Below are 41,356 nucleotides of genomic sequence, written 5' to 3'. Positions count from 1 at the left end.
ACTGGCCACCCGCTACAAGGCCGGACTCCACCTCGCGGCACTCATCCTCTGGCTCCGCGAACCCGCCCAAGATCGTTTGTCAGACAGTGCCTAGCCGGTCCGGTCGTCCGGGAGGGCCGCCTCGTCCTCCACGATGTGCACGGCGGCCTCCTCCGCGCCCGCCGCGCCCCCGTCGACGCCCACGTCGTCGGCGACGGTCTCCTTCGTGGTGTCCGGGTGCGCGCCCTCGTCGGGGGCCACCAGACGGCCCGCGCGTTCCGTGCCCGCCTCGGAGTCGACCGGTTCGCCCTCCCCGCCGGCCACATCGCCCACGCCGTCCCCGTCGGCTCCGCCGGTCTCCTCGGGCCGCTCCTGGGCGAGCCGCTGGTCCAGGGTCTCGCCGGCGTGCTGCTCGGCGGCGGTGGTGCCGTACTTGGTCACGCCGAGGGGTTTCTCGGGCGGGGAGTAGCCCTCGTCCAGCGTGTCGTCGTAGGTCCGTTCGCCGACGGCGTCCTGCATGTCGAGGGGCGCGGCGTCCTCCTGCTCCTCGTTGGTCCCGGTGGGCTGGTACGCGTCGTCCGCCATCGGTTCCGTGCCCATGTGTGCCTCCCTGCGGCGCTGCGTCGACCCCGGTCGTCCAGTCATCCGGTCGTTCGGCCGCTCAGTGGGTCGTGCGGGGTGTCCTGATCCGCGTTTCCCGATGCGCGGGCCCTAACCTCGGCCGCCCCGGCCGTTGTGCACAGCGCGCAGGACCGTCACCGCCGGGTGGACGGCGCCACGTATGCCCACAGGCGCTCCAGCCGGTGCTCCGTCCAGTCACGGGCGTACCCGGCCGGGATGCCGCCGGGCACGGTGAGGTGGGCGACCGGGATGCGGCGTGCGGTGCTCCGGACCTCGGCGACGGTGGCGTTGCGATTGTTTCCGCTGGTCGCGGCCGAGGCGCAGCCGGAGTAGTGGCCGAGGGGGATGGCCTGGTGGCCGGTGAGCAGGCAGGGCGGGCGGACGCCGAGGCGGCGCAGGTCGGCGGCGGCGCGGGTCCAGGCCTCGCGGTCGGCGGTGTTGCGGCCGACGGTCTGCGCGAGGACGACGTACTGCACGGCCAGATGCCCGGCCAGGCCCGCCGCGACCAGCGCCACGGCCGCCGTACGCCACCGTCCGCGCACCACGGTGACCAGGTGCCGCAGCGCGTCCGCGACCGCGAGAGCCAGCAGCGCGTAGGCGGACAGCAGGAAGCGGGGCGCCGCGAAGCCGATCATGAAGAGGTACGGGAAGGCGGCGGTGCCGGCGCAGGCCAGCGGGACAGCCGTGCGCCCGGCGCGCCCGGCGCGGATCGCGACGGCCAGCCCGAGGAGGGCGAGGACGGGCAGCGCGAACCACCACAGGGACACCGCCGGGTGCGGCAGCGGGCCGGTGCACGGGCGGCACAGCGCCCGGCCGCCGAGACCGCGCATCTGGTCGCCGACGGCGACGTGCCAGCCGAGGCCGCCCTCGGCGCGGGAGGCCTCGGCGAGGCGTTCGGTGAGGCCGCCGAAGGAGACGTAGGCCTCGATCACCCACTCGGCGGCCCCGGCCGCGAGACCCGCGAGGAGCACGAGCAGGGTCCGCCAGTGACGGGCGGCGGCGGCGAGGACGAGCAGCGGGAGCGTCACCCACACCGCGTCCATGGGCCGCATCAGCGCCATGAGCAACGCGCCGCCGGCGACACCCCACAGCGCGGCGCGGTCGGTGCGTCCGGAGCGGGCGCGCAGGAAGGACCCGACGCAGATCAGCGCGCCGAAGGCGACCCAGAGGTTCGGCATGGCCTGCGGTCCGTAGAAGAGGGTCACCCACAGGGTGGCGAACAACGCGCCCGCGGCGGCCGGTACGCGCGTCGGAAACAGCCCTCGCCAGACGCGCAGAGCGAGGCCGAGCGCGATGCCGGAGAGCACGGCGAGGCAGACGCGCAGCAGTGGAGTGGACGTCGACCAGGACGCGACGGGTGCGACGAGCAGCGTGACGCCGCGCGAGCGCGGGGCGCTGAAGAACGCGTCCGGCGCGTCGGGGGTGACCTGGCTGACGTACACGGTCTCGTCCCAGCCGAGGCCCAGACCGGGTCGCACGAGGATCAGCTGGGCCGCCGTGAACAGACCGGCCACCAGCGTGATCAGGCGGGTGCCGGGATCCCGGCGGGGCCCGCCGGGACCGGCCGCCGGTGCGCGGCCCCGCGCGTTCACCACGATGGCGTCGGTCCCGTCGGCCATCGCCCACCCCATTGCCGTCCGCGCGAGTTCTCGAGTCTTGGGAGAAGTACAGGCGATCGTCGTGCGCATCGCCGTGAACCCGACGTGGTGTGCCGGGCGCGTCGCGTGAGATTCGGCCAGGTGCCGGACGGTCCGCCCGGCCACCGCCCTGGGCGTTCCGGTGCCGGCGCCCGGGTGACACACTCGGCGGGTGCCGCTGACCTTCGACGATCTCCTGAGCCGGGCCCGTGCCCTGCCCCGCGCCGGGCGGCGCGCCGTCCTCGGTGTCACGGGCAGCCCCGGCGCGGGCAAGACGACGCTCGCCGGGCATCTGGTGCGGGCGCTGAACGGGGACGGCGGTCCCGGCGGTCCCTGGGTCGCGCACGTCCCCATGGACGGCTTCCACCTGGCGGACACCGAACTGGACCGGCTCGGCCGCCGCGACCGCAAAGGCGCCCCCGACACCTTCGACGCGGCCGGGTACGCGGCGCTGCTGCGGCGGCTGCGCGAGGAGCCGTACGACGAGGTGGTGTACGCGCCCGGCTTCGAGCGCGTGCTGGAGCAGCCGGTCGCGGGCGCCGTGCCGGTGCCGCCGACGGCCCGGCTGGTCGTGACGGAGGGCAACTACCTGCTGCTGGACGACGGCGCCTGGACGCGGGTGCGGGCGCAACTGGACGAGGTGTGGTTCTGCGAACTGGACGAGGCGGAGCGCGTACGGCGGCTGGTGGCCCGGCACGAGGAGTTCGGCAAGTCCCACGACGAGGCGGTGGCCTGGGCGCTGGGCACCGACCAGCGCAACGCCGAGCGGGTCGCCGCGACCCGGGACCGTGCCGACCTGGTCATACCCCCGGCCGCGCTGCCGTGTCCTGACGCCCGCGGCTGAGAGAGTGCCGGTACCGGTGCCTGTGCGGTGCCTGCCGGTGCCTGCCCATGGCCGTGCGGGTGCCGGTGCCCCTGCCGGCCGGGTGACGGTCTCGGTGCCGGGTGCCGGTGCCCCTGGCCGGGTGCCGGTACCGGTACCGGTACCGGGGTGAACGCCGGTCAGTCCCGGGCCGTATCCCTCGGCGCGTGCGACGGAAGGCGACGGACGGCGATGACGGCGAGCACAGGGGTGAGCGGGGAGCGGGCGCCGACGGCCGGACCGGCGGCGCCGCCCGCCGGGCCGTGCCGCGCACGCCGACGAGGGTGGGTGCCGCTCCTCGTAACCCTCCTGCTCACCCAGATGGCCGCCGTCATGGTGTGGACGGCCGTTCGGCAGACGCCCACGATCGACGAGCCCGTGTACGTCGGGACGGCGGTCGTCCAGCTGCGCGAGCACAGCCTCCGTTTCAACCCCGAGCACCCGCCGCTGGGCAAACTGGTCGTCGGAGTGGGCGCGCTGCTCGCCGGCCCCCGTCTCGAACCGGGGTTCAGGGGCGATCAGGGCGTGCTGGGGCGGAGGCTGCTCTACGAGTCCGGCAACGACCCGTGGCGGCTGATGCTCTGGGCGCGGCTTCCGGTGATCGCCTTGACGCTGCTGTTCGGGCTGGTGGTGTACGCCTTCGCCCGAGAACTCGCCGGTACGGGCGCCGGGTTGGTGGCCCTCGCCCTGTACGTCTTCTCCCCCGACCTCGTCGCGCACGGCTCGCTGGCGACACTCGACGTACCGGCCGCCGGTTTCGTCCTGACGTCGGTGTGGCTGCTGTGGCGGGCACGGCACGGGCGCAGTTGGTGTCTGCCGCTGGCCGGGGTCGCACTCGGGGCGGCCCTGGCCACGAAGATGAGCACCCTCCCGGCGGTTCCGGTGCTGCTGGTGCCGGCCGCCCGGGCCGGACTGCGCGCGGTGTCGGGCGGCAACAGCCGGCGAGCCCGGGCACGGGCGTTCGCGTACGCCGGTGTCGTGGCGGTGGCCGCCGTCGCCGTCGTATGGGCCGCGTATCTGCTGGTCGACCCGCGGTTGCGCTGGGCGCCGCGGCAGCCCGTGCCCGATGTCGCCGGGCTGCGGGGGCTGCTGGTGCAGCTCCTGCCGTTCCCGGAGCCCTACCGGGACGGGATGCGTGTCCAGTTCGGTCTGGAGGACGCGTCCTGGCAGGGCTTCCTGTTCGGCCGGCTCTACACCGGGTCCCGCTGGTACTACATGCCCGCCGCGCTGCTGGTGAAGACGCCGCTCGGCGCGCTCGCCCTGTGGGCGGCGGGTACGGTCGCGGTGGTGGCGGTACGGCGACTGCGCCCCGCGGCCCCGTACCTGCTCGCGGCGCCCGCGGTACTGCTGGCGGCGGCCATGCTGGGCACGCGCAACCTCGGCACCCGCTACGCCCTCTTCCTGCCGATGTTCCTGGCGGTGGCGGCGGGCTGTGTCCTCGTGACCGCCGCGCACCGCCACCGGCCGGCGGTGCCGTCGGCGACCGGGGCACGGGCGGTACCGGTGGTGACCGGGGCACGGGCGGTACCGGTGGTGACCGGGGCGCTGGTGGCGTTCGCCGCGGTGAGTTCGCTGCGGACGTTTCCCTTCTACCTGCCGTACTCCAATGAGGCGTTCGGCGGACCGGCGAAGACGCGGCTGCGGCTGCACGACTCCAACGTGGACTGGGGCCAGGACCTCGGACGGCTCGCCGAGCGGCTGCGCGAGCACCACAGGGGCGAACACGTCTGGCTCGTCTACAAGGGCAGCGGAGTGCCGTCCTTCTACGGCATCCACGCGTCCGACCCCAGGAAAATGCCCGCCCGCCAGGTGCGCGGGCTGCTGGTCGTGTCGGACTCGGCCGCCGCCAGGGCGACGGGACGGCTGGCCGCGTTGATCGCGAGCAGCCGCCCGGTCGGAGACGTCGGGCACTCGATCACGATCTACCGTCGCTGACGCCCGCCGCCGGTCACGCATTCGTCAATGGCCACGAATACACCGCCGGTGACGGCCGGTCAGGCGCGGTCGAAGTCCGGGATGCCGTCCGCGCTGACGTGCGACATGACGGCACTGGTCACGCGGTAGCGGCCGTTGGGCACCTGCGCGGAGCGGGTGACGTGCACCGTGAGGGGTCCCGGCCAGGTGTATCCCCGCTGTTCGCCGTGGTGGGCCAGGCTGTCGGCGAGTGCCTGGCCCACCCCGCCGCCGCGTCGTACGAGTTCGTCGTGCACCGAGTGGTGGAGTTCGACGGCGTACACGTTCGGCGCCATGGTCCGGCCCTCCCCGCAGACCACGGCGTTGCTGTCGCACTCCTCGCGCAGGGCGTCGACGAGCTCGACGGGCTCCTTGTCCGTGAGGCGGGCCCAGAAGGCACCCCACCGGTCCTCCAGGGTCTGTTCCAGCGCGGTCAGCGCGCTCATGTGGTGATCTCCCGCCGTCGTCGTCCGCCACGACGGGCCGTGCCGCCCGTCCCGCCCGTGCCGCTTCCCGTCATGGTGCCCGTGCCGCTTCTCGTCATGGTGCCCGTGCCGCTTCTCGTCGTGGCCCCGCGCTTACTTCTCGTCATAGTCGTCTGGCCGTATCCGGGCTTCTTCCAGGGCCTCGCGCAGGGTCCGGCCGGTGGCACCCGGAGGGCGGTTCGCGTCCTCGTCGGACCGGGTGCCCGGCCGGTTCCGGCGGCTGTCCAGGACCTCGTGGGTGGTGTCGGTCTTCGCCCGGTTCTCCTCGGGGACCGTCATGACTGCGGCTCCTTCCGGCGTCGTGGGGATCTTCCTGCCCCGGGTTCCCGTCCGGCCCGCGACTATCCCCGGCTTCCGGCCGGCACTCCCGGACGGCGTGCGGGACGTTTGTGCCGATGACACGCCCGCCCGGGGAAGATTCGGTAGGGGCGGGCTGGTCATCGACCGGTGTGCGTGTGCGATGCTCAACCCGTGACGAGCGAGCCCACCAGCCCCATCGAGCCCGGTACCGCGCCGGACACGGTCGCGCTGGCCAAGGTGGTCGCCAGGCAGCGCGCCGAGATGGAACGGCTGCGCGACCTGGCGGCGACGTCGGCGCTTCTGGAACGGGCCGTGGGAGCGGTGATGGCCGCCGGCGGCCGCTCTCCGGAGGCCGCACGCGAGACGCTGACGCAACGGGCGAAGGAGGCCCGCCGGACGCTGCTGGAGGAGTGCTGGATCACCCTCGGTGGTCTGGTCCCGCCGCCGCCCGCGTCGCAGTCGTCCCGCTCCCCCGGCGTCGAGGCGCGTCCGCAGGGCACTGCGGCGTCCGGAGCCGACGTGGCGGGGAAGGCCGACTCCCCCGACGGCGTGGCCGGTGCTCTGGGGCGCCTCGGGCGGGCACTCGTCCGGGTCGGTGGCACGCAGGAGCTCGCGGAGTGCCTGCTGGAGCATCTCGCGCCGGACACCGGCGCCGACACGGTCGTGCTGTACGCCCGCAGGCCCTCCGGCGGGCTGGAACTCGTCGGGCACGCCGGTCTCACCGGCACGCTCGCCGACCAGTGGGGCCAGGTGCCGCCGCTGTCCGGTTTCCCGGCGTTCGACGCCCTGCGGGACCGCGAGCCGCGCTGGCTGGAGGGCACCGGGTCCCACGACACCGGGTCCGGGTCCGGTGACGGAGAGGTCCACCCGGCGCCGGTCGGGCCCGTGTCCTGGCGCCGCCGCTCCCAGGCCTGGCTGCCGGTACCGGGCGCAAACACCGACGACGTGTGCGTCGGCGTGCTCCGCCCGTACCCCGGCGCCTTCACACCCCGCGACCGCGAGCACCTGCGCGGCGCCGCCCTGCTGTGCTCCGGTCCGCTGCGTCTGTTCGGCCCCCGCCAGGAGGCCAATGGCGCCGGTGAGACGGCCGAGGCGTCCCTGCGGTCCGTGTTCGACGCGCTGCCGGTCGCGGCGCTGCTGCTCACGCCGCTGCGCTCGCCCGCGGGACGCGTCGAGGACTACCGCATCGACACCGCGACCCCGCAGGCCGGCGACATCATCGGCCGCGCACGCGACGAGCTGGCCGGGCGGCGCCTGCTGGAGTGCTGCCCCGCCATGGGCCGCGAGCCGGTCTGGCGCGGCTGCCTGAACACGCTGTCCACCGGCGAGCCCTACGAGGGCGACCCCTTCGCGCACCAGGAGGTGGTGGCGGGCGTCGCCGAGTTGTCCACCTACGCGGTCCGGGTGACGCGGCTGGACGGCCGGCTGATCGTCACCTGGCTCCGTCACGACGCCTCCGACCTGCAAGAACAGCGGCTGGCGGATCTGCAGCGGCTGGGCGGCCTCGGCTGGGCGAACTGGAACGTGGTCACGCAGGAGACCGCCTGGTCGTCCCAGGTCTTCAGGCTGTTCGGCCGGAAGACCTCGCACGGCCCGGTCCGTCTCACCGAGCTGCCCGGTCTCGCGCTGCCCGAGGACGCGCCGGCGCTGGCCCGCGCCGTGGAGGCGCTCCTGGACGAGGGCCGGCCGCTCGACCTTCCGGTCCGGGTCAGGGCGGCGGGCGCCGTACGGCATCTGCGCGTGGTCGCCGAGGCCGTCGAGGACCTGAGCGGCACGCCGGTCGAGGTGCACGGCGTGGTGCAGGACCTGACGGCGCGGCGCCGCGTGGAGCTGGCCCTGGTGGAGAGTGAGCGGGCCATCCTGTCCCAGCACGACGTGCTGCGCGCCGAGCGGACCCTCGCGGCCCGCCTCCAGCACGCGCTGCTGCCACTGCCGAAGCGGTCCACGCAGCTGGCGGGTCTGCACGTCGAAGTCGCCTATCTGCCCGCGCAGGCCGGGGTCAACGTCGGCGGTGACTGGTTCTCGGCGATCGAGCTGCCGGGCAACGAGGCCCTGTTCGTCGTCGGTGACGTCGCCGGACACGGCATCGACGCCGTCGCCACCATGGCCCAGCTGCGGTTCACCGCCAAGGGCATGGTCATCACGGGTTCCTCACTGACCGGCGCGCTCGCCCGGCTCAACCGGCTGCTGCTGCACTCCCGCGACTCGCACGGCACGGCCACCATGGTCCTGGCCCGCTACGATCCCGAGGGCCGCCGTCTGGTGTGGGCGCAGGCGGGTCACCTGCCGCCGCTGCTGCTGCGCGACGGCGAGGCGCGCTTCCTGGAGCGGCCGAGGGGTGTGCTGCTCGGGGCGAGCGCCACCCCGGTCTTCGACGAGGCCGAGTGCCTCCTTCGGCCGGGTGACCGTGTGCTGATGTTCACGGACGGCCTGGTCGAGCGCCCCGAGGAGCCGATAGACAAGGGTCTGGAGCGACTGGCCCATGTCGTGGCGAGACACGGCGACGCCACGGACTCGCCCCTGGAGCCGGTGCTCGCGGCGATGCTGGAGGAGGAGCGGCGGGACGACGTGTGTGTACTCGACATCCGGGTCCCGCACGACGACGCCACCGGGTAGCGCTCACCGGCCCTGCCCCGGCACCCTCAGCCGGCCGGGTGGCCGGGCGCGATGTCCGCGGCGCCCGCCAGACGCAGCAGCGGGCCCTCGCCGGACTCCCGCCCGCCCCACTCGACCGGGTCGAGGACGAAGCCGACGTGGTCGCCGCCCCCGGCGCGCAGCACCACCCGGCCGACGAACCACGCCGCGGCGTCCTGAAGTACGACGGCCCCGCCGTGGCCCTCCCGCAGACGGACGCGGGCGAGTTTGTCCTCCCGGTCGCCGGTGTGTCCGCCGAACAGCTCGGCCAGTTCGCGCTGTTCGCGGGTGAGGAGGTGGACGGCCAGCACCTCGGCGGAACGGGCCACGCGGTAGGTGTGATTGACCTCGGACAGCCACACCACGAACCGCACGGGATCAAGGGAGCACTGCGAGGCGAAACCGACCAGGCAGCCGCCGCGCTCGCCGCCCGCCGTCGCCGTGACCACGCACAGGTCGGGATCGAGCCGCCGCGTGAACGCGTCCATGTCCGCCATGCCTGCCGTCACCGTCCCCACTCCCGCCCGGTCTCTTCCGGACACCGGGTTCCCCGTTCCCCGCCGTAATCCCCCGCGGGAGCGGGCCAGTTCAGTGCGCGGCGAGGAAACGGTGCAGGGAGGCGGTCAGCGCGGCCACGAAGTCGTCCCGCCCGGTGTCGTCGAGGGCGTCCAGCGACAGGTAGGGGTTGAGGTCCTCCAGTTCGACCAGCAGCAGCTCACCGCCGGGTGCCCGGCAGGCGTCGACACGCTGGACGCCGTGGCCTACGGTGTTCCAGTCGATGAAGCGGCGAGCGAACTCCAGGTCCCGCACGGTGGGTTCGTAGGGCTTCAGCTCCCAGCGCCGGCCGGGGTCGGGCGCGTACAGGGCGTACTGGAAGTCGTGGTCGACGAAGCAGAACGAGACCTCGTACGCGAAGTGGACGCGCGGCTGGACGAGTACGTCGCCGGTCGCCTCTTCGCGCACCGCTGTGCTCATTTCGTCGCGCACGCGGTCGGCGGGCACCACCCGCAGGCCCATGGAGTCGGCGCCCAGTCTGGGCTTGACGACGTACTCGTCGGCCGCGGGCAGCCGGTGCAGGTCCTCGGCCCGGTCGACGGTGGGGATGACGGGGAACCCCGCGGCGGTGAGGTCGAGCAGGTACTGCTTGCCCGCCATGTCGGCGCGCCCGGTGAGCTGGTTGTACACACGCGTGCCGCGCTCTGCCGCACGCGCGCGGAACGCCTCGTACGCCTCCCGGTGCTCGAGCAGGGGCGCGCTGTTGCGTATGACGACCGCGTCGAAGGCGTCCATGAGGGCGGCGGCGTCGCGGGGGTGGCACAGGGCGAGGTCGAAGGCCCGGCGCAGGCGGGCGGTGAGGAAGATGTCCTCGTCGCAGTAGCGGCGCCCGCGGGCCGGATAGGCCAGGTCGGTGACGTACAGGAGGCGGGGGCGGGCGGGCGGCATGGAGGGCTCCTCGGCGGTGACTGGGGAGGATCGTATGCGACCCGTTCGGCCACCACCGCCAGGAAGGCACTCAGTTCCCTCCAGTCACAGCACTGAGTGCCATCGGGGTGGGGCGGGTGCTACGTTCCGGTCATGAGCTCCAGCAGTGCGGCGCCCCGCCGCGGTGAGAAGGCGGAGGCGGCGGCCGCGAAGCCGCCCATGCGGGACGCGCTGGTCGCGGCGGCTTTCCAGCTGTTCCCGGAGCGCGGCTACGAACAGACCACGGTCGAGGACATCGTGACGCTCGCCGGTGTGGGGCGGCGGTCGTTCTTCCGTTACTTCCCCTCCAAGGAGGACGTGGTCTTCCCCGACCACGAGCGGTGCCTGGCGGACATGACGGCGTTCCTCGCCGCGGGTGGCCCCGAGGACGAGCCGGTGTCGCGGGTGTGCGAGGCGGCCCGGCTCGTGCTGGGCATGTACTCCGAGAACCCGTCCTTCTCCGTGCAGCGCTACCGCCTCACCAAGAAGGTGCCGGGGCTGCGCGCGTACGAGCTGTCGGTGGTGTGGCGCTACGAGCGCGCCCTGGCCGAGTATCTGCGCGGGCGGTTCGCGGGCCGGCGGGACGGCACGCTCCAGGCGGATGTGATCGCGGCGGCGGTGGTCGCCGCGCACAACAACGCCCTGCGGTCCTGGCTGCGTTCGGACGGCAGGGGCGACGCGAGTGCCGCGTTCGACCACGCGGTGGGGTACGTGCGGTCCACGTTCGGCAGCGGTCCGGCCGCGCCGCCGCAGGCCGGGCCGCCCACCCCGCCGGCCACCGGGGAAGGCCCCGCGGCCGGGCGGTGCGAACACGGGCCGCACGAGGACGGACGACGCGAGGACGGCCCGCACGAGGACGTGGTGGTCGTGGTGTCCCGGCGTGGGGCGCCGCTGTGGCGGATCGTGCAGGAGATCGAGACCACGCTCGACAGGACCTGAGCGGACCCCGGGCGGCCTGTCCGCGGGGCGGCCGGGCCGGACACAGCCGTGACACCCCATAAAGGGGTACGCAGTGCCTTTACTCATGACACTCGGTGCCATACCTTGGTGCTGTGTGCGGTGGCACGGTGCACCGGGCATGCGCGTGCCCGGTCGTCCGCGCACGCGGGATTCCGGCCGAGTGCAGGGAGTTGACAGCGTGTACCACCACTCAGGAAGCGCCGCTCAGCAGGCAGCCGGCTCCGCCACGGGCGTCCTCGCGCCCGAGTCCCGGGACACGTCCCCCGGGAGGGCCCCCGACCGGTCTGCGGAGAGGTCCTCGGACAAGGACGTGATCCTCTTTCAGCGCTGCGGCTGGTGCGGCACCGCCATGTACCACCGGCTGCTGTGTCCGGTGTGCCGGGGCAGCGATCTGCGCACGGAGCGCAGCGAGGGCACGGGCACGGTCCGCCACGCCACGGTGGTGCACCGCAACTCCCCCGGCGCGCGCAATGTGTCGCTGATCGAGATGGCCGAGGGCTTCGTCGTACGGGGCCGGGTGATGGGCCCGCCCATCGGCGTCCACAGCGGTGACCGGGTACGGCTGTCCACCGTGAAGGATCCGGTACGGGGCGAACCGGTCTTCCAGCTCGTGGACGAGCCGTACCGCGCCTGGACCTGAGAGGTCCGGGAGGGTCCGCCGCGCGCCGGCCGGCCGGGCGTGAACCGTCGGCCGTCACGTGGCCGGCGGTCAGCCCGTCAGGGTGACGCGGATGCCGACGGTGCCCGCCACTCCGCGGCGCAGCCTGCTGCCGAGCAGGGTGAGGCGGCCCATCAGACCGTACTTGCGGGCGATGAGCCGGCGGTAGCGGGCGACCGTGGCGTCGTCGACGACCTCGGCGGTGGCCGGAAGCTGCTCGCCGGTCGGGTTGCCCCGCAGGTCACAGGGACCGGCGAGGACGTCGGCGCGGGCCCTGATCCGCTTCACCTTCCACGAGTCGGCGGCCGTCCACACACCGAGCGAATCACCGTCGCGCACCACCCAGACGGGCGTGGCGACCGGGGTGCCGTTCTTGCGGTGGCTGGTGAGGAGCAGGTACTTCCCGGCAGCGAGCCGGTCGAGCGTCGCGTCGTCCATGCCGGCAGTCTAGGCAGCGGGTCGTGGAGACGGCCCGCGCTCACCGCTCCCGTCCGGTCGACAGGGCCGCGGCCATCCGCCGTATCGCTTCGCTGAGGATCCCGGGCGACGTCGCGAGGTTCAGACGTACGTGGCCGGCGCCCCCGGTGCCGAAGGGCAGGCCGGAGTTCAGCGCCACCCGGCCGCGCCGCAGGAACACGTCGGCCGGGTCGTCGCCGAGGCCGAGGGCGCGGCAGTCCAGCCAGGCGAGATAGGTGGCCTCGCCGGGACGATGGCCGATGGCGGGCAGATGCTCGGCCAGCAGCTCGGTGAGCAGCCGCCGGTTGGCGTCGAGACCGGCCAGCAGCGCGTCCAGCCACGCGGTGCCGTCCCGCAGGGCCACCGTGTGGGCGAGGATGCCGAGGTGGCTCGGGCCGTGGCTCACCTCCTCGGGCAGCCGGGCCAGGTCGGCGGCGGCACCGGCTCCCCCGACGGCGAGCGCGGCCTTCAGGCCGGCCAGGTTCCACGCCTTGGACGCCGACATCAGCGACAGGCCCCGTTCCGCGCCCGGCACACTCAGATACGGCACGAAGCCGTCGCCGGACGTGACGAGCGGGGCGTGGATCTCGTCGACGACGACGCGGACGCCGTACCGCTCGGCAAGGCCGGCGACGGCGGCCAGCTCGGCGGCCGTGTGCACGGTGCCGGTCGGGTTGTGCGGGCTGCACAGCAGGTACGCCGCCCGGCGGCCCCCGGCGACGGCCCGCGTGAAGGCGTCCTCCAGTGCGGCGGGGTCGAGGCGGGCGTCGGCGCCGAGCGGGGCCTCCACGACCGTGCGGTCCATGTGCTCCACGAACTGGTAGAACGGCGGATACACCGGCGGGTTGACCACGACCCGGTCCCCGGGCCCGGTGACCAGCTTCAGCATCTCCACCACGCCGAGCATCACGTCGGCCACGATCGCCGTGCGTTCCACGGCGAGGCCGTCCCAGCCCCAGCGCTTCGCCGCGAACCCGGCCAGGGCCTCGGCGTAGGCGGTCCCGGCCGGGTACCCGGTGTCGCCGAGCGCGAGGGCGTCCGTGACGGCGCGGACCACGGGTTCGGCGAGCGGCACGTCCATCTCGGCCACCCACAGCGGCAGCACGTCCTCCGGATAGGTACGCCACTTCATGCTCGTGCGGCGTCGGAGGTCGTCCAGGGTGAGGGCACTCAGCGGATTCGTTTCACCGGGCTCGCCGGGCGTCTCGTGCGGGGTCCTGGTCATGGGGCACAAGATAGAGGGCGTCCGGGGCGGTGGCACGGCCTCGCGCACACGGGACGCCGGGCGGGGTGCGCATCGCGCCAGTGGAGAAGCGCGCACCGCACGGAGCGGGCCCGGACGCAGACCGCCACCATTCGGCCCCGGACAGGAGGAACCGGCCTGTCGCCGGAAGCCGGCGCGTGGTTCCACGAGGCCGTTTGCCCCTGCATGTCACCACTTGGGCCGTCGCCGTGACCGGGGTGCCGTCGGCCGGGCCGTGTCCGGCAGTCGCTGGTCGAGCGCCTCGGCGCCCCCTGCCCCCCGCACGGCCCGTAACCGGCAGTACCGGAGCGCCGGACCGCGCACGCGCAGGACGGCCGTGGGGTGCACGGCGCGGGCGGGTACGAGAGGGGCGGCCGGGTGGGCGAGCGAAAGCGCGCCCACCCGGCCGGGGACTGTGACGGCCGGGTACGGGACGTGTTCCGACGGCAGTCCGCCGGAGAAGCCGACGACGCCGTGGCGGGCGGCCTGGGCCAGTGCGAGGGGGGGGCACCCATCGGGTGAGGGGTGCCCCGGGACGAGGATGCGATACGAGGGCGGCTGGACGGGGCCCGTCAGGCCGCCGACACCCGCTGGGGGGCCGCGGCGGCCCATTCCAGAACGAGGCGCTGGTACTCCTCGCGCTGTTCGACGCTCAGTGTCCCGCCCGACCGGAGCCACAGGGCCCGGATCTCCTCGTTGACCTCGGCCGCCGACCGCTCGCGGGAGGGTTCAACAGTGGTGGACATGCTGTGAAGCATACGGCCCGCGAGGTGAAGACGTTGTGAGCAAGCGCACGCGAAGCGGACATATCGGAACGTGTTGCTGCTCACGTCCCCCGAACCGCCCCGAGGCATCATCTCACCTCACCGACCGGAGAGTTCAGCGTCACGTACCCGGCTTGCGGCCGTACACGTAGACGTCGTCGCCGTTCCTCAGCAGCGACCAGTACTTCTTGGCGTGGGTGGTGGTCATGTTGACGCAGCCGTGCGAGCCGGGCGGGTTCCACATGCTGAGGCTCGCCTGGTGGAAGGCCTGCCCGCCGTCGAAGAACTGGCTGTACGGCATCGGCACGTCGTAGATGGTGGAGACGTGGTTGATGTGGCGCCAGTAGATCCTCGTCAGGCCGGTACGGGTCTCGTAGCCGTTGCGTCCGGTGCGGACCGGGACGGGGCCGTACACGAGCTTGCGGCCGTCCTGGATCCAGCTGAGCTGGAGCGTGAGGTTCACACAGGCGATGCGGCCCTTGTTCACCGGGCACTTTCCGGCCTTGTTGGGGGTCTTGCCGACGGCCTTCTGCTTGAGCATCAGGTCCATCACGCCCCAGGTGATGGGTCCGGCATAGCCGATGTTGGGCCGGATGCCGTGCTTGCTCTGGAATGCCTGGATGGCCCTGCAGTCGGCACCGGACTGCCTTCCGTCCACCGGCCGACCCAGGAACTTCTCCGCCTTCTTCTGGTACGGGCCGGCGGTCGTGGTGCAGCTCGCGGCCTGCGCCGGCGCCGCACCGAGCGCGAGCGTGAACGGTGTCACCAGTGCGGTCACTCCGAGAGCGACAACTCCTCGTTTACGTATGTCCCGCATGCTCGGCCATCCCTTTCGCCCGGAATGTTCGCAGGGTCCGCCTGCGACGTCTGACCACTAGACAGCCGAACGGCGTGAACGGTTGCGGTGCGATCCGGACGGAATGAAACGGTGACCTTACGCACCGTCAGCGCCGTGGCCCCCGGTACGTCCGTCGGCGCTCCCCTCCGCGCGTCCCTCGGCCCGCGCGGCGGCCGTACGGAATCCCGTGTTCACGGCGGTGAGTCCGCCGTCCACGCACAGCGAGGTGCCGGTGATCCAGGCCGCGTCGCGGGAGGCGAGGAAGGCGACGGCGGCGGCGATGTCCTCGGGTGCGCCGACCCGGCCGAGCGGATACAGCTCGCGGACCGCCTCCAGTTGCGCCTCGCGTCCCTCCCACGCGGTGGTGCGCACCGTGCCCGGCAGGACCAGGTTGACGCGGACGCCCCGCGGGGCGGCGTGCCCGGCGAGGGTGCGGGTGAGGGAGGCGAGGCCCGCCTTGGCGGCGCTGTAGGCGTGGTTGCCGAAGTCCTGCACCGCGTTGACCGAGCCGATGCTCACGACGGCGCCGCGCCCGGAGGCGGCCAGGTGCGGGAGGGCGGCACGACAGCAGCGGTACGCCCCGGTCAGGCTGAGGTCGAGATCGCGCGCCCAGGTCTCGTCGGACTCGTCCTCGAAGCGCGGGGCGTCGGGGGTGCAGCCGTAGGCGTTGTTGACCAGGACGTCGAGTGTGCCGAAGGCCTCGACGGCGCGCGCGACGGCCGCCTCGACGGAGACCCGGTCGGCCACGTCGCAGCGGAACGCCTCGACGGTGAGGCCCTTTTCGCGCAGCGCGTCCGCGGTCCCCCGGGCCGCGTCCAGATCCACGTCGGTCACCAGGACCCGCGCGCCCTCCTCGGCGAACCGCCGTGCGGTGGCGGCCCCGATCCCGCGGGCGGCGCCCGTGACGAGAACTCCGTGGCCCGTAAAGCGTGTGGTGTCGGTCATGGGCAGACCGTACTGTCCGTACTCCCCCGTGGCCGGCCAGGGTCCGCGATCGTGACCGGCCGGGGCGTGGCGTGTGATCCCGCGGAGCGGTCAGCGGTAGCCGGCCGTGTCCGCCGGGCGGCCCGGGTCCTGGACCTCCACGAGGTAGCGCCAGGCGTCGGGGCGGCTGCCGTCGAGGTCCGTGAAGCCGTACTCCTTCGCGAGGCCCCCGCTGGACAGGGAGCTGCCGTTCCTGCGAGCCACGTCCGGGTCGGCGGCGAGGGCGGTGACGGCGCGGCCGACATAGTGCGGGGTCTCGGAGATGGCGAAGTGGGGTTCGCGGTCGAGGGCGTCGCGCCAGTTGTCCTCCCGCACCCCGAAGTTGTCCAGCATGATCTCCGAGCGCAGCCAGCCCGGGGTGAGCGCGACGGCGGTGGCACCGCGCGGGCCGAGCTCGTGCGCGAGGGCGAAGGCCATGCGCAGGACGGACGCCTTGGCGAGGTCGTAGAAGAGGTTCACGCGGTAGGTGTCGCGGTTGTAGTCGGCGGTGCCGTCGGTGACTTCGACGACGAGGCCGCCGGGGTTGCGCAGCAGCAGGGGCAGGGCGTGGTGGCTGGTGACGGCGTGCGTGTCGACCGCGAGGCGGAGCAGCCGCAGCCCCTTGTCGAGGTCGTGCTCCCAGACGGGGGTGTCCCACTGGAAGAGGTGCTCGCCGCCCCAGATGTCGTTGACGAGGACGTCGAGCCGGCCCTTCTCGTCCGCGATCCGGTCCACGAGGGCGCGGACCTGCGCGGGGTCGAGGTGGTCGGTGGGTACGGCGATGCCGTGGCCGCCGGCCGCGGTGACGAGGTCGGCGGTGTCCTCGATGGTCTCGGGGCGGTCGTACTCGGAGCGCCGTTCGCGCGTGGTGCGGCCGGTCACGTACACCGTGGCGCCGGCCGCGCCGAGTTCGACCGCGATCCCCCGTCCCGCGCCGCGTGTCGCCCCGGCGACCAGCGCGACCTTGCCCTTCAACGGCTGTGACGGTGACATTGGCTGTGGTTGTGGCTGTGGCATGTCCGACCTTCCGTGACCCCGGTGACCTGTGCCGTGCGTGTCGTGTCGAGAGTGACGGGTAAGCCGGACATCTTCTGTCGCCTTTTCCGGGCGGATCACCCGGCCGGTGGTGTCAGTGCCCCCGGTCGATCCACTCCTGCAGGTGCGGTGCCTCGGCGCCGACCGTGGTCGCGTCGCCGTGACCGGTGAGGACCTTCGTGCCGGGCGGCAGGGTGAGCAGCCGGTCGCGGATGGAGTCGATGATGGCCGGGAAGTGGGAGTAGGAGCGGCCGGTGGCGCCGGGGCCGCCGCGGAAGAGAGTGTCGCCGGTGAACACGGCGCCCAGGCCCGGGTCGTACAGGCAGACCGCGCCGGGCGCGTGACCGGGGGTGTGCAGCACGGTCAGGTCGGCGCCGGCGGCCTCGATGACCTGCCCGTCGGCCAGGTGGGCGTCGGGCAGGCGGTCCGGGTGGGTCAGCTTCCACAGCGGCAGGTCGTCGGGGTGCAGCCAGACGGTCGCTCCGGTGCGGTCGGCGAGGTCGGGCGCGGCGTTGACGTGGTCGTTGTGGGCGTGGGTGCAGACGATCGCGGTCAGGCGCCGGTCACCGACGGCCCGGAGGATCGCGTCGGCGTCGTGGGCGGCGTCGATGACGACGGCCTCGCGGTCGTCGCCGACGAGCCAGACGTTGTTGTCGACGTCCCAGGTACCGCCGTCGAGAGTGAACTGCCCGGAGGTGACGACGCGTTCGATGCGGGCGGCCATCACAGCACCACCACCGAACGCAGCACGTCACCGGCGTGCATCCGCTCGAAGGCCTGCTCCACCTCGTCCAGCCGGATCGTCTCGGTGACGAACGCGCCGAGGTCCAGGCGGCCCTGGAGGTGCAGGTCGATCAGCATGGGGAAGTCCCGGGAGGGCAGGCAGTCCCCGTACCAGGACGACTTCAGCGCGCCGCCGCGTCCGAAGACGTCCAGCAGTGGCAGCTCCAGTTTCATCTCCGGCGTGGGCACACCCACCAGCACCACCGTGCCGGCGAGGTCGCGGGCGTAGAACGCCTGACGGTAGGTCTCCGGGCGGCCGACCGCCTCGATCACCACGTCCGCGCCGAAGCCGCCGGTGAGTTCGCGGATGGCCTCGACCGGGTCCGTCGTACGGGAGTTGACGGTGTGCGTGGCGCCCATCGCGCGGGCCGTCTCCAGCTTGCGGTCGTCGATGTCCACGGCGATGATCCGGGCCGCGCCCGCCAGCCGGGAACCGGCGACGGCCGCGTCACCGACACCCCCGCAGCCGATGACGGCCACCGTGTCGCCCCGGCCGACCCCACCGGTGTTGACGGCCGCGCCGATGCCCGCCATGACGCCGCAGCCCAGCAGCCCCGCCACCTCCGGCGCGACGGCCGGATCGACCTTCGTGCACTGCCCCGCGGCGACCAGGGTCTTCTCGGCGAACGCCCCGATGCCCAGCGCCGGGGACAGCTCCTGCCCCGTCGAGGCGAGCGTCATCCGCTGCCGCGCGTTGTGCGTGTCGAAGCAGTACCAGGGCCGGCCGCGCAGACAGGCCCGGCACGTCCCGCAGACGGCACGCCAGTTGAGGATCACGAAGTCGCCGGGCGCGACGCCGGTGACGTCCTCCCCGGCCGACTCCACCACGCCCGCCGCCTCGTGACCGAGCAGGAAGGGGAAGTCGTCGCCGATGCCGCCCTGCTTGTAGTGCAGGTCCGTGTGGCACACCCCGCACGCCTGGACGCGGACCACCACCTCGCCGGGCCCCGGATCGGGCACCACGACGGTCTCCACACGGACCGGCTCGTCCCTGCCCGGTGCGATCACACCGCGTACTTCCTGCGCCATGGCGAGGCCCCTTTCGTCGCTGAATCGGTCCAGGTGAGCCTACGCGTGACCGCGTGGTAACGGTACGTACCGGGACGGGCGCCGGGCACTCCCCCGACCTGGGAATTCCGGGGCCCGGCGGGCGTGCGCCGACGTAGCCTGAGCACTCCCCCGCCACCTTCCCGAGGAGAGCCGTGAGCACAGCACAGCCGGAGACCGTCACGCCCGCCTGGCGGCTGCTCCTCGGCTACGTCGCACCCCACCGCCGGGCCCTGCTGGCGGGTGCCCTGCTGTCGCTGGCCACGGGGGCGACCGGGCTCGCGCTGCCGCTGGTCGCGCGGGAGCTGATCGGCGACCTGTCCCGGGACCGGGCCATCACCGGGGCGCTGCTGCTCATGTCGGTCCTGGTGGTCGCCAACGCGGGGCTGGGCGCGCTGGGTTCGTACGTGCTGCGGCGCACGGCGGAGTCGGTGGTGCTCGGTGCGCGGCGCGCCCTGTCGTCGTATCTGCTGCGGCTGCGGGTGGCGGCGGTGGACCGCACGGAGCCGGGCGACCTGATGTCCCGCATCACCTCCGACACCACCCTGCTCCGCGAGGTCACCACCGACTCGCTGGTGGGCCTGGGCACGGGCGGGCTCACCCTGGTGGCGACCGTCGTCATGATGGGTCTGGTGGAGCCGGTGCTGCTGGGGGTGACGCTGGCGGTGATCCTGCTGGCGGGCACCGTCCTCGGGGTGATCGTGCCGCGCATCCACCGGGCGAGCCGGCAGGCGCAGGACGCGGTCGGCGTGATGGGCGCCTCCCTGGAACGGATCCTGGGCGCGCTGCGCACGGTGAAGGCGTCGGGTGCCGAGGACCGCGAGGAGCGCACCCTGCACGAGGCGGCCGAGGAGTCGTGGCGGCAGAGCGTGCGCGCCGCCAAGTGGTCGGCGGCGGCGGGCAACACGGCGGGGCTCGCGATGCAGTGCGCGTTCATCACGGTGCTCGCGGTGGGCGGCGCGCGGGTCGCGACGGGCGCCACCGACGTGGCCACGCTGGTGGCGTTCCTGCTGTACGTGTTCTATCTGATGTCGCCGATCCAGCAGGTCGTGGGCGCGATCACGCAGTACCAGTCCGGTTCCGCGGCGCTGGCCCGCATCCAGGAGGCGCTGCGGCTGCCCGCCGAACCGGCCGCCCGTCCCGCCCCGCTGCCCGCTCCGGGCGCCGAGCCCGCGTCGGTCGCCTTCACCGACGTCCGCTTCCGGTACGCCGACGATCTGCCGTACGTCCATCACGGCGTGACGTTCGACGTGCCGGCGCGCGGCATGACCGCGTTCGTGGGCCCGTCCGGCGCGGGCAAGACCACCGTGTTCTCGCTGGTCGAGCGGTTCTACGACCCTGACTCGGGCGTGATCGCGCTGGACGGGCGGAGCGTCACCGACTGGGAGCTGCCCGAACTGCGGGCCGCCATCGGCTACGTGGAACAGGACGCGCCCGTCCTGTCGGGTTCTCTGAAGGACAACCTGCTGCTGGGCAATCCGGACGCGGACGAGGACGATGTCACGCGCGTCGTGAAGACGACCCGGCTGGACGGGCTGGTCGCACGGCTGCCCAAGGGTCTCGACACGCTCGTCGGCCACCGCGGCACGCGGCTGTCGGGCGGGGAGCGGCAGCGGGTCGCCATCGCCCGCGCCCTGCTGCGCCGGCCCCGCCTGCTGCTGCTCGACGAGGCCACCTCGCAGCTGGACGCGGTGAACGAGGCGGCGCTGCGGGACACCGTCGCCGACGTGGCCCGTACGACGACGGTGCTGGTCGTGGCGCACCGGCTGTCCACGGTGACGATGGCCGACCGGATCGTCGTCCTGGACGCGGGCCGGGTCCGCGCCGTCGGCACGCACGCCGAACTGGTGGCCGCGGACCCGCTGTACGCGGAGCTGGCGGCGACGCAGTTCCTGGCGGCGACGGCGGGCTGACGGGCGGGACCGGGTCAGCCCGCCGTCGTGCCGGCCGCCGCGTCGGCCGCGTTCGCCCTCGGCGCGGCGCGGCCGGCGACACAGACGGCGACACAGACGGCGAGACCGTCCGGTGAGACCGTCCGGTGAGACCGACGGCGGCGGCGACACGTCGTGGGGAGATCACGCCTGCGGCAACAGCGGCGGACGGCCCCCGGACACGGGCCCGTGGGCTCTCGCCCGAGAGGCGGAGTCGTGCGGCTGCGCTTGCCGAGCCCGCGGAGGCGGAGGAGGCTCGTAGACGGGGCTTCGGCGGCCCGGAACCGTCGGGCCGCGGTCCACCGAGGAGGTCACCATGGGCACCACGGCCCGCCCCGCCTTCGACACCGAAGCGCTGCGCCGGGGCATCGAGGAACACACCACGGCGACCCTCGCGTCGCTCTACGCCGACAACGCCGAGATACGCATCGTCGACCACAACACCCGGCCCAGCACTCCCAAGGTCCTGCACGGCCGCGACGAGATCACCATGATGCTCGACGACGTGTACGGCCGGGACATGACCCACAAGCTGGAGCAGTGCGTCGTCCAGGGCGACCAGGTCGCCTTCACCGAGTCGTGCCGGTACCCGGGCGGGGAGCGCGTGCTGGCCGAGTCGATGATGACGCTGCGGGACGGCAAGATCGTCGACCAGCTCATGATCCAGGCCTGGGACGAGTAGGACCTGCCCGGCGGATGCGCGTGGCGGCCCCGGCGCCCGCCACGCGATCCGCCGAAACGGGGTCCGGCCGCGGCGTGCAAAGCACCGCGTCTGACAGCCGCCTGTCACCAACGCCATGACCGAGTACACCTACTAGCGGCGCGGCACCCGGTGCAGTTCCACCTCGGTCAGGCGGCCCCCGGTGATCGTGGCGGTCATGTACGTGCAGTGCGGTTGGCGGCGGCGGTCGGTCGGGGAGCCGGGGTTCAGCAGGCGCAGGCCGGTGGGGGCCGTGGTGTCCCAGGGGATGTGGCTGTGGCCGAAGACGAGGACGTCGAGGCCGGGGAAGCGGGCGGCGCAGCGCGTCTCCCGCCCCGTGGCGGGGCCCGTCTCGTGGACGGTGCCGAAGTGCAGCCCGTCCAGTTCGGTGTACGCGATCTCGGGGAGCCGGGCGCGCAGCCCGGGCCCGTCGTTGTTGCCGTACACGCCGACCAGCCTGCGGCAGCGGCTCTCCAGCAGGTCGAGGGTGGCCGTGTCGACCCAGTCCCCGGCGTGGAACACGACGTCGGCGTGCGGGAGCTCGGCCAGGAGCCGCGGGGGCAGTTCCTTGGCGCGCTTGGGCAGGTGGGTGTCCGACATGAGCAGCAGGCGCACGGGGTCAGCGTAGGGGCCGCGGGCACCCGTCCGTGGGAGGCGCTCGTTCTAGCGTGCGGTGCGAGGGCGACACGGGTGACGAAATAGGTGTCAACCCCCGTGATCCATAAGGAGAGGGCCCGTTGGGGTTAGCATCAGGCCATCCCGCCATATCCGTATGTTTTGGCCAAGCTACTCAGGGGGGCCCGAAGCCCGATGCCGGTCAAGGTCAGTGTCGTCGTCCCGGTGTTCGATCCGGGGATCTACATCGAGGACTGCATCGCCTCACTGCAGCGGCAGTCCATGCCGCCCGACGAGTACGAGGTGATCTTCGTCGACGACGGCTCCACCGACGGCACCCCCGCCCGGCTCGACGCGCTCGCCGCCGAGGACTCCCGGATGCGGGTCATCCACCAGGAGAATTCCGGCTGGTCGGGCAAGCCTCGCAACGTCGGGATCGACGCCGCACGGGGCGAGTTCGTGATGTTCGTCGACAACGACGACTATCTCGGCGACGAGGCCCTGGAGCGGATGTACGCGTACGGCGTCGCCCACGGTGCCGATGTGATCGTCGGCAAGATGGCCGGGCGGGGGCGCGGCGTCCCGGTGGAGCTGTTCCGCCGCAACCACCCGCGCGCCACCGTCGAGAACGCGCCACTGATCGACAGTCTGACCCCACACAAGATGATCCGCCGCGCGTTCCTGGAACGCACCGGTCTGCGGTTCCCGGAGGGCAGGCGGCGCCTGGAGGACCACGTCTTCGTCACCGAGGCGTATCTGCGCGCGGCCAACGTCTCGGTGCTCAGCGACTACGTCTGCTACTACCACCTCAAGCGGGAGGACGGCTCCAACGCGGGCTTCGAACGGTTCGACCCGGTCGGCTACTTCAAGAACCTCCGTGAGGCCCTCGACGTCGTCGAGCGGTACACCGAGCCGGGCGCGGTGCGCGACCGGCTGTTCCGGCGCTGGCTGCGCGTGGAGATGGTCGAGCGGCTGCGCGCCCGGCGGTTCCTGAAGCTGCCCGACGACTACCGCCGGGAGCTGTTCCGGGAGATCCACCAGGTCGTCGTGGAGCGCTTCGGGCCGGGTGTCGCCGTCGGACTCCAGCCGACGCAGCAGGTGGTCGCGGCCCTGACCGCCGCGGACCGGTACGACGACGTGGTGGCCTTCGCCGAGTGGGAGGCCACCGTCAAGCCGCTGACTCAGCCCGGCACGATCGAGTGGCGGGGCGGCGTCCTGCACGTCGCGTTCACCGCCGAGTACGCCTGCGGGCGTGAGCCGATGACGTTCCCGGCGCAGCCGGAGACCACCGCGCTGGAGGACACGCCGAAGGACGTCGCGCACGCCATCGCGTGGGTGGGCGCCCAGACCGCCGCCCGGTTCCGGCAGGCCACCGCCGACCTGTTGCTGAAGGAACGCTCCAGTGCCGCCCAGTACTTCCAGCCCGTGCGGTTCACCCACGAGTCCGTGCCCGCCGGTGAGGACGGCCGGGTGCGGCTGCTGATGCGGGTGACGGCGGCGGTGGACCCGGCGGCGCTGCCCGACGACGGGGTCTGGGACGCGGTCGCCCGGGTGAAGTTCGGCGGCTGGACGAAGGAGGTCCGGCTGGGGCCCGTGTCCCGCGCGGCCGGTGCCGGGACCGCCGCCGGTCCGGTGGCCGTCGTCGGTGGCCGTGCCGTCCGGCCGTACTGGACGGAACCGCACCGCAATCTGTCGATGGACGTGGGCGCGGGCGGCACCTGGCTCGGCCTGAACGGGGCGCGGGCCGGTGTGACGGACGGCCGGCTGCGGGTCACGGTCCCGCTGCACGTGCCCGCCGCCACGGAGGTGCCGCTGCTGCTCGCCTGCGCCGCGCGCTCGGTCGAGGTGCCGGCCACGCTCGTTCCCGCCGAGGGCGGGGCGGTGATCGAGGCCGGGTTGCCGGCGGATGCGCTGCCCGACGGGGCGTTGTGGCGGGTCGCGGTGTGTCTCGCCCCGGGCGCCACCGAGCGGCGTTTCCACCGGCTGCCGCTCGGTGTGCGCTCCGGCCCCGGCGGGATGGCGGTGGTCGCGGCTCCCCGCCCCCGCCTCCTCGTGCGGCTGACGCGCCGGGTACGGCGGGTGCTGGGCGCCGCGCGCACGACCGCCGGCCGTCTCGGGGCCGTACGGGCTTCCGCCGTACGGGCTTCCGGTGCGGGGAGGGCGTGACGTGCGGCCGCTGGAGATCGAGGGTGCCTGGGTCCTGGAGCCGAAGGTGTTCCCCGACGGCCGGGGCAGCTTCCACGAGTGGTACCGGGGCGAGGAGTTCCGCGAGGCGACGGGCTACGACCTGGGGTTGACGCAGGCCAACTGCTCGGTGTCCCGCCGGGGCGTGCTGCGCGGCGTGCACTTCGCGGACGTGCCGCCCGGCCAGGCCAAGTACGTGACGTGTGTGCGCGGGGCCGTGCTGGACGTCGTGGTCGACGTCCGGGTCGGCTCGCCGGGCTTCGGCCGGTGGGAGGCCGTGCGGCTGGACGACGACACGCGGCACGCGGTGTTCCTCGCGGAGGGCCTCGGGCACGCGTTCCTCGCGCTCACCGACGACGCCACCGTGGTCTACCTGTGCTCCACCGGCTACGCGCCCGAGCGGGAGCACGGACTGCATCCGCTGGATCCGGAGCTGGGCATCGAGTGGCCCGCGGGGATCACCCCTGTGCTGTCCCCGAAGGACGACGCGGCGCCGACACTCGCCGAGGCCGGGCGCTGCGGACTGCTGCCCTCGTACGAGGCCTGCCGCACGTGGTACGCGCACCTGCGCGGCAGGCCTCCCGAGGGCTGAGGCAACGGGTCAGCGGCTCACACCGACCTGTTCCAGGGCCTGCCGCAGCGGCTCCCAGCCCCGGGAGCGCGGCAGGCCCCTGGTGCGTGCCCGGACGAGGCGGCCCCAGAAGCCCGCCTGCAGCAGTTCCTCCGGGGGAACGGCCCCCACCCGCTCCAGGATCGCCTCGGGCACCTTCTGCGGGTCGGGGACGACGTACTCCTCGATGATCTCCTCGTACTTGTCCTTGAGCACCGTGTTGGCGGGGTCGGCGCCGAAGACCACGAGCTGACCGGTCGGCTCCGTGTCGACCTGCACGGTCACCAGGTCGGTCCGGTAACGGGCCAGGACCTCGGCCAGCTTGTACACGTCGCCGGTCCAGGCGCCGGTGTGCCGGTCACGGGCCGCCTCGTCCACGTTGCGCGGCAGCATGTCGTCGAAGACGATGACGCTGCCCCAGTCGGAGTGCCTCTCGACGTTGATGAAGTCGCGCAGCGCGTACTCGAACAGGTGCATGCCGTCGATGAACGACAGGTCGAGCGTGGTGCGCCGCCAGTGTCCGAGCGGGCGGCGGCCGCGGCGCAGGTTGCGCCACGGGTGCCGGCCGCCCTTGAGGTGCTGCAACGGGTTGTCGCGGGCGAAGAAGTCGTCGCTGGTGGCCCTCACCAGGTGGACGTCGCACTTGATCTCGGACACGACCTTGAAGGCGGGGTCGACGGCGATGCTGGGGACGCGCGACAGGCGCAGACTGCGGCCGTCGTTGACGCCGATCTCCAGGTAGTTGCGGTTGGCGCTGGCCTTGTGCAGTTCCCGGAGGAACTCATGGCGTTTCACGGACGGGACTCTCCTTGCGGATCCTGGGCAGTGCTTCGTGCAGGGCGGCGCGCCAGTCGCGCGGCGCGGGCAGGCCGATCTCCTGCCAGCGGCCGTGCGCCAGCGCGCTGTAGGCGGGGCGCGGTGCGGGCCGGGGGAAGGCCGCACCCGTGGTCGGGCGCACCCGGGCGGGGTCCGCGCCTATGAGGCGGAACACCTCCCGGGCCAGCTCGTACCAGGTCGCCTCGCCCGAGCTGGTCGCGTGGAAGACGCCGCTCGCGCCGCCTGCGAGGCGGGGGCCGAGCTCGGCGATGCGGGCGGCGACGTCCGCGGTCCAGGTGGGCTGTCCTCGCTGGTCGTCCACGACGTCGACGGTGGGCCGGGTGGCCTCCAGGTCCAGCATCGTGCGGACGAAGCTGCGGCCGTGGACGCCGTAGAGCCACGCGGTGCGCACGACGGCGCCCGCCCCGGGGAGTTCCTCCAGCACGGCCCGTTCACCGGCGAGTTTGGTGCGGCCGTAGGCGGTGCGCGGGGCGGCCGGGTGGTCCTCCGGGTAGGGGGTGGCGCGGGTGTCTCCGGAGAAGACGTAGTCGGTGGAGACGTGGATGAGGCGGGCGCCGTGCGCGGCGCAGGCGCGGGCGAGCAGGCGCGGCCCCTCGCCGTTGATCAGCATGGCGCGTGTCTCGTCGGTCTCCGCGTCGTCCACGGCGGTGTACGCGGCGCAGTTCACGACGCAGTCGGGGCGGTGTCCGGCGAGTGCCGCGTCGAGGGCGCCGACGCCGGTGATGTCCAGGGCGGCGCGGTCCAGGCCGGTGACGTCCTCGCCGCGTGCGGTGAGCTCGCCGACGACGTCGTGGCCGAGCATCCCGGCCGCGCCGGTGACCAGCCACTTCACGCGCGCTCCTCGGCGACGCGCCGCTTCAGCGGCTCCCACCGGGCGCGGTTGTGCTCATACCAGGCGACGGTCTCCGCCAGCCCGGTGGCGAAGTCGTGCCGCGGGCGGTAGCCCAGTTCGTCGCGGGCCTTGCTCCAGTCCACGGAGTAGCGCAGGTCGTGGCCCTTGCGGTCGGCCACGTACTCGACGCTCTCCCAGTCGGCGCCGCAGGCCTCGAGAAGGAGGCCCGTGAGTTCCCGGTTGGTCAGTTCGGTGCCACCGCCGATGTTGTAGATCTCGCCGGGGCGGCCCTTGGTGCGGACGAGGTCGACGCCGAGGCAGTGGTCGTCGACGTACAGCCAGTCGCGGACGTGGAGACCGTCCCCGTACAGCGGGACCTTCTCGCGGTCGAGGAGGTTCGTGACGAACAGCGGGACGAGCTTCTCGGGGAACTGGTGCGGGCCGTAGTTGTTGGAACAGCGCGTGACCCGCACGTCGAGGCCGTGGGTGTGGTGGTAGGCCAGCGCGAACAGGTCGGAGGAGGCCTTGGACGCGGAGTAGGGGGAACTGGGGTTGAGCGGATGGTCCTCGGTGGCCGACCCGGTCGCGATCGAGCCGTACACCTCGTCGGTGGAGACGTGCACGAACGGCTCGACGCGGTGGCGCAGGGCCGCGTCGAGGAGGGTCTGGGTGCCGACCACGTTGGTGAGGACGAAGTCGGCGGCGGTGAGGATGGAGCGGTCCACGTGGGACTCGGCCGCGAAGTGCACCACCTGGTCCGCCTGGGACATCAGCTTGTCGACGAGTCCGGCGTCGCGGATGTCGCCCTGCACGAACTCCAGGCGGGGATGGTCCAGTGCGAGGTTGTCGAGGGTGCCCGCGTAGGTGAGCTTGTCCAGCACGGTGATGCGCGGCGCGTCGGGCGCGCCGGAGTCGAGGAGGGTGCGGACGTAGCGCGAGCCGATGAAGCCGGCGGCGCCGGTGACGAGGAGGTTCATGTGTGAATCTGCACCTTGCTGTGGTCGCCGAGGACGAGTCGGTGGGCGCTGGGCACACTGGGCGCCGGGGTCACCTCCACGTGCCGGCCGATCAGTGACGACTCGATCCGGCCCACCCCGTGGATCGAGGAGTCCCGCAGCACTATGGAGAACTCGAGCTCGCTGTCGGCGATGCGGCAGTTCTCCGCGACGGACGTGTACGGCCCGACGTAGGAGTCGCTGACGACTGTCCCGGCGCCGATCACCACGGGGCCGACGATGCGCGAGTTGACGATCTTCGCGCCCTTCTCGACGATCACCCGTCCGATGGTCTCGGAGCCGGTGTCGACCTCGCCGTCGATGCGGCGGTCCATGCTCTCCAGGACGGTGCGGTTGACCTCGAGCATGTCGACGACGTTGCCGGTGTCCTTCCAGTAGCCCCGGACGATCGTGCAGCGCACGTCGGCCCTGTGGTCGATGAGGTGCTGGATGGCGTCGGTGATCTCCAGTTCGCCGCGCCAGGAGGGCTCGACGGAGCGCACGGCCTCGTGGATGACGGGCGTGAACAGGTACACGCCGACGAGCGCGAGGTCGCTCTTGGGGCTCTCGGGCTTCTCCTCCAGGCCGATCACCTGTCCGGCGGCGTCGAGTTCGGCGACGCCGAAGGCACGGGGGTCGGCGACGCGGGTGAGGAGGATCTGCGCGTCGGGGCGGTTCTCGCGGAACTCCTCCACGAGGCCGGTGATGCCGCCGACGATGAAGTTGTCGCCGAGGTACATCACGAAGTCCTCGTCGCCGAGGTAGTCGCGGGCTATCAGCACGGCGTGCGCGAGGCCCAGCGGGTGCTCCTGCGGGATGTAGGTGACCTTCAGGCCGAACTCCGAGCCGTCGCCGACCGCTTCCTCGATCTCGGCGGCCGTGTCGCCGACGATCATGCCGACGTCGGTGATCCCGGCCTCGGCGATGGATTCCAGGCCATAGAAGAGGACCGCCTTGTTGGCGACCGGTACGAGCTGTTTGGCCGAGGTGTGCGTGATCGGCCTCAATCGCGTTCCGGCGCCACCGGACAGTACGAGAGCCTTCATCTGGCTCACCTTAGCGGTGATCTCCGATGAAGTGTCGGGACTTGGGTGGTTTCGCCCGATGATCGATCGGCTGAATTCCGGTGACTCGGGTTGCCACGGAGGAGGGTGCGGTTCCGGACGCCGTTCGGGCGCTCCGGAGCACCCGGGCTCTCGCGGCTCGGGCTTATGGCTCGGACTCGCGGCTCGGGCTTACCGTTCGGACTCGCGGCTCGGGCTTACGGCTCGAGGAGTCGGCCGGGGGCGGCCCCGCGTTCAGTCCTCGCCGCGCACGATGTTGCCCTCCGGGGCGGCGCCGGCGGCGCGGGGCGCGTCACGGTCCGCCACGGCGGGAATCCAGGTGCGCGGGGCGTTCTCACCCCGCGGGCGCCGGGCCCTCGACCAGCCCGTCTCGAACCGGCGGAGCACTGCCCCGTACTGCGACTGCGACTGCGCGATCACTGTGCTCGACTTCCCTTCTGCTTCCGTCGGTCGCCCCCGTTGAACCGTTGATCCATGGGCGGGGTACGGGCGTTCCCCGCGCGCTCGGACGTGGGGGCGGGCCGCCCCATGTCACCGAGGGCCGAACCCGGGTCGCGTTCCACGGCGGGAGCGCCGAGGGAGAGGTCCCCACCGGGTGACGTCCCGGACGACGGGCACGCGGCGCGTTACCGCATCAGCTCTGCCACGTGGTCCCAGTCGCCGTCCGGCGACACCCGGCACGGCGGATCACCGGTCGGCCGTGGGGGACGGTCGGCCGTACGGACGCCGGGTACCCGGGAAACCGCCGCGCGCACCTCGGCGCGGGCGGCCCGCCGCGGCGCCGGGGAGACCGGCCGGGGCGTCACTCGAGGGCGATCTCGCTCCACACCTGCTTGCCGCCGCTGACCGGCACGGTCCCCGATGCCGCCGACACGGCCTCCACCAGCAGGATGCCGCGCCCGCCGGTCGCCTCCCAGCCGATGCTGGTCGGCTTGACCGGGGTGCGCGGCGAGCCGTCGGCGACCGCGACGCGTACCCGGCCGTTGATCAGGGTGAGGTCGAGGCGGACCTGGCCGCCGGTGTGCGCGAGGGCGTTGGTGACGAGTTCGGAGACGACGAGGAGGATGGTGTCGATCTGCCGGGTCACGCCCCAGGCCCGCAGGGTGCGGCGGGTGAAACGGCGCGCGTGCCGGACGGCCTCGGGCACGCGCCACACCGTCCAGCTCTCGCGCATGGGGCGGCGGGCCATTCCGTCGTAGCGCACCAGGAGCAGGGCGACGTCGTCGCCGCGTCCGGCGTTGCCGAGCAGGGCGTCGGCGACGAGTCCGAGGTGCGCGGGGTCGGACACGGCCAGTTCGTGGGCGAGGCGGGCCATGCCGGTGTCGATGTCGGTCTCGGGTGTCTCCACGAGCCCGTCCGTGGCCAGCGCGATCACCGTGCCGCGCCGCAGCCTGAGCGGGCTCATGGGGAAGTCGGCCTGCGCGCTCACGCCGAGCGGCGGGCCGCCGTCCACCTCCGCGATCTCCGTCTCACCGCCGGGATGGCGCAGCACGGGCGGCAGGTGCCCGGCGCGCACGCACCAGGCGGTGCCCTCCTCCATGTCGACCTCGACGTACGCGCAGGTCGCGAAGAGGTCGGTCTCCATCTCGGCGAGCAGGCGGTTGGCGTGGGAGACGACCACGTCCGGCGGGTGCCCTTCGGTGGCGTAGGCGCGCAGGGCGGTGCGCATCTGGCCCATGAGGGTGGCCGCGGCGGCGCTGTGGCCCTGCACGTCGCCGATGACGAGGGCGACGTGGTTGTCAACGAGCGGGATGACGTCGTACCAGTCGCCGCCGAGTTCCAGGCCGGCCGTGCTGGGCAGGTAGCGGGCGACGGCGACCGCGCCGGGGAGTTTCGGCAGGCGGCGCGGCAGCAGCTGGCGTTGCAGCATGCCGACGAGCTCGTGCTCGGCGTCGAAGGCGTGGGCCCGCATCAGGGCCTGCCCGGCGAGTCCGGCGGAGGCGGTGAGCAGGGCGCGCTCGTCGGGTCCGAAGTCGTGCGGGGAGTCCCAGCCGATGAGGCAGGCGCCGGCCATGCGGCCTCCGGCGGGCAGCGGCAGGACGGCGAGTCCGCCGGGGCCGACCTCGGCGAGGGCGGGTTCCAGGGCGGTGCCCGCGGGCCAGATCGCTGCACGGCCGTCGCGCAGGGCGGCGGCGAGAGTGGGCATGGCGCGCACCGGCGCGTCGGGCCACTCGGTACGCCATTCCAGCCGCCACAGCTCGGGCCACGACTCGGGTTCGGGCGGGTCGAGGACGGTGACGACGAGCCGGTCGCCCTCCAGCTCGGCGAGCGCGATCCGGTCGGCGTGCAGCGGGCGGCGCAGCGCGGACACGACGGCCTGGCTGACGTCGCGCACGGTGCCGGCGGTGGCGAGCGCGGCGGCCAGGCGCTGCACGCGGGCCACGTCGGTGACGTCGGAGCGCGTCTTGGAGGCGTCGACGACCGTACCGACCAGCCGTGCGGGCCGGCCGTCGCCGCCGGGCACCGGACGGCCGCGCAGCCGGAGCCACCGGGGCGGGCCGTCCGGCCGGGGGACGCGGAACTCCAGCTCGCGGTCGCCGATCGACATGTGGTCGGCCTCCACGACCGACATCAGCGACGGCAGGTCCTCGGGCACGGCCAGGCCGAGGAGAGTCTCGACCCGGCCGTCGAAGCGGGCGCGGGCCAGGCCGAACAGGTCGAGGAGGTCGTCGCCGACCTCGACCCGCCCGCTGTCCATGGCGAGGCTGAAGGCGTTGGACGGCAGGTCCTCGCCGTCGGCCGCCGCGGCCGGGGACCAGACGACGGCGGCGGCGACGAGCTCCAGGCAGGTGCGCGCGTCGGCGTCGAATCCGTCGGGCGACTCGCTGACGGCGAGGAGGACTCCGGGCTGCTCGCCGCGCAGGGGCAGCGCGCCCACGAAGAGCTCCCCGGACGGCACGCGCCCCAGTGCGTCCGGACCGGCGGCGTCGGCGGGGCGCGGCCACACGGCCCGGCCTTCGCGGTGCGCCTCGGCGGCCGGGGAGTGTCCGGCGAGCGGGTAGCAGTCGCGTACGCCGTACAGGGTTTGGGGCACACCGGCGGACTCCACCAGGCACAGCCGCTGGGGGTCCTCGCCGGGTGCGTAGACGGCGGCGAAGGTGGCCCCCGCGAAGATCAGCGCCTGTTCCAGGACGCGGCGCGTCCGCCCGGGTGAGGTGGGGTCCGCGGCGAGTGCCTCGAGGACCGTCTCGGCACGCGACACCGTCGCTCCCCGCCCCCCCGCGTCCTCACTGGCCACGCGGTCATTACAGCGCGTATACGGCGCGTGCGCAGCCCCTGTGGACGACTCACTGTCAGGTTCTGGCCCGGCCCGGCGGCAAGGCGGGCATACGGGACTCGGCATGGGCGGGTGATGCGGGGGTACGCGGCGCACGCACGGGCGGGCGCCCACGGGCCGTACCCGGCAGCCGTACATCGACACCGTACCCCTGCCCCGTATCCCGTAGCGCGTTCGCCGGTGCGTGCCCTCCCGGCACGGGCCGTCCCTCCCCGGTATGACCCATGCCTCCCTGGTGCGGCCGGTCCCTTCCTGGTGGGGCCGGCCTTCCTGGTGCTGGGGCCGGCCCTCCTGGTGCGGAATCCGCGGCCGGGAGGGAGATTGGTTGCCTGGGGCCGTCACCAGGCAGACGCGATGCCGGGACCGCCGCGCGGCCGGGCGAGGGAGGTGGTCGGCGTGCCGGACGGGCAGTCACGGGCACGGGCCCCGGCGGACCCGGACGAGCCGCTCGGCCGTCCGCTGCTCTCCCTCGCGCTGGCGTCGATGATGGAGGAGGTGCGGGCCCACTCGGGTGCCGTGTACTTGCTGGCGCCGGACGAGCCGGTGCTGGAGATGAGCGTGATGGCGGGGCTGCCCCGGGTGTTCGCGGCACCGTGGGAACGGGTCGGGCTGAGCGCGCCGATCCCGGTCGCCGAGGCACTGCGCGAGCGGCGGCTGGTGTGGGTGGGCGGCGAGGAGGAGATGGCGCGCCGGTTCCCGCGCGTCGCCATGGTGCTGCCGTACCCGTTCGCGCTGGTCGCGCTGCCCGTCGCGACGGCCTCACAGCCGTACGGCGCGGTCTTCTTGACCTGGCCCGCCTCGCATCCGACGGAGCTGTCGGAGCGGGAGCGCGAGCATCTGCGCGCGGGCTGCGAGCGGCTGGCGCTGCGCCTTGAGCGGGCGGCGCGTGAGAAGCGTGCACGCCCCGAGCCCGGCCCGCTCGCTGAGCCGGCGCCGCGCGGCCCGGCGCACACGCAGGGCTCGGCGGAGGCGGCACGGATGGCGGCACGACTGCCGTACGGGCTGTGCTCGCTGGACCTGCACGGCCGGGTGACGTACGCCAACCCGGCCGCGGCGGAACTGATGGGAGCGGAAGCGGGGGAACTGCTCGGCACGCAGCTGTGGGTGTCGGTGCCCTGGCTGAACGACCCGGTGTACGAGGACCGGTACCGGGCGGCGCTGATCAGCCAGCACACGACGTCGTTCGTGGCGCTGCGGCCGCCCGGCGACTGGCTGTCGTTCCGTCTCTACCCGTCCACCACCGGGCTGAGTGTGCGCATCAGCCGGGCCCGGGGGGTGAGGGAGCCGAACCGGCGCCCGCAGCGCCCCGAGGGGCCGTCCCGGCTGGTCGGCATCGCGCAGGTGCTCACGCTGGCCAGTGCGCTGACGGAGGCGGTCGGCGCGCAGGACGTGGTGCAGCTGGTGGCGGACGAGATCGCCCCGGCCGTGGGCAGCAGGGCGCTGGTCGTGCTCGCTTCCCGGGCCGGCCGCATGCACGTGCTGGGACACCGCGGCTATCCCGATGCGTGGGTCGTGGAGCGGTTCGACGGGATGCGGCTGACGGAGCGGACGCCGGGCGCGCAGGTGCTGCGGACGGGCGTGCCGGCGTTCCTGGAGTCGCAGGAGGAGCTGGAGCGCGTGTATCCGAGACGGCGCGAGACACCCGACGGCAACGCGGCGTGGGCCTATCTGCCGCTGATCGCCTCCGGCCGTCCGGTGGGGATGCTCGTGCTGGCGTACGCCAGGCCCCACCCGTTCCCGGCGGACGAGCGGGCGGTGCTGACGAGTCTGGCCGGCATGATCGCGCAGGCCCTGGAGCGTGCCCTGCTCTACGACGCCAAGCAGCGGCTGGCGCAGGGGTTGCAGGCGGCGCTTCTGCCGCGTTCTCTGACGCCGCCGGCCGGCTTCGAGACGGCGGCCCGCTATCTCCCGGCCACCCAGGGCATGGACATCGGGGGCGACTTCTACGACCTGATGCCGGTGCACGGGATGGCCGCGGGGGTGATCGGGGACGTGCAGGGCCACAACGTGACGGCGGCCGGGCTGATGGGGCAACTGCGTACGGCGGTCCGGGCGTACACGGCTGTGGGGCAGGCGCCGGAGGAGGTGCTGAGCAGTACCAACCGGCTGCTGATCGACCTCGGTTCGGATCTCTTCGCGAGCTGTCTGTATCTGCGGCTGGATCAGGAGCGGGGGCGGGTGGTGATGTCCCGTGCGGGTCATCCGCCGCCGCTGCTGCGCCGTCCGGACGGCCGGGTGCGGGTGCTGGACCTCGCGGGCGGTCCGCTGCTGGGCATCGACACGTCGGCCTCGTATCCGACGACGGAGATCGATTTTCCGCCCGGCAGCCTGCTGGTCCTGTACACGGACGGGCTGGTCGAGTCCCCCGGCACCGACTTCGAGGAGGAGCTCGCGGCGCTCGGCCGCCGCCTGTCCGACGCAGGGGACCTGCCCCTGGACGAACTCGCCGACACCCTCGTCCGCGGGAACGCACCCGAGGGGGAACGACTCGACGACATCGCGCTGTTGCTGCTGCGGGCCACGTGGTGAGGGGCTGACGGTGCGTCTGCGGGGGGCCGCGTCACCGAAGTCGTGGGTGCGGGCGGGTCCGGCCCTCCCGCCGAGGAGGCCGGACCGGCCCTCGTCCCGTCCGGCCGGGATCGCGGGGGTCGCGGCCGGGCGGGACCAGGGGTCCCGTGACCTGCGGTGGGGAGCCGCGCGACGTGATGCCGCGTGGTGCCACGCCCCGTGGTGCCGCACGACGGGGCCCGCACGGAGTCGGCCCGTACGGCGTGACCGGCACGGGGCGTCAGTTCGTCGGCGCGCGGCCGTTCGCTCATTTCGGTCGAGTACGCAGCGTCATCGCACGGCGACGTTCCGTCGCGGCACGGGGAACGGAATTTCGACTTCAGTGAATCTGCACACCGAATGCCCATCGCGGTCACCACGACCGGAAATCTGCACACGCGCACGCCCCCCGAAGGGACCATTGGTGCGGGACTGCCTGATTCGGCACGAGCGCCGCAAGGGGCGGTGCGAACCGATGCCGCGAGGCATGTGAAGAAGTCGCCCCCACGCCGTGCGCACACCTGCACCGTTCGGTCCGCCCGTCTGACAAATGGCCTGGTGAGACGTTTGGTTGATTGGAGACCCGACGCGCTGCGTGCTTTGATCCATCGCACCGAAGGGACCGTTCGGGCTTCCCGGAGACGGGTGCCCGGTGTCCGCGGTGCGGCGGCTGTCCCTCTGTCCCCAGAAGTGGCCGCTCCCCCTTGTGAATACCCATACGAAGGGAAAGTTCCATTATGAACAACCCCCAGGTTGAGACCGTTGAGATCTCCGACGCCGAGCTCGACAACGTCTCCGGCGGCCTGTCCGTGAACGCCCTCAACACCGTCACCGGTGCCCTGAACGGCGTCGCCCCGGTCAGCGCGACCGCCGACACCGCCATCGCCACGGTCGAGGGTGCCACCGGCCTGAGCGTCGCCCCGGTCCAGGGCCTGGTCGCCGGTCTCTGATCGCACCCCTGTATGTCTGAGTCCCGGAGCCGCAGCCGGCGGTTCCGGGATTCTCGGTTGTCCTCTTCCTTTCTCCGGTCCGCGCCGAGCGCCCCGTGTGCGCGCCCGCGCCGGCCGGACCCAGTGATTCCTCAGGTGAGGGAAAGTCCGTGCAGTTCCGCCAACAGGCCCTCGCCAAGCTCCAGTCGCCCGAGGAGCTCGACCTCCCGGTGCGTTTCGCACGCCCGCAAGGCTGGCTCGTGCTGTCCGTGACGCTGGTCGCGATGGCGGCGGCGTCCGTGTGGGCGACGACCGGTTCGGTGGCCTCCACGGTGAGCGCGCCCGCCGTCCTCACCCACGGCCAGGGCAGCTACCTCCTGCAGAGTCCCGTCGCGGGCCAGGTCACCGCCGTACTCGCCGAGCCGGGGCAGCGCCTTCCCGCCGACTCCCCCGTCCTCAAGGTCCGTACGCAGCAAGGCGCGCAGCAAGGTACGCAGCAGGACGAGACGGTCGTACGGACCATCAGCGCCGGGCGGGTCAGCGCCATCGCCGCCACGGTCGGCCAGATCATCCAGACCGGCGCGAACGTCGCCGCCGTCGAGAAGGTCGCCCACGCCGACGACCCGCTGTACGCGACGGTCTACGTGCCCGCCGAGAACGCGGCCTCGATCCCGGCCCGTGCCACCGTCGACCTGACCGTGCAGTCGGTGCCCAGCCAGGAGTACGGCGTGCTGCGCGGCAGGGTGAAGTCCGTGGACCGCGCCGCCCAGTCGGCGCAGACGATCGCGGCGTTCCTCGGCGACACCCAGCTCGGTGAGCAGTTCACGAAGAAGGGCAGGCCGGTGGCCGTCACGGTCCGCCTCGTCGAGTCGTCCGCCACCAAGAGCGGTTACGCGTGGTCGTCCGCCGACGGGCCGCCGTTCAAGCTGACCTCCATGACCCTGGCCACGGGGTCGGTCAAGCTGGCCGACGAGCGCCCCGTCGACTGGCTGCTGCCGTGAGCGCCGCGCCGGACACCCGCTCCCGGCGACGCGCCGCACCGCCCAGGCGCAAGGTCCCCACCAGCCGGGTGAAGACGGTCCGCACCCCGACCGTGCTCCAGATGGAGGCCGTCGAATGCGGTGCCGCCTCCCTGGCGATGGTCCTCGGCCACTACGGCAGGCACGTCCCGCTGGAGGAGCTGCGCATCGCGTGCGGCGTGTCCCGGGACGGCTCACGCGCCAGCAACCTGCTGAAGGCCGCGCGCAGTTACGGTCTGACCGCCAAGGGCATGCAGATGGACACCGCGGCGCTCGCCGGGGTGGCGGCGCCGGCCATCCTGTTCTGGGAGTTCAACCACTACGTCGTCTACGACGGCATGGGCCGGCGTTTCGGCCGCCGCGGGGTCTACATCAACGACCCCGGCAAGGGCCGCCGTTTCGTGCCCATGGAGGACTTCGACGGCAGCTTCACCGGGGTCGTGCTGGTGATGGAGCCCGGCGCCGGCTTCACCCGGGGCGGGCGCAAACCCGGCGTGCTGGGGGCGATGCCGGCCCGGCTGCGCGGCACCGCCGGCACCCTGCCCACCGCCGTGCTGGCGAGTCTGCTGCTGGTGCTGGTCGGAGCGGCGGTGCCCGCGCTGAGCCGCACGTACATCGACATGTTCCTGATCGGCGGGCAGACCTCGCTGCTGGGCGTGCTGTTCGCGTCGATGGCGGCGAGCGTGCTGCTGACGGTGGTTCTGACGTGGCTCCAGCAGGCCAACCTGCTGCACGGCCGCATCATCTCCTCCACCCTCTCCAGCGCCCGGTTCCTCCGGCATCTGCTGCGGCTGCCGGTGACGTTCTTCTCGCAGCGCAGCCCGGCCGACCTCGTGCAGCGGCTGCAGTCCAACGACGCCGTCGCCGAAACCCTGGCCCGCGACCTCGCGGCGGCGGGCGTCGACGCGGTCGTCGTCGTCCTCTACGCGCTGCTCCTCTACACCTACGATCCGCAGCTCACCTTCGTCGGGATCGGTGTGGCGCTGCTGAACATCGTGGCGATGCGGGTCGTCATCCGGCTGCGTGCCACCCGCACGGCGAAGCTCCGCGCGGACACGGCGCGGCTGACCAACACCGCGTACACCGGCCTGCAGCTGATCGAGACGCTGAAGGCGACCGGCGGCGAGGACGGCTACTTCCGCAAGTGGGCCGGGCAGCACGCCACGACGCTGGAGGAGCAGCAGCGTCTCGGGGTGCCGAGCGCCTGGCTGGGCGTGGTCGCGCCGACGCTCGCCACGGTGAACAGCGCGCTGATCCTGTGGATCGGCGGCATGCGCGCGGTCGAGGGCCACATCTCGATCGGTCTGCTGGTCGCCTTCCAGGCGCTGGTCACCCGTTTCACCGCCCCGCTCACCCGTCTGAACGGCGTCGCGGGCCGCATCCAGGACTTCGCGGCGGACGTGGCCCGTCTGAAGGACGTGGAGAACTTCAAGGCGGACCCGCTCTACGGCCGTCCCGGCACCGGCGACTCCACGCGCCGCCTGCACGGTCACGTGGAGCTGGAGAACATCACCTTCGGCTACAACCCGCTGGACAAGCCCCTGCTCAGCGGTTTCGACCTGACCGTGGGGCCCGGCCAGCAGGTCGCCCTGGTCGGCGGCTCCGGCAGCGGCAAGTCGACGGTGTCCCGGCTGATCTCCGGCCTGTACACCCCGTGGGAGGGAGTCATCCGCATCGACGGGCAGCGCATCGAGGACATCCCGCGCGGTGCCCTCGCGGCCTCCGTCTCCTTCGTGGACCAGGAGGTGTTCCTGTTCGAGGGCACCGTCCGCGACAACGTGGCGCTGTGGGACCCGTCGGTCCCGGACGACGCGATCGTGGAGGCCCTCCAGGACGCGGCGCTGTACGACGTGATCGTGCGCCGCCCGGGCGGAATCCACAGCCGGGTGGAGCAGGACGGCCGGAACTTCTCCGGCGGGCAGCGCCAGCGTCTGGAGATCGCGCGGGCGCTGGTGCGGCGGCCCAGCATCCTGGTGCTGGACGAGGTGACGAGCGCGCTGGACGCGGAGACCGAGCTGGTCGTGATGGACAACCTCCGCAGGCGCGGCTGCGCGTGCGTGGTGATCGCGCACCGGCTCAGCACCGTCCGCGACAGCGACGAGATCGTCGTCCTGCAGCACGGCACGATCGTGGAGCGCGGGCGGCACGAGGAACTGGTGGCGCGCGGCGGGGCGTACGCGGCGCTCGTCAGGGAGCGATGAGATGACGACGACCGGCAGCGAGGAAGACCTCGTTCTCGGCGCGCTCGGCGCGCTGGGCACGCCCATCGACTGCGCGGGTTTCAGCCGCCTCGACCTTCAGGGACCGCAGGTGCTGTGGCTCGTCGCGTCGGGCGCGGTCGACCTGTTCGCGGTGGACGCGGGGCAGCAGGGCCACTGGCATCACCTGGGCCGTCTGGAAGCGGGTTCGCTGCTGCTCGGACCGGTGGCCGGGCCCCAGCACACGCTGGTCGCACGGCCGCTGCGGGACTGCGTCGTGCACCGCATCGGGCTGCGCGAGCTGTACCAGCCGACGAGCACCCAGACATGGTCGTACGACGAGTACGGCCAGCCGCAGTACGTGCCGCCGACGACGAGCGGGCTGGAGTACGCGCTCGCCCTCGGCGTGGGCCGCAGCCTGTCGATCCTGTTCCAGGCGCCCATGGCCGGCGACGGGGGTGTGGCGCCCGCCGACGACGACGTGTTCTGGATGCAGGTGCCGCCGGGCAGCGTGCAGTACGGCTCGCTGTACGGCGCGGAGGCGGCGGCCGACCTGCTGGTGGATCCCGGGCTGTGGCAGAGCATGGTCGACCAGCAGTACCGGCTGCTGACCACGCTGGACCGCTGGATCGAGCAGTTGGAGCGCACCCACGAGACGCGGACGGCCGCCGGGATCGCGGCCGGTGAGGCGGTGCGCGCCCAGGCGGACCGCACGCTGCTCGCGTCCATCGGCAAGCGGTCCCAGCGGCGTGCCACGGCCGCCGACGCCGACGCCACGTATGCGGCGTGCCGGCTGGTCGCGCGGGAGTCGGGCATCACGCTCGCCCGGCCGGCGCAGAGCGGCACCGGCGGGGACCGTCTCGACCCGGTGGAGCTGATCGCCGTGACCTCCCGGGTCCGTACCCGGGCCGTCCGGCTCGACGGGCAGTGGTGGCGGGACGACGTGGGCCCCCTGGTCGGGCATCGCGCGCTGTCGGGGGCGCCGGTCGCGCTGCTGTGGCGGCGCGGCGGCTATGTGGCGGTGCATCCGTCGACCGAGCGGGAGACGCCGGTCGAGAAGGCCAACGCGGAGGAGTTCGAGCCGCGGGCGGTGATGTTCTACCGTCCGCTGCCGGAGAAGCGGCTCGGTCCGGCCGGACTGCTGCGGTTCTGCATGCGGGGCACGCGCGGCGACCTCACGGGGCTGCTGCTGAGCGGACTGGTGACGGTGGTGATCGGTGCGCTGGTGCCGGTCGCGACGGGCAGGGTGCTCGGCGAGTTCGTGCCGAGGGCGCAGACCGACCTCATCGCGCAGGTGTGTCTGGCCGTGATGCTCAGCGGGGTGGTCGCGGCGGCGTTCATGCTGTTGCAGAACCTGACGATCCTGCGGCTGGAGGGCCGGATCGAGGCGACGCTGCAACCGGCGGTGTGGGACCGGCTGCTGAGACTGCCGACGAAGTTCTTCACCGAGCGTTCCACCGGCGAACTGGCGAGCGCCGCTATGGGCATCAGCGCGATCCGCCGCCTGCTGGCCGGTGTCGGACCCACGGTGAGCCAGTCGGTGACGGTCGGCGCGATGAACCTGGGTCTGCTGCTGTGGTTCAGTGTGCCGATGGCGCTGGCGGCGATCGGCATGCTCGTGGTCATCGCGGGCGTGTTCACGGGGCTCGGGCTGTGGCAGGTGCGCTGGCAGCGGCGGCTGGTGGTGCTCACCAACAAGCTGAACAACCAGGCGTTCCAGACGCTGCGCGGCCTGCCCAAGCTGCGGGTCGCCGCCGCCGAGAACTACGCGTACGCGGCGTGGGCGTCGCAGTTCGCGCGCAGCCGTGAACTCCAGCAGAGGGTCGGCCGCATCAAGAACATCACGACGGTGCTCGGCGCGGTGTACCTGCCGCTGTGCACGCTCCTGATGTTCATGCTGCTGGCGGGCCCGGCCCGGGGCTCCATGTCGGCGGCTGCGTTCCTCACCTTCAACACGTCGGTGACGATGCTGCTGACCTCCGTCACACAGCTGACCGGCGCGTTCGTGTCCGCGGTGGCGGCGCTGCCCCTGTTCGAGGAGATCCGGCCGGTGCTGGAGGCGACCCCCGAGGTGCGCACGGCGAGCACCCGGCCGGGCCCGCTGACCGGCGCGATCGAGGCGCGGCGGGTGTCGTTCCGGTACACCGACGACGGGCCGCTGGTCCTGGACGACGTGTCGTTCGCGATGCGGCCGGGCGAGTTCGTGGCGATCGTCGGCCCGAGCGGCTGCGGCAAGTCCACGCTGCTGCGGCTGCTGATCGGCTTCGACCGTCCGGTGTCGGGAAGCGTGCTCTACGACGGGCAGGACCTGGCGGCCCTCGACCAGTCGGCGGTGCGCCGGCAGTGCGGGGTGGTGCTGCAGCACGCGCAGCCGTTCACCGGGTCGATCCTGGACGTCATCTGCGGCAGCGAACCGTACACGCCGGAGGAGGCGATGGCGGCGGCCGAGATGGCGGGCCTGGCCGAGGACATCCGGCTGATGCCGATGGGCCTGCACACCATCGTGTCGGGCAGCGGGGCCGTCTCGGGCGGCCAGCGGCAGCGGCTGATGATCGCTCAGGCGCTGATCCGGCGGCCGCGCATCCTGTTCTTCGACGAGGCGACCAGTGCCCTCGACAACGAGACGCAGCGCACCGTCATCGAGTCCACCAAGGCCCTCAACGCCACCCGCGTCGTGATCGCGCACCGCCTGTCGACGGTGCTGGACGCGGACCGGGTGATCGTGATGGAGGACGGCAAGGTCACCCAGCAGGGCCCGCCCGCGCAGTTGCTCGCGGACACGGCCGGCCCGCTGCACGAACTGGTGCGGCGCCAGATGGCATGACGCCCGGCCGTCGCGTCGGGCGTCGGGCGTCGGGCGTCGGGCGTCGGGCGTCGGGCGTCGGGCGTCGGGCGTCGGGCGTCGGGCGTCGGGCGTCGGGCGTCGGGCGTCGGGCGTG

Annotated in this window: 35 protein-coding genes; 14 read left to right on the top strand and 21 right to left on the bottom strand. The window is 73.1% G+C overall.

Annotated features, from left to right (window positions below):
- Window positions 1-90 precede the first annotated feature (90 nt).
- Entirely contained in the window at window positions 91-579 is a 489-nt protein-coding gene (locus tag ABZ354_RS25725; protein WP_358660566.1) for a DUF5709 domain-containing protein, read from the bottom strand.
- 155 nt (window positions 580-734) lie between these two features.
- Window positions 735-2,219: a hypothetical protein gene (locus ABZ354_RS25720; RefSeq protein ID WP_358660564.1), complete on the bottom strand. Its 1,485-nt coding sequence runs from the start codon at window positions 2,217-2,219 to the stop codon at window positions 735-737.
- 190 nt (window positions 2,220-2,409) lie between these two features.
- Here ABZ354_RS25720 and ABZ354_RS25715 point away from each other — a divergent pair, with 190 nt between their 5' ends.
- On the top strand, window positions 2,410-3,081 hold the full coding sequence (locus tag ABZ354_RS25715) for a nucleoside/nucleotide kinase family protein (protein ID WP_358660562.1): 672 nt from the start codon (window positions 2,410-2,412) through the stop codon (window positions 3,079-3,081).
- 339 nt (window positions 3,082-3,420) lie between these two features.
- Entirely contained in the window at window positions 3,421-5,034 is a 1,614-nt protein-coding gene (locus ABZ354_RS25710; protein ID WP_358660576.1) for a phospholipid carrier-dependent glycosyltransferase, read from the top strand.
- Window positions 5,035-5,093: 59 nt separating this feature from the next.
- Here the strand turns inward: ABZ354_RS25710 and ABZ354_RS25705 are convergent, their stop codons facing one another.
- Both ABZ354_RS25705 and ABZ354_RS25700 read right to left on the bottom strand, forming a co-directional pair.
- Window positions 5,094-5,498 carry a DUF3662 domain-containing protein gene (locus ABZ354_RS25705; protein ID WP_358660561.1) on the bottom strand — a complete coding sequence of 135 codons (405 nt, stop codon included), beginning with the start codon at window positions 5,496-5,498 and terminating at the stop codon, window positions 5,094-5,096.
- Between the two features lie 132 nt (window positions 5,499-5,630).
- Complete coding sequence (locus ABZ354_RS25700) at window positions 5,631-5,816, bottom strand: hypothetical protein (protein ID WP_358660559.1); 186 nt, start codon at window positions 5,814-5,816, stop codon at window positions 5,631-5,633.
- A gap of 282 nt (window positions 5,817-6,098) precedes the next feature.
- Between ABZ354_RS25700 and ABZ354_RS25695 the strand changes: the two genes are divergently transcribed.
- On the top strand, window positions 6,099-8,453 hold the full coding sequence (locus tag ABZ354_RS25695; RefSeq protein ID WP_358660574.1) for a SpoIIE family protein phosphatase: 2,355 nt from the start codon (window positions 6,099-6,101) through the stop codon (window positions 8,451-8,453).
- A gap of 26 nt (window positions 8,454-8,479) precedes the next feature.
- On the opposite strand, the gene ABZ354_RS25690 is transcribed toward ABZ354_RS25695, so the two are convergent.
- On the bottom strand, window positions 8,480-8,968 hold the full coding sequence (locus tag ABZ354_RS25690) for a flavin reductase family protein (RefSeq protein WP_358660572.1): 489 nt from the start codon (window positions 8,966-8,968) through the stop codon (window positions 8,480-8,482).
- 91 nt (window positions 8,969-9,059) lie between these two features.
- A complete protein-coding gene (locus tag ABZ354_RS25685; protein WP_358660557.1) occupies window positions 9,060-9,914 on the bottom strand; it encodes a hypothetical protein in 855 nt (284 codons plus the stop codon).
- A gap of 132 nt (window positions 9,915-10,046) precedes the next feature.
- Between ABZ354_RS25685 and ABZ354_RS25680 the strand changes: the two genes are divergently transcribed.
- Window positions 10,047-10,871: a TetR family transcriptional regulator gene (locus tag ABZ354_RS25680; protein ID WP_358660555.1), complete on the top strand. Its 825-nt coding sequence runs from the start codon at window positions 10,047-10,049 to the stop codon at window positions 10,869-10,871.
- 199 nt (window positions 10,872-11,070) lie between these two features.
- On the top strand, window positions 11,071-11,532 hold the full coding sequence (locus tag ABZ354_RS25675; protein ID WP_358660553.1) for a zinc ribbon domain-containing protein: 462 nt from the start codon (window positions 11,071-11,073) through the stop codon (window positions 11,530-11,532).
- 69 nt (window positions 11,533-11,601) lie between these two features.
- Here the strand turns inward: ABZ354_RS25675 and ABZ354_RS25670 are convergent, their stop codons facing one another.
- From ABZ354_RS25670 to ABZ354_RS25635, 8 genes are all read right to left on the bottom strand, one after another.
- The gene (locus tag ABZ354_RS25670; RefSeq protein ID WP_358660551.1) at window positions 11,602-11,988 is read right to left on the bottom strand and encodes a PPOX class F420-dependent oxidoreductase; all 387 of its coding nucleotides are present in this window, start codon (window positions 11,986-11,988) and stop codon (window positions 11,602-11,604) included.
- Between the two features lie 40 nt (window positions 11,989-12,028).
- The gene (locus ABZ354_RS25665) at window positions 12,029-13,231 is read right to left on the bottom strand and encodes an aminotransferase class I/II-fold pyridoxal phosphate-dependent enzyme (protein WP_358660549.1); all 1,203 of its coding nucleotides are present in this window, start codon (window positions 13,229-13,231) and stop codon (window positions 12,029-12,031) included.
- A 590-nt stretch (window positions 13,232-13,821) separates the two neighbouring features.
- The gene (locus ABZ354_RS25660; protein WP_358660547.1) at window positions 13,822-14,007 is read right to left on the bottom strand and encodes a hypothetical protein; all 186 of its coding nucleotides are present in this window, start codon (window positions 14,005-14,007) and stop codon (window positions 13,822-13,824) included.
- Window positions 14,008-14,134: 127 nt separating this feature from the next.
- Entirely contained in the window at window positions 14,135-14,830 is a 696-nt protein-coding gene (locus ABZ354_RS25655) for a L,D-transpeptidase (protein ID WP_358660545.1), read from the bottom strand.
- A 117-nt stretch (window positions 14,831-14,947) separates the two neighbouring features.
- The gene (locus ABZ354_RS25650; protein WP_358660543.1) at window positions 14,948-15,796 is read right to left on the bottom strand and encodes an SDR family NAD(P)-dependent oxidoreductase; all 849 of its coding nucleotides are present in this window, start codon (window positions 15,794-15,796) and stop codon (window positions 14,948-14,950) included.
- Between the two features lie 90 nt (window positions 15,797-15,886).
- Window positions 15,887-16,807, bottom strand: a complete 921-nt coding sequence (locus tag ABZ354_RS25645) for an SDR family oxidoreductase (protein ID WP_358660541.1) — start codon at window positions 16,805-16,807, stop codon at window positions 15,887-15,889.
- 136 nt (window positions 16,808-16,943) lie between these two features.
- Window positions 16,944-17,573, bottom strand: a complete 630-nt coding sequence (locus tag ABZ354_RS25640; RefSeq protein WP_358660539.1) for an MBL fold metallo-hydrolase — start codon at window positions 17,571-17,573, stop codon at window positions 16,944-16,946.
- Window positions 17,573-18,661 (bottom strand): S-(hydroxymethyl)mycothiol dehydrogenase, encoded by a 1,089-nt coding sequence (locus ABZ354_RS25635; RefSeq protein ID WP_358660537.1) that lies wholly within the window; start codon window positions 18,659-18,661, stop codon window positions 17,573-17,575. The genes ABZ354_RS25640 and ABZ354_RS25635 overlap by 1 nt, the downstream gene beginning before the upstream one ends.
- A 173-nt stretch (window positions 18,662-18,834) precedes the next feature.
- Here ABZ354_RS25635 and ABZ354_RS25630 point away from each other — a divergent pair, with 173 nt between their 5' ends.
- Complete coding sequence (locus ABZ354_RS25630) at window positions 18,835-20,592, top strand: ABC transporter ATP-binding protein (protein ID WP_358660535.1); 1,758 nt, start codon at window positions 18,835-18,837, stop codon at window positions 20,590-20,592.
- Window positions 20,593-20,926: 334 nt separating this feature from the next.
- A complete protein-coding gene (locus ABZ354_RS25625; protein ID WP_358660533.1) occupies window positions 20,927-21,292 on the top strand; it encodes a nuclear transport factor 2 family protein in 366 nt (121 codons plus the stop codon).
- Window positions 21,293-21,424: 132 nt separating this feature from the next.
- Here ABZ354_RS25625 and ABZ354_RS25620 read toward each other — a convergent pair whose 3' ends face one another.
- Window positions 21,425-21,925 carry a metallophosphoesterase gene (locus ABZ354_RS25620; RefSeq protein WP_358660531.1) on the bottom strand — a complete coding sequence of 167 codons (501 nt, stop codon included), beginning with the start codon at window positions 21,923-21,925 and terminating at the stop codon, window positions 21,425-21,427.
- Window positions 21,926-22,120: 195 nt separating this feature from the next.
- Between ABZ354_RS25620 and ABZ354_RS25615 the strand changes: the two genes are divergently transcribed.
- Together ABZ354_RS25615 and rfbC are read left to right on the top strand one after the other, a co-directional pair.
- Window positions 22,121-24,091 carry a glycosyltransferase family 2 protein gene (locus ABZ354_RS25615; RefSeq protein ID WP_358660529.1) on the top strand — a complete coding sequence of 657 codons (1,971 nt, stop codon included), beginning with the start codon at window positions 22,121-22,123 and terminating at the stop codon, window positions 24,089-24,091.
- Window position 24,092: 1 nt separating this feature from the next.
- Window positions 24,093-24,701, top strand: a complete 609-nt coding sequence (rfbC, locus tag ABZ354_RS25610; RefSeq protein ID WP_358660527.1) for a dTDP-4-dehydrorhamnose 3,5-epimerase — start codon at window positions 24,093-24,095, stop codon at window positions 24,699-24,701.
- A 9-nt stretch (window positions 24,702-24,710) separates the two neighbouring features.
- Here rfbC and ABZ354_RS25605 read toward each other — a convergent pair whose 3' ends face one another.
- From ABZ354_RS25605 to ABZ354_RS25580, 6 genes are all read right to left on the bottom strand, one after another.
- Complete coding sequence (locus ABZ354_RS25605) at window positions 24,711-25,514, bottom strand: class I SAM-dependent methyltransferase (RefSeq protein ID WP_358660525.1); 804 nt, start codon at window positions 25,512-25,514, stop codon at window positions 24,711-24,713.
- Window positions 25,501-26,388 carry a dTDP-4-dehydrorhamnose reductase gene (rfbD, locus tag ABZ354_RS25600; protein ID WP_358660524.1) on the bottom strand — a complete coding sequence of 296 codons (888 nt, stop codon included), beginning with the start codon at window positions 26,386-26,388 and terminating at the stop codon, window positions 25,501-25,503. Before rfbD ends, ABZ354_RS25605 begins: the two co-directional genes overlap by 14 nt.
- Window positions 26,385-27,365 (bottom strand): dTDP-glucose 4,6-dehydratase, encoded by a 981-nt coding sequence (gene rfbB, locus ABZ354_RS25595; RefSeq protein ID WP_358660522.1) that lies wholly within the window; start codon window positions 27,363-27,365, stop codon window positions 26,385-26,387. The genes rfbD and rfbB overlap by 4 nt, the downstream gene beginning before the upstream one ends.
- Window positions 27,362-28,429 (bottom strand): glucose-1-phosphate thymidylyltransferase, encoded by a 1,068-nt coding sequence (locus ABZ354_RS25590; protein WP_358660520.1) that lies wholly within the window; start codon window positions 28,427-28,429, stop codon window positions 27,362-27,364. The genes rfbB and ABZ354_RS25590 overlap by 4 nt, the downstream gene beginning before the upstream one ends.
- A gap of 252 nt (window positions 28,430-28,681) precedes the next feature.
- Entirely contained in the window at window positions 28,682-28,867 is a 186-nt protein-coding gene (locus ABZ354_RS25585; protein WP_358660518.1) for a hypothetical protein, read from the bottom strand.
- Window positions 28,868-29,249: 382 nt separating this feature from the next.
- Window positions 29,250-31,649, bottom strand: coding sequence for a SpoIIE family protein phosphatase (locus ABZ354_RS25580; protein WP_358660516.1), 2,400 nt, complete (start codon window positions 31,647-31,649; stop codon window positions 29,250-29,252).
- 462 nt (window positions 31,650-32,111) lie between these two features.
- Here ABZ354_RS25580 and ABZ354_RS25575 point away from each other — a divergent pair, with 462 nt between their 5' ends.
- From ABZ354_RS25575 to ABZ354_RS25555, 5 genes are all read left to right on the top strand, one after another.
- The gene (locus ABZ354_RS25575) at window positions 32,112-34,253 is read left to right on the top strand and encodes a SpoIIE family protein phosphatase (RefSeq protein ID WP_358660570.1); all 2,142 of its coding nucleotides are present in this window, start codon (window positions 32,112-32,114) and stop codon (window positions 34,251-34,253) included.
- 755 nt (window positions 34,254-35,008) lie between these two features.
- Window positions 35,009-35,221, top strand: a complete 213-nt coding sequence (locus tag ABZ354_RS25570) for a type A2 lantipeptide (RefSeq protein WP_358660514.1) — start codon at window positions 35,009-35,011, stop codon at window positions 35,219-35,221.
- Window positions 35,222-35,370: 149 nt separating this feature from the next.
- Window positions 35,371-36,201 (top strand): HlyD family efflux transporter periplasmic adaptor subunit, encoded by an 831-nt coding sequence (locus ABZ354_RS25565; RefSeq protein ID WP_358660513.1) that lies wholly within the window; start codon window positions 35,371-35,373, stop codon window positions 36,199-36,201.
- Window positions 36,198-38,420, top strand: coding sequence for an NHLP family bacteriocin export ABC transporter peptidase/permease/ATPase subunit (locus tag ABZ354_RS25560; protein ID WP_358660511.1), 2,223 nt, complete (start codon window positions 36,198-36,200; stop codon window positions 38,418-38,420). Before ABZ354_RS25565 ends, ABZ354_RS25560 begins: the two co-directional genes overlap by 4 nt.
- A gap of 1 nt (window position 38,421) precedes the next feature.
- Window positions 38,422-41,241 (top strand): NHLP bacteriocin export ABC transporter permease/ATPase subunit, encoded by a 2,820-nt coding sequence (locus tag ABZ354_RS25555; RefSeq protein ID WP_358660509.1) that lies wholly within the window; start codon window positions 38,422-38,424, stop codon window positions 41,239-41,241.
- Window positions 41,242-41,356 lie beyond the last annotated feature (115 nt).

This window comes from Streptomyces sp. NPDC005925 (assembly GCF_040638805.1).
In the GTDB taxonomy this organism is placed as follows: domain Bacteria; phylum Actinomycetota; class Actinomycetes; order Streptomycetales; family Streptomycetaceae; genus Streptomyces.
Note: the sequence above shows the minus strand (reverse complement) of the source record. Positions and strands in the feature narration are given on the sequence as shown.

What these genes read in the sequence shown, in the direction of transcription:
- ABZ354_RS25695 (WP_358660574.1), top strand. Translation starts at nt 6,099, where the DNA reads ATGGAACGGCTGCGCGACCTGGCGGCGACGTCGGCGCTTCTGGAACGG.
- ABZ354_RS25660 (WP_358660547.1), bottom strand. Translation starts at nt 14,007, where the DNA reads ATGCTTCACAGCATGTCCACCACTGTTGAACCCTCCCGCGAGCGGTCG.
- ABZ354_RS25725 (WP_358660566.1), bottom strand. Translation starts at nt 579, where the DNA reads ATGGGCACGGAACCGATGGCGGACGACGCGTACCAGCCCACCGGGACC.
- ABZ354_RS25615 (WP_358660529.1), top strand. Translation starts at nt 22,121, where the DNA reads ATGCCGGTCAAGGTCAGTGTCGTCGTCCCGGTGTTCGATCCGGGGATC.
- ABZ354_RS25640 (WP_358660539.1), bottom strand. Translation starts at nt 17,573, where the DNA reads ATGGCCGCCCGCATCGAACGCGTCGTCACCTCCGGGCAGTTCACTCTC.
- rfbB (WP_358660522.1), bottom strand. Translation starts at nt 27,365, where the DNA reads ATGAACCTCCTCGTCACCGGCGCCGCCGGCTTCATCGGCTCGCGCTAC.
- ABZ354_RS25635 (WP_358660537.1), bottom strand. Translation starts at nt 18,661, where the DNA reads ATGGCGCAGGAAGTACGCGGTGTGATCGCACCGGGCAGGGACGAGCCG.
- ABZ354_RS25645 (WP_358660541.1), bottom strand. Translation starts at nt 16,807, where the DNA reads ATGTCACCGTCACAGCCGTTGAAGGGCAAGGTCGCGCTGGTCGCCGGG.
- ABZ354_RS25590 (WP_358660520.1), bottom strand. Translation starts at nt 28,429, where the DNA reads ATGAAGGCTCTCGTACTGTCCGGTGGCGCCGGAACGCGATTGAGGCCG.
- ABZ354_RS25720 (WP_358660564.1), bottom strand. Translation starts at nt 2,219, where the DNA reads ATGGCCGACGGGACCGACGCCATCGTGGTGAACGCGCGGGGCCGCGCA.
- ABZ354_RS25570 (WP_358660514.1), top strand. Translation starts at nt 35,009, where the DNA reads ATGAACAACCCCCAGGTTGAGACCGTTGAGATCTCCGACGCCGAGCTC.
- ABZ354_RS25700 (WP_358660559.1), bottom strand. Translation starts at nt 5,816, where the DNA reads ATGACGGTCCCCGAGGAGAACCGGGCGAAGACCGACACCACCCACGAG.
- ABZ354_RS25555 (WP_358660509.1), top strand. Translation starts at nt 38,422, where the DNA reads ATGACGACGACCGGCAGCGAGGAAGACCTCGTTCTCGGCGCGCTCGGC.
- ABZ354_RS25685 (WP_358660557.1), bottom strand. Translation starts at nt 9,914, where the DNA reads ATGCCGCCCGCCCGCCCCCGCCTCCTGTACGTCACCGACCTGGCCTAT.
- ABZ354_RS25670 (WP_358660551.1), bottom strand. Translation starts at nt 11,988, where the DNA reads ATGGACGACGCGACGCTCGACCGGCTCGCTGCCGGGAAGTACCTGCTC.
- ABZ354_RS25625 (WP_358660533.1), top strand. Translation starts at nt 20,927, where the DNA reads ATGGGCACCACGGCCCGCCCCGCCTTCGACACCGAAGCGCTGCGCCGG.
- ABZ354_RS25655 (WP_358660545.1), bottom strand. Translation starts at nt 14,830, where the DNA reads ATGCGGGACATACGTAAACGAGGAGTTGTCGCTCTCGGAGTGACCGCA.
- ABZ354_RS25690 (WP_358660572.1), bottom strand. Translation starts at nt 8,968, where the DNA reads ATGGCGGACATGGACGCGTTCACGCGGCGGCTCGATCCCGACCTGTGC.
- ABZ354_RS25680 (WP_358660555.1), top strand. Translation starts at nt 10,047, where the DNA reads ATGAGCTCCAGCAGTGCGGCGCCCCGCCGCGGTGAGAAGGCGGAGGCG.
- ABZ354_RS25665 (WP_358660549.1), bottom strand. Translation starts at nt 13,231, where the DNA reads ATGACCAGGACCCCGCACGAGACGCCCGGCGAGCCCGGTGAAACGAAT.
- ABZ354_RS25710 (WP_358660576.1), top strand. Translation starts at nt 3,421, where the DNA reads ATGGCCGCCGTCATGGTGTGGACGGCCGTTCGGCAGACGCCCACGATC.
- ABZ354_RS25650 (WP_358660543.1), bottom strand. Translation starts at nt 15,796, where the DNA reads ATGACCGACACCACACGCTTTACGGGCCACGGAGTTCTCGTCACGGGC.
- ABZ354_RS25705 (WP_358660561.1), bottom strand. Translation starts at nt 5,498, where the DNA reads ATGAGCGCGCTGACCGCGCTGGAACAGACCCTGGAGGACCGGTGGGGT.